Consider the following 56,555-nt stretch of genomic DNA (forward strand, 5'->3'; position numbering starts at 1 on the left):
GGGCCTGGTCGTCCTGGAGGGCATCGTCATCCTGGTCCTGGTGCTCACCGGGTTCCGCACGGCGGTCTTCCACGCCGTGCCCGTGCAGCTCAAGGTCGCCATCTCGGTCGGCATCGGCCTGTTCATCGCCCTCATCGGCTTCGTCGACGCGGGCTTCGTCCGGCGCATCCCCGATGCCGCCCAGACGACCGTGCCCGTCCAGCTGGGGCAGACCGGGCAGCTCGACGGCTGGCCGGTGGTCGTCTTCGTGCTGGGCCTGGTGCTGCTGGTGACGCTGTGGGTGCGCCAGGTGCGCGGCGCCATCCTCATCTCGATCGCGGTCACGACCGCGGTCGCGATCCTGGTGCAGGCCGTCGCCGAGCTCGCCCCGGGCTCACCGACCGGGTGGGCGCTCACGGTGCCCGACCTGCCCGACGGCTGGGCCTGGCCCGACTTCGGCACGCTCGGGCAGGTCAGCCTGCTCGGCGGGTTCGAGCGCGCCGGCGTGGTGGTGGCCCTGCTGTTCGTCTTCACGCTCCTGCTGGCCGACTTCTTCGACACCATGGGCACGATGACGGCCATCGGGGCCGAGGCCGGCCTCAACGACGAGGACGGCGTGCCGCCGGAGGTGCAGAAGATCCTCGTCGTCGACTCGGTCGCCGCGGCGGCCGGTGGGCTCGGGGGCGTCTCCTCCAACACCTCCTACATCGAGTCGGCCGCCGGCGTCGGCGAGGGCGCCCGCACCGGGCTCGCCTCGATCGTCACCGGCGCCTGCTTCCTGCTCACCATCTTCCTGGCGCCGCTGGTCGAGACGGTCCCGTCGGAGGCCGCGGTGCCGGCGCTCGTGCTGGTCGGCTTCCTGATGATGCGCCAGGTCACCCAGATCGAGTGGGACGACCTCGAGATCGCCCTGCCGGCGTTCCTCACCATCGTGCTGATGCCCTTCACCTACTCCATCTCGGTCGGCATCGGCGCCGGCTTCCTGGCCTACGTGCTCATCAAGGTCGTGCGCGGCAAGGTCGCCGAGGTCAGCCCGCTGCTGTGGGTCATCGCCGCCCTGTTCGTCCTCTACTTCGCCATCCGGCCGGTCACCGAGCTCCTCACCTGACCTGGAGCGGGTGGGTCGGGTGGCCGCGCGCGTGGCAGGCCGCGTCTCGGCGTCTAGGACGCTCGCTGCGCTCGCGCCGCTGCGCGCGGCCTGCGGCCGTCCTTGACCCCGAGCCTCGCGCGGCCCGCCGACCCACCCGTCACACGAGATGCACCGGCACCACTCCCGGCGGGGATCTCCTACTCCTGGTCGGTAGTTCCCCGCCAGGAGTGGGAGATCGGCACCAGGAGTCAGGGCGGCCGCGCCAGCGGCGGCGCGGGCGGAGCCCGTGCCGCTGAGCGCGCCGTCAGTCGATCGGGCGAGGCTCCGGGTCAAGGACCGCGAAGCGGCCGGCGGAGCCGGCGCCGCAGGCGTCCTTGACGCGGAGACCCGATCGACTACGCGCGCGGCCGCCGACACCAGCCACGCCACCCACCACCACCACCCCCGCGGAGGAATAGTTAGCCAGGGTAATGACTTAGGCTAACGACATGCCCACCGTCGAGAAGGTCGCCCGCACCGACACGGGGCTCGCCTCCGAGCTCCGGTTCTCGGTCATGCGCCTGCGCCGACGCCTGGCGGGGGAGCGGCACCCCGACAACGACCTCAGCCTCGGCGCGATGGGGGTGCTGGCCGGCCTCCACCGGCTCGGCGACCTCACCGTCGGTGAGCTGGCCCAGCGCGAGAAGGTGCAGCCGCCGAGCATGACCCGCACCGTCAGCGCCCTCGAGGCAGACGGGTACGTCGAGCGCCGCCGGCACGCCACCGACGGCCGCCAGGTCGTGGTCACCCTCACCGACCGGGGCCGCACCACCCTGCTCGCCGACCGGCGCCGCCGCGACGAGTGGCTCGCGCTCCGGCTCCGGGAGCTCACGCCCGACGAGCGCGCCGTGCTGCGGCAGGCCGCGCCCATCCTCGAACGACTGGCGGGAGCCGAGTGAGTCCCACCTTCCGCGCCCTGCGCAACCACAACTACCGCCTCTACGTCGCCGGCACCCTGGTCTCCAACACCGGCACCTGGATGCAGCGGGTCGCCCAGGACTGGCTGGTCCTGACCCTCGGCGGCGGGGGCACCGCCCTCGGCATCACCACCGGGCTGCAGTTCCTCCCGGTGCTCCTCCTCTCGCCGTACGCCGGCGTCATCGCCGACCGGGTGCCGAAGCGCCGGCTGCTGCAGGTGACCCAGGCCTCGATGGGCCTGACCAGCCTGCTGCTGGGCGTGCTCGCGGTCACCGAGGCCGCCCAGACCTGGCACGTGTTCGTGATCGCGACGATCTTCGGTGTCGCCTCGGCGTTCGACGGACCCGCGCGGCAGTCGTTCGTCTCCGAGATGGTCGGGCCCGACGACCTGACCAACGCCGTCGGCCTCAACTCCGCCAGCTTCAACCTGGCCCGCATCCTCGGCCCCGCGCTCGCCGGCCTGATGATCCACGCGCTGGGCGACGGCACGTCGGCCACCGGCTGGGTCATCCTCATCAACGCCGTGTCCTACCTCGCCGTCATCGCCCAGCTGCAGCGGATGGACCTCGCGGCGCTGCACTCGCCCCGCCCCACCGGCCGCCAGCCGGGTGCGCTGCTGGAGGGCGTGCGCTACGTGCGCAGCCAGCCACGGATGGTGATGATCCTGGTGCTGGTCTTCTTCGCCGGCACGTTCGGGATGAACTTCATGATCACCTCGGCGCTGATGGCGACCCAGGAGTTCGGCAAGGGCGCGGGGGAGTTCGGCGTCCTGGGCTCGGCCCTGGCCGTCGGGTCGCTGACCGGGGCGGTGCTCGCCGCCCGTCGCTCGCGCATCCGGCTCCGACTGCTCGTCGGCGCCGGTGGTGCCTTCGGCGTCGCGCTCCTCGTGGCGTCGGTGCTGCCGACGTACACCTCGTTCGCGCTGTTCGCCCCGGTCATCGGATTCTGCACGCTGACGATGCTCAACTCCTCCAACGCCACGCTGCAGCTCAGCGCCGCGCCCGAGCTGCGGGGCCGGGTGCTCGCGCTCTACATGACGATCGTGATGGGCGGCACCCCGATCGGCTCGCCCGTCATCGGCTTCGTGGGGGAGCACTTCGGGGCCCGGTGGACCCTGGTGTTCGGCGGCCTGCTGACCCTGGTCGGCACCGTGCTCGCCGTCGCCGTCTACGCGCGGATGACCGGCGGCTGGCGCAGCCTGGTCGCCGAGACCCGCTCGACCCGCGGCCGGCGGGTCGAGGACGCCGTCCCCGAGACCGTCCAGGCCACCTGAGCGGCCCCGCGGGGCCGCGCCCCGGCGCGTTTTGCCTGCCCGTACGGCGGCCGGTAGCCTCGTCGCTTGTGTGTCTGGCCTGTCCAGGCGCTCTCGTCTGCCCGGACCGCGACCTCAGCTCGACCAGGTCCCCCGGGCACACGGGCACTCGCCCCACCCGCGTCCACGGAGGACGCACCACCACCGTGCCCGGCACCGTGCCGGCACTGAGAGTAGACCGAGAGGGAACCACCAGGTGCCCACCATTCAGCAGTTGGTCCGCAAGGGCCGCCAGGACAAGGTGTCGAAGAACAAGACGCCTGCCCTGAAGGGTTCGCCCCAGCGACGCGGCGTCTGCACGCGCGTCTACACCACCACCCCGAAGAAGCCGAACTCCGCCCTCCGCAAGGTCGCCCGCGTGCGCCTGAGCAGCGGCGTCGAGGTCACGGCCTACATCCCGGGCGTGGGCCACAACCTCCAGGAGCACTCCATCGTGCTCGTCCGCGGCGGCCGGGTGAAGGACCTCCCCGGTGTCCGCTACAAGATCATCCGCGGCTCGCTCGACACCCAGGGCGTGAAGAACCGCAAGCAGGCTCGCAGCCGCTACGGCGCGAAGAAGGAGAAGAGCTGACATGCCGCGCAAGGGTCCGGCCCCGAAGCGGCCGATCGACGTCGACCCGGTCTACGGGTCGCAGCTGGTCACCCAGCTCGTGTCCAAGGTGCTGCAGGACGGCAAGAAGCAGGTCGCCCAGCGCATCGTCTACTCCGCCCTCGAGGGCTGCCGCGAGAAGAACGGCACCGACCCCGTCGTGACGCTCAAGCGCGCGATGGAGAACATCAAGCCCGCGCTGGAGGTCAAGTCCCGCCGCGTCGGTGGTGCGACCTACCAGGTCCCCGTCGAGGTCAAGGGCAACCGCGGCACCACGCTCGCGCTCCGCTGGCTCGTGGGCTACGCCCAGGACCGCCGCGAGAAGACCATGCACGAGCGGCTGATGAACGAGATCCTCGACGCCTCCAACGGCCTCGGTGCCGCGGTGAAGAAGCGCGAGGACACCCACAAGATGGCCGAGTCCAACAAGGCCTTCGCCCACTACCGCTGGTGACTCCGGCGGGCGCGCGCCGGCCCGGCCCCGTCCGGCCGGTGCGCGCCCGGCGGACCTCCTGGTCCACGTACCACAACCTCTAAGGAACGCTGAGCCTCGTGGCTGTCAACATCACGACCGACCTGAACGTCGTCCGCAACATCGGCATCATGGCCCACATCGACGCGGGCAAGACCACCACCACCGAGCGCATCCTCTTCTACACCGGCATCAGCTACAAGATCGGTGAGGTCCACGAGGGCGCGGCCACGATGGACTGGATGGAGCAGGAGCAGGAGCGCGGCATCACGATCACGTCGGCCGCGACGACCTGCTGGTGGAAGGACCACCAGATCAACATCATCGACACCCCCGGGCACGTCGACTTCACCGCCGAGGTCGAGCGCTCGCTGCGCGTCCTCGACGGCGCGGTCGCGGTCTTCGACGGTGTCGCCGGCGTGGAGCCGCAGACCATGACGGTCTGGCGCCAGGCCAACAAGTACTCCGTGCCCCGCATGTGCTTCGTCAACAAGCTCGACCGCACGGGTGCCGACTTCTTCCGCTGCGTCGACATGATGGTCGAGCGCCTCAACAGCACCCCGCTGGTGCTGCAGCTCCCGATCGGCGCGGAGTCCGACTTCCTCGGCGTCGTCGACCTCGTCGGCATGCGCGCCCTGGTGTGGCGCGGCGAGACCAAGATCGGTGAGGACTACGAGGTCGAGGAGATCCCCGCCGACCTCGCCGAGCAGGCCGCCGAGTACCGCGAGAAGCTCGTCGAGACCGTCGCCGAGACCGACGACGACATCATGGAGCGCTACCTCGAGGAGGGTGACGTCTTCACCGTCGAGGAGCTCGAGACCGCGATCCGCAAGGCCACCCTGGCCGACCAGCTCAACCCGGTCCTGTGCGGCACGGCGTTCAAGAACAAGGGCGTGCAGCCCCTGCTCGACGCGGTCGTGAAGTACCTCCCGAGCCCGCTCGACATCGACGCCATCATCGGCCACAAGCCGGGCGACGAGGAGACCGAGATCGAGCGCAAGCCCTCGGACTCCGAGCCGTTCTCCGGCCTGGCCTACAAGATCGCCAGCGACCCGCACCTCGGCAAGCTGATCTACGTCCGGGTCTACTCCGGCAAGCTCGAGGCCGGCTCGACCGTGGTCAACTCGGTCAACGGCCGCAAGGAGCGGATCGGCAAGGTCTACCAGATGCACGCCAACAAGCGTGAGGAGATCGCCTCGGTCGGCGCCGGCCAGATCGTCGCGGTCATGGGCCTGAAGGACACCAAGACCGGTCACACGCTCAGCGACCCCAACAACCAGGTCGTGCTCGAGTCGATGACCTTCCCGGCCCCGGTGATCGAGGTCGCCATCGAGCCGAAGACCAAGTCCGACCAGGAGAAGCTCGGCACCGCGATCCAGCGCCTCTCCGACGAGGACCCGACCTTCACGGTCAAGTCCGACGAGGAGACCGGCCAGACGATCATCGCCGGCATGGGCGAGCTCCACCTCGAGATCCTCGTCGACCGCATGAAGCGCGAGTTCCGCGTCGAGGCGACCGTCGGCAAGCCGCAGGTGGCCTACCGCGAGACCCTCCGCAAGGAGGTCAAGAACCACGGCTACACCCACAAGAAGCAGACCGGTGGGTCCGGCCAGTTCGCGAAGGTCGTCGTCTCGCTCGGCCCGAACATCGACCCCGAGACCGGCACCGGTGCGGGCTACGAGTTCGTCAACAACGTCTCCGGCGGCCGCGTGCCCAAGGAGTACATCCCCTCGGTCGACCAGGGCGGCCAGGAGGCCATGGAGTTCGGCGTGCTCGCCGGCTACCCCATGGTCGACGTGAAGTTCACCCTCGAGGACGGCGCCTACCACGACGTCGACTCCTCCGAGCTCGCGTTCAAGATCGCCGGCAACCAGGCCTTCAAGGAGGCCGCCCGCCAGGCGAAGCCCTGCCTGCTCGAGCCGATGTTCGCCGTGGAGGTGACCACGCCGGAGAGCTTCCTCGGCACGGTCATCGGCGACATCAACTCGCGCCGCGGCCAGATCCGGGCCCAGGAGGAGCGTCACGGTGACATGGTCATCGACGCCCTCGTGCCCCTGTCCGAGATGTTCGGGTACGTTGGCGACCTGAGGTCCAAGACCTCCGGCCAGGCTTCGTACTCGATGGAGTTCGACTCGTACGCCGAGGTTCCCACGAACATCGCCGACGAGATCATCAAGAAGGTCCGCGGCGAGTAGTCCTCGCCGGTCGTCTCCACGGCGACTGGACCCTCGGCACCACCACATCAGTACGAGTCACGTCACAACCAATCCAGGAGGAGCCCACAGTGGCTAAGGCGAAGTTCGAGCGGACCAAGCCGCACGTCAACATCGGGACCATCGGTCACATCGACCACGGCAAGACCACCTTGACCGCGGCGATCACGAAGGTCCTGCACGACAAGCACCCCGACCTCAACGCCGCGTCGGCGTTCGAGGACATCGACAAGGCTCCCGAGGAGCGTCAGCGCGGCATCACGATCTCGATCGCGCACGTCGAGTACCAGACCGAGGCGCGCCACTACGCGCACGTCGACTGCCCGGGTCACGCGGACTACATCAAGAACATGATCACCGGTGCCGCGCAGATGGACGGCGCGATCCTGGTCGTCGCCGCCACCGACGGCCCGATGCCGCAGACCAAGGAGCACGTGCTCCTGGCCCGCCAGGTCGGCGTGCCCGCGATCGTCGTCGCGCTCAACAAGTGCGACATGGTCGACGACGAGGAGCTCATCGAGCTCGTCGAGATGGAGGTGCGCGAGCTCCTCAGCGACTACGAGTTCCCCGGCGACGACATCCCGGTCGTCCGCGTGGCCGCCTTCCCGGCGCTGCAGGGTGACGAGAAGTGGGCCGACTCGATCGTCGAGCTCATGAACGCCGTCGACGAGGGCATCCCGACCCCCGAGCGCGAGACCGACAAGCCGTTCCTCATGCCCGTCGAGGACGTCTTCACCATCACCGGTCGCGGCACGGTCATCACCGGTCGCATCGAGCGCGGCATCATCAAGGTCAACGAGGAGGTCGAGATCGTCGGCATCCGCGAGGGCTCCCAGAAGAGCACCGTCACCGGTGTCGAGATGTTCCGCAAGCTCCTCGACGAGGGCCAGGCCGGCGAGAACGTCGGGCTCCTGCTCCGCGGCACCAAGCGCGAGGACGTCGAGCGCGGCATGGTCGTGATCAAGCCGGGCACGACCACCCCGCACACCAACTTCGAGGCCTCGGTCTACATCCTCAGCAAGGAGGAGGGCGGCCGCCACACGCCGTTCTTCAACAACTACCGTCCGCAGTTCTACTTCCGGACCACGGACGTCACGGGCGTCGTCACGCTGCCCGAGGGCACCGAGATGGTCATGCCGGGTGACAACACCGAGATGTCGGTCGAGCTCATCCAGCCCATCGCCATGGACGAGGGTCTGCGCTTCGCGATCCGCGAGGGTGGCCGCACCGTCGGCGCCGGCCGGGTCGTCAAGATCACCAAGTGATCGACTGACCCAGCAGCACCAGCACCACTGCTCCACCCAGGACCCCCGCAGCCCCCGGGCTGCGGGGGTCCTGCGTGTACGTGCGCCCGCCGGTGTGGGCGCCGTCGCGTTTGCCGGCCGCCGTCCACGGCTACGGTCCCCTCCATGAGCGAGACGCCCGACCTCGGCAAGGACCCCCGGCCAGACCAGCAGCCCGGCCAGCAGCCCGGCCAGCAGCCCTGGACCGACGCCGCGGCGGGCCAGCCGGGCCCGGCGCACGGGCAGCAGCCCTCCCCGCCGGGCCCCTACGGCGCCAACCCCTACGCCCCCGGGCCGTACGCCGGCTTCGCGCCGCCGGACCACCCGCGCACCATGACGGTGCTCGTGCTCGGCATCCTCGGCATCGTGCTGTGCCAGGCCACGGCCCCGTTCGCCTGGGTCATGGGCAAGCGGGCGCTGGCCGAGATCGACGCCTCGGGCGGCGCGATCGGCGGACGCTCCCAGGTGCAGATCGGCTACATCCTGGGCATCGTCGGCACGGTCATCCTCGGCGTGGTGGTCGCCTTCTTCCTCGTCTACCTCGTCATCATCCTGGCCGTCGTGGCCGGGGCCGCCGGGTCCTCCTGACCCGCGGCCGGCACGCTCCGGCGCGGTGGGAGGATGGTCGGCCGTGACCGACCGAGACCGCGTGCTCCCCGCTCGCCCCCACCACAAGCTGACCGAGGACGGTCGGCGGGTGCGCGAGGTGCTCTCCTACAGCCGCCGCGGAGCCCGGTTCACCCCCCGGCAGGCCGCGGCGTGGGCAGCCCACCACGAGGCGTGGTTCGTGCCCGAGGACGCGGTGGACGACCCCGGCTTCCGCTGGTCCTCGGTCTTCGGCCGCGAGGCGCCGCTGGTGGTCGAGATCGGGCCCGGGGTGGGGGAGGCGACCGCCGCCCTCGCCGCCGCGCGGCCCGAGGTCGACGTGCTGGCCCTCGAGGTCTGGCGGCCCGGGGTCGCCGAGGGCATGGGCCGGGTCGCGGAGGCGGGTGCGACCAACGTGCGCTTCTGCTCCGTCGACGCCGTCTGGCTGCTCGAGCACGTCGTCGAGCCCGACTCGCTGGCCGAGCTGTGGACGTTCTTCCCCGACCCCTGGCACAAGGCCCGGCACCACAAGCGTCGGCTCGTCGCCCCGCCCTTCGCGGCCGTGGCGGCCCGGCGGCTCCGACCGGGTGCGGTCTGGCGGCTGGCCACCGACTGGGCGGCGTACGCCGAGCAGATGGTCGAGGTGCTCGACGCCGAGCCGCTGCTCGAGGGCGGCATCGTCGAGCGGTGGGCCGAGCGGCCGGTGACCAAGTTCGAGCGCAAGGGGCTCGCGGCGGGGCGGACGGTCACCGACCTGACCTACCGACGCACGGGCTGACCGCCGGGTCGGCCGGTCGCCTGGTCGGACAAGGGGTTCCCCCCTACCCCCACCCGGGCCCACCCTCCACGATTCCGGGAACGGTTCTCACCGCCCGCCGACCCGACCACGGGACGGCGTCCCGTCCCTGGCCGTGACCCGGCCGCAGGAGGTCCCACCCGTGCTCAAGTCCCTCGCGACGGCTGCCGCCCTCGCCTCCGCCCTCGTCGCCCTGCCCGGCAGCCCCGCCGGCGCCGCCCCCGACGCCGGCCCCACCGCGACCGCGGGACGCGCCGCCCCGGCGCCGCTCGTCACGGCCGCGGACCCCATCGCGTCGCGCTACATCGTGATGCTCGCCGGCGGCGCGGCCGACGCGCGGACCGAGGCCCAGCAGGCGGTCGAGGGCGAGGGCGGCCGGGTCACCGAGGTCTACACCGAGCTCGACGGGTACGCCGCCGTGCTGACGCCCGAGCAGCTGGCCGAGGTGCGCAACGACCCGGCCACCAGCTTCGTCCAGCAGGACGGCGTGATGAGCATCAACGCCACCCAGACCAACCCGACCTACGGCCTGGACCGCATCGACCAGCGCAACCGGCCGCTCTCGGGCACCTACACCTACACCCGGACCGGCGCCGGCGTGCGCAGCTACGTGATCGACACCGGCATCAACGCCTCCCACCAGGAGTTCTCCGGCCGGGTGGCCAGCGGCTACACCGCCATCAACGACGGACGCGGCACCACCGACTGCAACGGCCACGGCACCCACGTCGCCGGCACCGTCGGCGGCACGCGCTACGGCGTCGCCAAGGGCACCACCCTCGTCCCCGTGCGCGTCCTCGGCTGCAACGGCAGCGGCAGCAACTCCGGCGTCATCGCCGGCATGGACTGGGTCGCCTCGACGGCCTCCCGCCCGGCCGTGGCCAACATGAGCCTCGGTGGCGGTGCCGACTCCGCCACCGACGCCGCGGTCGCCCGGATGACCAACGCCGGCGTCACCGTCGTCGTCGCCGCCGGCAACGAGAACCAGAACGCCTGCAACGCCTCGCCGGCCCGTGCCGCCTCGGCGATCACCGTCGCCTCGTCGACCTCGAGCGACGCGCGCTCGTCGTTCTCCAACTACGGCTCCTGCGTCGACATCTTCGCCCCGGGCTCGAGCATCACCTCGGCCTGGATCGGCAGCAGCACCGCCACCAACACCATCTCCGGCACCTCGATGGCCTCGCCGCACGTCGCCGGCGTCGCGGCGCTCTACCTGCAGGGCAACCCGTCGGCCTCGCCGTCGACCGTCACCAACGCCCTGCTCGGCAACGCCACGACCAACGTCGTCTCCGGCGCCAACGGCTCGCCCAACCGCCTGCTCTTCACCTCCTCCTGAGCCGACCCGGCTCCCCCTCGACCTCCGCCCGCCACGGACCCCGTGGCGGGCGGAGGTGCGTCCTGCGCACTAGCCTGCGGCGGTGACCGCGACCGTCGAGACCCCGCGCCGCCCGCGCGTGCACCGGGCCTGGTGGGTCGCGGCCATCACGCTCGGCGCCCTCGTCGCCGCGGCCGGGTTCCGCTCCTCGACCGGTGCGCTCCTGGAGCCGCTGGAGGAGGAGTTCGGGTGGTCGCGCGCCACCACCTCGGGCGCGGTCTCGCTCAACCTCGTGGTCTACGGCCTCACCGCCCCGTTCGCGGCGGCGCTGATGGAGCGCTTCGGGCTCCGGCGGGTCGTCGCCGCCTCGCTGCTCCTCGTCGCCGTCGGCTCCGGCCTCACGCTGGTCATGACGCAGGCCTGGCAGCTGTGGCTGCTGTGGGGCTTCGCGATCGGTGTCGGCACCGGCTCCTTGGCCCTGGTCTTCGGTGCGATCGTGGCCAACCGGTGGTTCGTGCGCCACCGCGGACTGGTCGTCGGCGTGTTCTCCGCCGCCAGCTCGACCGGCCAGCTGGTCTTCCTGCCCGTCATCGCCCACCTCGCCGACGGCCCCGGGTGGCGGTGGGCCTCCGGCCTGGTGGCGGCCTTCGCGCTGCTGCTGGTGCCGCTGGTGCTGCTCCTGCTCGCCGACTCGCCCGCCGCGGCCGGCACAACGGCGTACGGCGCGGGCGAGGACGACCCGGCGCCGGCCGCTCCGGTGCCGACCCGGGGTGCGGCCCGGGTGGCGGTCGACGTGCTGCGCGAGAGCGCGCGGCACCGGACGTTCTGGATCCTCTTCGGCACGTTCTGGATCTGCGGCTGGTCGACCAACGGCCTCATCGGCACCCACTTCATCGCCGCCTCCCACGACCACGGCCTGCCGCAGACGACGGCCGCGTCGCTGCTCGCCCTCATCGGGGTCTTCGACATCGTCGGCACGATCGCGAGCGGCTGGCTGACCGACCGGGTCGACAGCCGCCACCTGCTGCTCGTCTACTACGCGCTGCGCGGGCTCTCGCTGCTCGCCGTGCCCTACCTGCTGGCCGACGTCGTGCAGCCCAGCCTGTTCGTGTTCATCGTCTTCTACGGCCTCGACTGGGTGGCCACCGTGCCGCCGACGGTCGCGCTGTGCCGGGCCCACTTCGGGCCCGAGCGGGCCGGCGTGGTGTTCGGCTGGGTCTTCGCCGCGCACATGGTCGGCGCGGGCGTGGCCGCCAGCTTCGCCGGCATCGTCCGGGAGACCACCGGTGCCTACGACGCCGCGTGGTCCACCGCGGGCCTGCTGTGCCTCGGGGCCGCCGCGGCCGTGCTCCTGGTGCCGCGGGTGCCGGCGGCGACGGCCGAGGTCACCGCCCCGAGGTGAGGCGGCGGCGTACGTCGTCCTGGCGGCGCAGCCGCTCGAGGTCGCGCTCGCGGCGGGCGCCGATGACCGCGGCGAGGAAGTCCTCGGGGTGGGTGCCGGGCGGCGGCAGCGGCGCCACGTGGGCGCTCACGTCCTCGGCGAGCTCGGCGGCGACGGTCGCGCGCGAGTGCGGGTCGAGGGTGGGCGCCCGCCCGAGGAACTGGCGGACACCGAGCGCGAGCCCGGTCGGCAGGGCCGCGATGTCGGCGCGCTCGGCCCAGCCCGCGAGGTGGGGTGGCACCAGCGGCGGGCGGGGGAGGGCGAGCGCGACGCGGGTGCGCACGACGTAGGTGCCGGCGGCGTAGTCGCCGAGCCGCTTGCCGCGCGGGCTGACCAGCATGGAGAAGAACGCCGGCACCCCGAAGAAGGCGTAGACCTCGACGACGCCGATCAGGGTGCGCGTCAGCGCGTGGTGGAAGGAGATCGGCCCGGCGTCGTCGCGCACGGCGCGCAGCCCGAGGGCCAGCTTGCCGAGCGAGCGGCCGCGGGTCAGGGTCTCGAGCGCCGTCGGGGCGGCGACCAGCACGAGGAGGGTCACCGCGATCACCGCCGCCTCGGCCGCTGCGGGATCGGCGTCGATGGTCGCGACCGAGAACAGCAGCAGCACCAGGAGCAGGGCCACGACCGTCGCGGTGACGTCGAGGAGGCCGGCGGCCATCCGGGCGCCGAGGCTGGCCGGGGGGAGGTCGAGCGCGACGGCCTCGCCGGTGACCAGGTCGTCGCTGGTGACCGTGGCGAACTCGCGCGCGGGCATGGGGCCAGTCTGGCACCCCGGGCCGCGGGCGGGCGCCGCATAGGGTGGCGGGCGTGGACCTCGACGCCTACGTGCTCGCGCACGCGCACGAGTGGCAGCGCCTCGAGTCGCTGGTCGACCTGGGTCGTCTCGACGGCGCCCAGAGCGACGAGCTGGTCGAGCGCTACCAGCAGGTCGCCACGCACCTCTCCGTCGTGCGCACCCAGGCGCCCGACAGCCACCTCATCGCCTACCTGTCCTCGCTGCTGGCCCGGGCCCGGATCCGGCTCGTGGGCACCCGCACGAGCACCTGGCGCGGCTTCGGCCGCTTCTTCACCCACCGCTTCCCGGCCGCGCTCTACCGGCTGCGGTGGTGGTGGCTGGGGTGCCTGGTCGCCAACGTCGTGGTGACCGCGGTGATGATGCTGTGGCTGCTCGACAACCCGCAGGTCGAGCAGAGCCTGCTCTCCCCGGCCGAGGTCGACCAGCTGGTCGACAGCGACTTCGAGAGCTACTACAGCGAGAACCCCGCGCAGTCGTTCGCCTCGCTCGTCTGGCTCAACAACACCCGGGTCGCCGCGCTGTGCATCGCGCTCGGGGTGCTCGGGCTGCCGGTGGTCTGGCTGCTGTTCCAGAACGTCGCCAACCTGGCGGTCATCGGCTCGATCATGATCCGCGCCGACCGCGGTGGGGTCTTCTTCGGGCTGATCCTCCCGCACGGCCTGCTCGAGCTGACCGCGATCTTCGTGGCCGGCGGGGTGGGGCTGCGGCTGTTCTGGTCGTGGATCGAGCCCCGTGGCCGCACCCGCGCCGCCTCGCTCGCCCACGAGGGCCGCACCGCGGTCACCGTCGCCCTCGGGCTCGGCGTGGTGCTGCTGGTCAGCGGCATCATCGAGGCCTTCGTGACGCCCTCCCCGCTCCCCACCTGGGCCCGCGTCGGCATCGGCGTGCTCGCCGAGGTCGTCTTCCTGCTCTACGTGTTCGTGCTGGGTCGTCGCGCTGCGCTGCAGGGCGAGTCGGGCGACCTGTCGGCCGACCACCTCGAGGACACGGTCGCCACCCGCGCCTGACCCGCGCCTGACCCGCGCCCGGCCCGCGCCTGGTCCGCCGGACTCAGAGCAGTCCGCGGGCCTTGAGCGAGAGGTAGTGGTCGGCCAGGGCCGGCGGCAGCCGGTCGGCCTCGGCGTCGACGACGTCGACCCCCAACCGGGTCAGCAGGTCGGCGGTACGCCGGCGCCGCTGCCCGGCGTGCTCGGCCGCGGCGGCGTCGTACACCTCCTCGAGCGTGGTGCGGGTGGTGGCCAGCCGGTCCAGGGCGGGGTCGCGCACCGAGGCCAGCACGACGCGGTGGTGCCGGGTGAGGACGGGCAGCACGGGCAGCAGGCCCTCCTCGACCGCGCTCGGCTCGAGCGGGGTCAGCAGCACGACCAGCGCCCGCTGGCGTCCGAACCCCTGGACGGCACCGGCCAGGGCGTCCCAGTCGGCCTCGGCGATGACCGGCTCGAGCTCGGCCATCGCGTCCTGGAGGTCCGCGGAGACCTGCCGGACCCCGGCCGAGCGCAGCCGCGAGCGCACCCGGCGGTCGCCGGCCACGAAGTCGACGCGGTCGCCCGCCCGCGCGGCGAGGGCGGCCAGCAGCAGGGCGGCGTCCATGGCCGAGTCGAGGCGGGGCACGTCGTCGACCCGGCCCGCCGAGGTGCGGCTGGTGTCGAGCACCAGCACCACGCGGCGGTCGCGCTCGGGCTGCCAGGTGCGGACGACGACGTTGCTGGTGCGCGCCGAGGCCCGCCAGTCGATCGAGCGCACGTCGTCGCCGCGGACGTACTCGCGCAGGGAGTCGAACTCCGTGCCCTGCCCGCGCACCCGCACCGCGGCCCGGCCGTCGAGGTCGCGCAGCCGGGCCAGCCGCGAGGGCAGGTGCTTGCGGGAGTCGAACGGCGGCAGCGACCGCACCGACCCCGCGACGTCGACGGTGCGCTGGCGGGCCACCAGCCCGAGCGGGCCAGGCAGCCGGACCGTGACCCCCAGGGCGCGCAGCTCCCCGCGGCGCACCGGCTGGAGCCGGGTCACCAGCGCGGCCCGGTCGCCCGGCCCGAGACGCAGCCGGTGGCGGTCGCCGGTCGCGCCGGCGGTGGGCTGCCAGGCGTCGCGCACGACCCCGCGCATGGTGCGGCCGGTGGGGTTGGCCACGACCAGCACCGCCTGGGCCGGGTGGCCCTGCCGGACCGTGCCGACCGGGCGGCGTACGAACGTCAGGGCGGCGGGTCGCGGTGCGAGCAGCCAGTCGGCCAGGCCCAGCAGCAGCACGAGCAGCAGCCACAGCCACACCGTGCCCGCCCCGGGGCGCAGCACGACCGCCACCAGTCCCAGCAGGACCAGCAGCGGCACCCGCCCCGTGATCGCCATCGGGTGCGCGCCTAGCGGGGGACCGGCACCGAGCCGAGCGCCGAGGCCAGCACCTGGGCGACGTCGACGCCCTCGAGCTCGGCCTCGGGGCGCAGGCCCAGGCGGTGGACCAGGGTGGCGTGCGCCAGCGACTTCACGTCGTCGGGCGTCACGAAGTCGCGACCCGAGAGCCACGCCCAGGCCCGCGCCGCCCGCAGCAGCGCGGTCGAGCCGCGCGGGCTGACGCCCAGGGACAGCGAGGGCGACTCGCGGGTGGCCCGCGCGATGTCGACGATGTACGCCGCCACCTCGGGGCTGACCTGCACCGACCGCACCGCGCGCTGGCCGGCCTCGACATCGGCCCCGGAGGCGACCGCGCTGACGCCGGCGGCCCGCACGTCGCGCGGGTCGAACCCGGCGGCGTGCCGGGTCAGGACCTCGATCTCCGCGTCGCGCACGGGGATCGGCAGCACGACCTTGAGCAGGAACCGGTCGAGCTGCGCCTCGGGCAGCGGGTAGGTGCCCTCGTGCTCGACGGGGTTCTGCGTGGCGGCGACGACGAACGGCGAGGGCAGCCGGTGGGTGGTGCCGTCGACCGAGACCTGGCCCTCCTCCATCGCCTCGAGCAGCGCCGACTGGGTCTTGGGGGGCGTGCGGTTGACCTCGTCGGCCAGCAGCAGGTTGGTGAAGACCGGGCCCTCGCGGAACGACAGCTCGCCCGCGTGGGAGTCGATGACCATCGACCCGGTGATGTCGCCGGGCATCAGGTCGGGGGTGAACTGCACCCGCCGGGTCTCCACCGACAGGCTGGCCGCCAGCGAGCGCACCAGGAGGGTCTTGGCCGTGCCGGGCACGCCCTCCATGAGCACGTGGCCGCCGCACAGCATGGCCACGAGCAGGCCGGAGACCGCCGCGTCCTGGCCGACCACCGCCTTGGCCACCTCGTGGCGCACCGCGGTCAACCGCTCCCGGACCTCCCCGTCGGGGCCCGACCGCTTCTGCAGCGGCGGGGACGCCGGTGGTGCGGACGGGGGTGCGGACGGGGGTGCCGCTGGGGGTGCGGAGGGCGGGGGCGGCGGGGGAGCGCTGGCGGGGTCGAGCGGGTGCTCGGTCACGATCGGCGTACCTCTTCCTCGAGTGCGGCCAGGGCGTTGGCCAGGCTGATCAGGTCACGGTCGGAGCCGGGCACGCGCCCGGTGCTGCCGAGGAGGTCGCCCACCTCGGCCTCGGTGCGGCCGACGTGGCGGGCCACGTCGCGCACCAGCGTCGTCTCCTCGGCGGTGCCGAGGCGCATCCGGGCCCGCACCCGCGCCCGGGTGGCCGCGCGCAGGGTGGCCGCGGCGTGGGCGCGGTCGCCGGAGCGGCGGTAGAGGCGGCCGCGGCTGCGGGTCGTCTCGATCGCCCGCACCACGACCGGGAGCGGCTCGATCGCGAGCGGGCCGAGCCGGCGGCCCCGCCACAGCACGAGCGCGAGGCCCGCGAGGCCGAGCACCCAGACCCCCGGCAGCACCCAGCCGGGCAGCAGCGAGCGCAGCCCGACGCCGTCGTCGCCCACCAGGTCGGCGTACGACGGGACGTACCAGACCAGGCGCTCGTCCTGCCCCAGCAGGCGCAGGGCCACGGCCGCGTTGTCGGCGCGCAGCACCTGGTCGTTGGTCAGCAGCTGCGGGGCGCCGAGCAGGGTCAGGTCGCCGGTGGTGACGAGGGTGTCGGCGAAGCAGCCGGAGCCGGGCATGGCACCGGCCTGGTCGACCTCGATGCGCAGGTCGCCGAACAGCGGGTCGTCGCAGCCGGCCTCGATCGGGTCGCCGCCGTCGACCGAGCCGGGCGAGCCCGGGCGGTCGAGCAGGCGCAGCAGCTCGGGGCCGGGGTCGACGACCACGAGGCGGGCGCCGCGGGTGTCGTCGCGGAGCCGGTCGACGGTGCTCTCGCCGAGCTCGTCGGCCGACGTCACCACCACGGCCGTGCCGGCGCCGGCCCCGGCCTCGGCGAGCTCGTCGGCCGAGCGGGCGGTCTCGACGTCGACGCCTTCCTCGGCCAGCACCCGGGCCACCGCCCGGGCGCCGTCCTCGCCGGCGTTGGCCGGGTCGTAGGGCGTCGTGTTGCCCTGCTCGCCGCGGGTCAGCAGCGCGACGCCGAGCGCGAGCAGCACGAAGGCGGCCACCACCAGGGCCGCCCGGTGCCGGCGCACCCAGCCGGTCGGGCCTCCGGCCGCCGGGGGTGCGGAGGCCGGCGCCGTCGCGGCGCTCACCGGGCCCGTCCCAGCTCGACGTCGAGGTCGAGCACGAGGGCGGCCTGGTCGCGGTCGGCCGGCCGCTCGCCGTACATGACGGCGTCGAAGAGGTCGGCGCCCGCGGCGGTGCGCTCGCGCAGGTCGGGGTACTCGGCGGCCAGCACGGCCGCCACCTCGTGCGCGGTGACCCCGGGGGAGTCCTCGAGCCGGCCGCGCTCGACCTGCCGGCGGGCCAGGGCGCGGAAGCCCTCGACGACGGCCTCGGCGAAGCGGCCCTCGACCAGCGCCGCCTCGGCGCGCGCCCGCAGCTGCGCCGCGGAGAGGACCTCGTCGGTCAGCACGTCGCCCTCGCGCCCGACCGCGGCGCGCGCCGTACGACGGGCGCGGGAGGCGAGGAAGCCCAGTCCGCCCACGAGCAGCACGACGACCAGGGTGATCGCCAACCAGCTCAGCGACGGCACGTCGCGCGCGCCCTCGACGCCGCCGTCGAAGGTGCGGCCGATCCAGTCGATGATCCGCTGGAGGACGCCGTCGCGGTAGTAGGAGGGGTCGGTGAGCTCGCGACCGAGCAGGTCGCGGGCCTGCTCGCTTGTCGGGTCGAGCGGGGGCTCCCGCCTCACCGCTCGAGGATCCCGGCCTGGCGCATCAGCTCGACGTCGTACCCCTCGAGGCGCATGCGCTGGTCGAGGTACTGCAGCGAGGTGACCGTCGAGGCGAAGGGCGCCACGAACGCCGTCGTCGCGACCTGGGCCAGCGCCGAGCCGACCACGGTGACGAGGAGGGTGTAGTCGGCCGGGACCGCCAGGGAGCCGAAGGCGGACAGCAGCGAGAACGGCGTGCCGAGGATCTGGCCCGCGAAGCTCCCGATCAGCAGGGTCAGCAGGGCGATGCCCAGGACCCGCCAGAACGAGCCGCGGGTGAGGCGGTAGCCCCGGCCGATGCTCGCGAGGACGCCGAGCCGTTCGAGCATCAGCGGCGGCACGGGCAGGTAGTAGACCTTGATCCAGAACCACAGCAGGAACGCCACGAAGACCGGCACCGAGACGATGATGACGACGACGGCGGCGACCGTGGGTGCCGAGACGGCCACGAGTACGCACGCCAGGACGTAGACGGTGATGATGACCGTCGTCGCCAGTCCCAGCAGCAGCGTCAGGCCGACCAGGCGCCACCGGCGGCCGTGGGTGGCGGCCCAGGCCTCGCCGAGCGAGAGCCGGCGGCCGACCGCTGCCGCGGCCGTGACGTGCACGATCATCCCCGTCACCAGGACCAGGCCGAGCCCCTGGAGCACGATGCCGAGGCCGAGCGACCCGAGCGCGGCCGCGGAGCCGAGGTCGTCGCCCGTGCCCGTCTCGCCGATCGGCGCCGCCGGGTCGTAGGCCAGGCCGACGGTCCAGGTCAGCAGCGTGGTGACCAGCACCGGGACGGCCATCGTCACCGCCGCGACCAGCACCGCCGCACCCACCGTCGCCTTGGGGTTGAAGCGGATGATGCGGAACGCGGCGTCGTACATCTCGCCGAGGGTGAGGGGACGCAGCGGCATCGCTCCCGGCTTGTGGGCGGCGCCGAGCATCCCGCGCGGCGGGGCCCACCCCGGCGGCGGTCCGCCGGCCGGGCCCGGGGCCGGCGCGCCCGGTGCGGCGTACGCCGGCGGCACGACCCAGCGCGACGGGCCACCGGCGGCGTGGGCAGGGGCCGGCGGGGCGCCCGGCGGCGGCGGTCCGGGCGGCGGGGGACCCGGGGGCGGGTGGTCCGTCATGGCTCCTCGTCGTCCTTGCCTCGTCCTGCGTCGGGCGGTGGGGTGCCATCCTGTCAGGCGGGGCCCCGGCGTCCCCACCGACGACCTCGGCCCCGGGGGGGGGGGGGGGGGGGGGGGGGGGGGGGTGGGGGGGGGGGCCCCGCGGGGCCCCGGTGTGCCGGTGGGGGCGCCCCCCCCCCCCCCCCCCCCCCCCCCCCCCCCCCCCCGGGGGGGGCGTCGTGGAGTTGGAACCGTGCGCCCATCTCTGCCAAGATGTCCAGGTTGCTCCGGCGGGTTGTCGGGGTGCGGCAGGTCTTGACTACTGAATCGCGTCTCCCGGCTCGGCCCCCAGGGGCCGGCACCACTGAGCTGGCGTGGGCGTGTGGGTAGGCAGTAGCCGCACCGCACAGCCTCCCTCCCAGGGGAAGACCGATCAGCGACCACCAGCAGGCCCAGGATCCCCGTGATCCGGGTCGGCAGCGATCCGGTGCGGATCGTCATGTGGAGACATGACGACACGCCCGACCGCGGGGGTCGGACCCGGAGCCCAGCACGACCCAAGCCATGACGCAGGACGAACGAGTGAGGACGAGCTACCTATGGCGGGACAGAAGATCCGCATCAGGCTCAAGGCCTATGACCACGAGGTGATCGACACCTCGGCGCGCAAGATCGTGGACACCGTCACCCGCACGGGTGCGCGCGTCGCCGGCCCCGTGCCGCTGCCGACCGAGAAGAACGTGTACTGCGTCATCCGCTCGCCCCACAAGTACAAGGACTCGCGCGAGCACTTCGAGATGCGCACCCACAAGCGCCTCATCGACATCATCGACCCCACGCCCAAGACCGTCGACTCGCTCATGCGGCTCGACCTGCCTGCCGGTGTGGACATCGAGATCAAGCTCTGAGCCAGAGGACTGACGAGATGACTACCGAACGCAACATGAAGGGCCTGCTGGGCACCAAGCTCGGCATGACCCAGCTGTGGGACGAGAACAACCGCGTCGTCCCCGTCACCGTGATCGCGGCCGGCACCAACGTCGTGACCCAGGTCCGGCTGCCCGAGCCCGACGGCTACAACGCCATCCAGGTCGGCTACGGCGAGATCGAGGGCCGCAAGGTCAACAAGCCCGAGGCGGGCCACTTCGCCAAGGCCGGCACCACCCCGCGCCGCCACCTGGTGGAGATCCGCACCGCCGAGGCCTCGACCTACACCGTCGGCCAGGAGCTGCCCGTCGACACCTTCGAGGTCGGCGAGCGCATCGACGTCACCGGCACCAGCAAGGGCAAGGGCTTCGCCGGCACGATGAAGCGCCACGGCTTCTCCGGCGTCGGCGCCTCCCACGGTGCCCACCGCAACCACCGCAAGCCGGGCTCGATCGGCGCCTGCGCCACCCCCGGCCGCGTGTTCAAGGGCGTCCGGATGGCCGGCCACATGGGCACCGACACCGTCACCACCCAGAACGTCACCGTGCACGCCGTCGACGTCGAGAAGGGCCTGATCCTGGTCAAGGGCGCTGTGCCCGGCCCCCGGGGCGGCCTGATCGTGCTGCGCACGGCTGCGAAGAAGCAGGAGGCCTGAGCATGGCTATCGTCAAGGTCGACCTCCCGTCCGAGATCTTCGGCGCCAAGGTCAACGTGCCGCTGATCCACCAGGTCGTCGTCGCCCAGCGCGCCGCCGCCCGCCAGGGCACGCACTCCACCAAGACCCGCGGCGAGGTCCGCGGCGGTGGCCGCAAGCCCTACAAGCAGAAGGGCACCGGCCGCGCCCGCCAGGGCTCGACCCGCGCCCCGCAGTTCGCCGGCGGTGGCACGGTCCACGGCCCGCAGCCGCGCGACTACTCGCAGCGGACCCCCAAGAAGATGAAGGCCGCCGCCCTGCGCGGGGCCCTGTCCGACCGGGCCGCCCACGACCGCATCCACGTCGTCGACGCGCTGGTCTCGGGCGAGAAGCCCTCGACCAAGGCCGCGCTCCAGGCGCTGGCCGACGTTGCCACCCGCACCAAGTTCCTGGTCGTGGTCGAGCGCGAGGACACCCTGACGCGTCTCTCGCTGCGCAACCTGCCCGAGGTGCACGTCCTCGCGGCCGACCAGCTCAACACCTACGACGTGCTGGCCGCCGACGACGTGGTGTTCACCCAGGCCGCCTACGACGCGTTCGTGGCCCTGCAGACGCGCACCGCGCAGACGGCCCCGGCCGTCGGCCTGGACAAGACCGAGGAGGGCGAGAAGTGAGCACGATCCACAAGGACCACCGTGACGTCCTGATCGCGCCGGTGGTGTCGGAGAAGAGCTACGGCCTCCTCGACGCCAACAAGTACACCTTCCTGGTGCACCCCGACGCGAACAAGACCGAGATCAAAATCGCGGTCGAGAAGATCTTCGACGTCAAGGTCACCTCGGTGAACACCCTCAACCGCCCCGGCAAGACGCGCCGCACCCGCAACGGCACCGGCAAGCGCAAGGACACCAAGCGCGCCATCGTCAGCCTGGCCGAGGGCCACCGCATCGACATCTTCGCCGGCCCGGCCTCCTGATCGGGCGAGAGGACTCAGACTGATGGCAATCCGCAAGTACAAGCCGACCACCCCGGGCCGCCGCGGCTCCTCGGTGGCCGACTTCGTCGAGATCACCCGCACCACGCCCGAGAAGTCGCTGACCCGCCCGCTGCCCAAGAAGGGCGGCCGCAACAACCAGGGCCGGATCACCACGCGGCACCAGGGCGGTGGCCACAAGCGCGCCTACCGCGTCGTCGACTTTCGTCGCTACGACAAGGACGGCGTGCCGGCCAAGGTCGCGCACATCGAGTACGACCCCAACCGCACCGCGCGCATCGCGCTGCTGCACTACGCCGACGGCGAGAAGCGCTACATCATCGCGCCGCGCGACCTGCGCCAGGGCACCCGCGTGGAGTCCGGCCCGCAGGCCGACATCAAGCCGGGCAACAACCTGCCGCTGCGCCACATCCCGGTCGGCACGACGATCCACTGCGTCGAGCTCCGCCCCGGCGGCGGCGCCAAGATCGCCCGCTCCGCCGGCATCTCGGCCCAGCTCGTCGCCCGTGAGGGCTCGCGCGCCACGCTGCGCATGCCCTCGGGCGAGATGCGCTTCGTCGACGTGCGCTGCCGCGCCACCGTCGGCGAGGTCGGCAACGCCGAGCAGTCCAACATCAACTGGGGCAAGGCCGGCCGCATGCGCTGGAAGGGCAAGCGCCCGACCGTCCGCGGTGTCGTGATGAACCCGGTCGACCACCCGCACGGTGGTGGCGAGGGCAAGACCTCGGGTGGTCGTCACCCGGTGTCCCCCTGGGGCAAGCCCGAGGGCCGCACGCGCAAGCGCAAGGCCTCCGACTCCCAGATCATCCGTCGTCGCAAGTCCGGCAAGGGTAGGAAGTAACCACAGATGCCTCGCAGCCTGAAGAAGGGCCCCTTCGTCGACGACCACCTGCAGAAGAAGGTGGACGCCGAGAACGAGAAGGGCTCGCACAACGTCATCAAGACCTGGTCGCGCCGGTCGATGATCGTGCCGGACATGATCGGTCACACGATCGCCGTGCACGACGGCCGCAAGCACGTCCCGGTCTTCGTCACCGACTCGATGGTCGGTCACAAGCTGGGCGAGTTCGCCCCGACCCGCACCTACCGCGGGCACGTCAAGGAAGACCGGAAGGGGCGTCGTCGCTGATGGCCACCACCGAGCGCAACCGCATCACCGCGCGTCGCGACACCCTGCTGGGCGACCAGCCGGGCGCCTTCGCCGTCGCCCGGTTCCAGCGGATCACCCCGATGAAGGCGCGCCGGGTCGTCGACCTGGTCCGCGGCCTCCCCGTCGACGAGGCCCTGGCCCTGCTGCAGTTCGCGCCGCAGGCCGCCTCCGAGACCGTCTACAAGGTGCTCGAGAGCGCCATCGCCAACGCCGAGACCACCGAGGGCCTCGCGGCCGCCGACCTGGTCGTCAGCAAGGCGATGGTCGACGAGGGTCCGACCATGAAGCGCTGGCGCCCCCGGGCCCAGGGCCGGGCGACCCGGATCAACAAGCGCACGAGCCACATCACCCTCGTCGTCCAGCCGGCCGACGTGGTCAACGGGAAGGGTGCCTGATGGGCCAGAAGATCAACCCCAACGGGTTCCGCCTCGGGATCAGCACCGACCACAAGTCGCGCTGGTACGCCGACAAGCTCTACAAGAGCTACGTCGGCGAGGACGTCGCGATCCGCAAGCTGCTCTCCAAGGGCATGGAGCGGGCCGGCATCTCCAAGGTCGAGATCGAACGCACCCGTGACCGCGTCCGCGTCGACATCCACACCGCCCGGCCGGGCATCGTCATCGGCCGCCGCGGCGCCGAGGCCGACCGCATCCGTGGCGAGCTCGAGAAGCTGACCGGCAAGCAGGTCCAGCTCAACATCCTCGAGGTCAAGTCCCCGGAGATGGACGCCCAGCTCGTCGCCCAGGGCGTTGCCGAGCAGCTCGCCGGCCGCGTGCAGTTCCGCCGCGCGATGCGCAAGGCGATGCAGACCACGATGCGCTCCGGTGCCAAGGGCATCCGGATCCAGTGCTCGGGCCGCCTCAACGGCGCCGAGATGTCGCGCACCGAGTTCTACCGCGAGGGCCGCGTCCCGCTGCACACGCTGCGTGCCGACATCGACTACGGCTTCTACGAGGCCAAGACGACCTTCGGCCGCATCGGCGTGAAGGTCTGGATCTACAAGGGCGAGGTCGCCGGCACCCGTGCCGAGCGCCAGGCCCAGGCCGCTGCGCGCGCCGGTGTCCCCGGCCGCGGCGGCAACCGCCCCGGTCGCGGTGGCGAGCGTCCGAGCCGTGGCTCGCGCCCGTCCCGCGCCGACCGCGAGGGCACGACCGACGCCCCGGCCCAGGCCGGCGCCGAGGCCCCCGCGGAGACGACTCCCGGAACGGAGGGCTGACCCATGCTGATGCCCCGTCGTGTCAAGCACCGCAAGCAGCACCACCCCACGCGCCGCGGCGCGGCCAAGGGTGGCACCACGCTGGCCTTCGGTGACTTCGGCATCCAGGCCATCGAGGGCCACTACGTGACCAACCGGCAGATCGAGTCCGCTCGTATCGCCATGACCCGGCACATCAAGCGTGGCGGCAAGGTGTGGATCAACATCTACCCCGACCGCCCGCTGACCAAGAAGCCCGCCGAGACCCGCATGGGTTCCGGCAAGGGCTCGCCCGAGTGGTGGGTCGCCAACGTCAAGCCCGGCCGCGTCATGTTCGAGCTGTCCGGCGTGCCGGAGGACGTCGCCCGCGAGGCGATGCGCCGCGCCATCCACAAGCTCCCCATGAAGTGCCGCTTCATCACCCGAGAGGCCGGTGAGTTCTGATGGCGATCGACACCAAGGCGCACGAGCTCGACGAGCTCAACGCCGTCGACCTCGAGGCCAAGCTCCGCGAGGCCAAGGAGGAGCTGTTCAACCTCCGCTTCCAGGCGGCGACCGGCCAGCTCGAGAGCCACGGCCGGCTCCGTTCGGTCAAGAAGGACATCGCCCGCATCTACACCGTGATCCGCGAGCGCGAGCTCGGTATCCGGGTCGCGCCGGGCACGAAGGACGAGGCAACCGCATGAGCACCGACAGCACCGAGAGCACGACCGAGGGCCTGCAGCGCAACGCCCGCAAGAGCCGCGAGGGCCTGGTCGTCAGCGACAAGATGGACAAGACCGTCGTGGTCGAGGTCGAGGACCGCGTCAAGCACGCGCTCTACGGCAAGGTCATGCGCCGCACCAGCCGGCTCAAGGCCCACGACGAGAACAACGAGTGCGGCGTCGGCGACCGGGTCCTGATCATGGAGACCCGTCCGCTGTCGGCCACCAAGCGCTGGCGCCTCGTGCGCGTGCTCGAGAAGGCCAAGTAACCCACCACACCGTTCGGCCAGGCTCCCGGACCCCGCGTCCGGGAGAACCGGCTCGACAAGGAGAGACACAGTGATTCAGCAGGAGTCGCGACTCAAGGTCGCCGACAACACGGGTGCCAAGGAGATCCTCTGCATCCGGGTGCTCGGCGGCTCGGGTCGTCGCTACGCCGGCATCGGTGACGTCATCGTCGCCACCGTCAAGGACGCGATCCCCGGCGGCAACGTCAAGAAGGGCGACGTCGTCAAGGCCGTCGTCGTGCGCACCGTCAAGGAGCGCCGCCGGGCCGACGGGTCCTACATCCGCTTCGACGAGAACGCCGCGGTGATCCTCAAGAACGACGGGGAGCCGCGCGGCACGCGCATCTTCGGCCCCGTCGGCCGCGAGCTGCGCGAGAAGCGCTTCATGAAGATCATCTCGCTCGCCCCGGAGGTGCTGTGATGGCGGACAACCGCCCGGCGAAGATCGCCATCAAGAAGGGCGACACCGTCAAGGTGATCGCAGGCAAGGACAAGGGCGCCGAGGGCAAGGTCATCAAGGTGCTCCGCGAGGAGCAGCGGCTGATCGTCGAGGGTGTCAACCGCATCAAGCGGCACACCAAGGCCGTCAACCAGGGCGGTCGCTCCGGCTCGACCGGCGGCATCATCACCACCGAGGCCCCGATCCACGTCTCCAACGTGATGCTCGTCGAGGGCGACGGCGTGACCCGCATCGGCTTCCGCCGCGAGGAGGTCACCAAGCGCCGTCCCGACGGCTCGACCTACCTGGGCACGCGCAGCGTGCGCATCTCGCGCAAGACCGGCAAGGAGATCTGAGATGACCGAGGGTTCCGTGGCCGAGAAGGTCACCCCGCGCCTGAAGACGCGCTACCGCGAGGAGATCGTGCCGGCGCTGACGTCGGAGTTCTCCATCCCCAACGTCATGCAGGTCCCCGGCCTGGTGAAGATCGTCGTCAACATGGGTGTCGGCGAGGCTGCTCGTGACTCCAAGCTGATCGAGGGCGCCATCCGCGACCTCACCGCGATCACCGGCCAAAAGCCGGCCGTGACCAAGGCCCGCAAGTCGATCGCGCAGTTCAAGCTGCGCGAGGGTATGCCGATCGGTGCGCACGTCACGCTGCGCGGCGACCGGATGTGGGAGTTCCTCGACCGCCTGCTGTCGCTCGCGCTCCCGCGCATCCGCGACTTCCGGGGCCTGAACCCCAAGCAGTTCGACGGCAACGGCAACTACACCTTCGGCCTCACCGAGCAGGTCATGTTCCACGAGATCGACCAGGACAGGGTCGACCGGCAGCGCGGCATGGACATCACCATCGTCACCACCGCCACCAACGACGACCAGGGGCGCGCGCTGCTCAAGCAGCTCGGCTTCCCCTTCAAGGAGAACTGAGCCATGGCGAAGACGTCCCTCAAGGTCAAGGCGGCCCGGAAGCCGAAGTTCGCCGTCCGCGGCTACACCCGCTGCCAGCGCTGCGGCCGGCCGAAGGCGGTCTACCGCAAGTTCGGGCTGTGCCGCATCTGCCTGCGCGAGATGGCGCACCGCGGCGAGCTGCCCGGCGTGACCAAGTCCTCCTGGTGACCACCAGCCACACCAACCGCTGAAGGTCGCCGGTCCTCGAGGCCGGCGAAACCGCAGAAGAGAGAGAACACCCTTCATGACCATGACCGACCCGATCGCAGACATGCTGACCCGTCTGCGCAACGCCAACTCGGCGTTCCACGACGACGTGTCGATGCCCTACAGCAAGCTCAAGCAGGGCGTCGCCGAGATCCTCAAGCAGGAGGGCTACATCGCCTCCTTCGAGGTCACCGACAACGAGGGCCCGGGCCAGACGCTCACCATCACCCTCAAGTACGGCCGCAACCGCGAGCGCTCGCTCGCCGGCGTGCGCCGCATCAGCAAGCCCGGCCTGCGCGTGTACGCCAAGCACACCGGCCTCCCGAAGGTGCTCGGCGGCCTCGGCGTCGCGATCATCTCCACCAGCCAGGGCCTGCTCACCGACCGCCAGGCCAACCAGAAGGGCGTGGGCGGCGAAGTCCTCGCCTACGTCTGGTGACCCGAGACCGAGACAAGGAGAACTAGAAGCATGTCGCGCATTGGCAAGCTCCCCGTCGCGGTCCCGTCCGGTGTCGACGTGGCCATCGACGGCCCCCTGGTGACCGTCAAGGGCCCCAAGGGCACCCTGAGCCACACCGTCGCCGAGCCGATCGTGGTCGAGAAGGGTGACGACGGCGTCCTCGACGTCAAGCGCCCCGACGACGAGCGCACCAGCAAGTCGCTCCACGGCCTGACCCGCACGCTGGTCAACAACATGGTCGTCGGCGTCACCGAGGGCTACGAGAAGAAGCTCGAGATCGTGGGCGTCGGCTACCGCGTCCTGTCCAAGGGCCCGACCCAGCTGGAGTTCCAGCTCGGGTACTCCCACCCGATCATCTTCGACGCGCCCGAGGGCATCACCTTCACCGTCGACGGCCCGACCAGGCTCGGTGTCGTCGGCATCGACAAGCAGCTGGTCGGCGAGGTCGCCGCCAACATCCGCAAGCTCCGCAAGCCCGAGCCGTACAAGGGCAAGGGCGTCCGGTACTCCGGCGAGCACATCCGCCGCAAGGTCGGAAAGGCTGGTAAGTAGTCCATGGCCGTCAAGATCAAGCAGCAGAAGCACGCCTCCAAGCGGCTTCAGTCGCGGCTCAAGCGTCAGGTGCGCGGCCGCAAGCGCATCAGCGGCACCGCCGAGCGTCCGCGCCTCGTGGTCACCCGCTCCACCCGGCACCTGTTCGTCCAGGTCGTCGACGACCTGGTGGGCAAGACGCTCGCCTCGGCCTCGACCATGGAGGCCGACCTGCGCGCCCTCGACGGCGACAAGAGCGCCAAGGCCACCCGGGTCGGCGAGCTCGTCGCCGAGCGGGCCAAGGCCGCGGGCGTCGAGTCGGTCGTCTTCGACCGTGCCGGCAACCAGTACCACGGCCGGATCGCGGCCCTGGCCGACGGGGCCCGCTCCGGCGGGCTCTCGTTCTGAGCCAGCGACAGACGAGAACAGGGAGCAGATACTCATGAGTGGAGCCCAGCGCGGACAGCGCGGAGGCGGTGACCGGCGCGGACGCGACGGTGGCCGCGGCCAGGGTGCTGAGAAGAGCCAGTACCTCGAGCGGGTCGTCGCGATCAACCGTGTCGCCAAGGTCGTCAAGGGTGGTCGACGCTTCAGCTTCACCGCCCTCGTCGTCGTCGGTGACGGTGACGGGATGGTCGGCGTCGGCTACGGCAAGGCCAAGGAGGTGCCCGCGGCGATCGCCAAGGGTGTCGAGGAGGCCAAGAAGGCGTTCTTCCGGGTGCCCCGCATCCAGGGGACGATCCCGCACCCCGTCCAGGGTGAGAAGGCGGCCGGTGTCGTCTTCCTGCGGCCCGCCTCGCCCGGTACCGGCGTCATCGCCGGCGGCCCGGTGCGTGCGGTGCTCGAGTGCGCCGGCATCCACGACGTGCTGAGCAAGTCGCTCGGCTCGTCCAACCAGATCAACATCGTGCACGCGACCGTCGAGGCGCTGCGCATGCTCGAGCAGCCCGAGGCCGTCGCCTCGCGCCGCGGCCTGCCCGTCGAGGACGTCGCCCCGGCGGCGCTGCTCAGGGCGCAGGAGCAGGGCAAGGTCGAGGCGGCCGAGGCCGCTGCCGCAGGGGTGACCTCCTGATGGCGCAGCTCAAGGTCCAGCAGAAGAAGTCCACCATCGGGTGCAAGGCCAACCAGCGCGACACCATGCGCTCGCTGGGCCTCAAGCGCATCGGTGACGTGGTCGTCAAGGAGGACCGCCCGGAGATCCGCGGCATGGTCCACACCGTCCGTCACCTGGTGACGGTCGAGGAGGTCGAGTGACATGACGCTCAAGCTGCACCACCTGAAGCCCGCTCCGGGCGCCAAGAAGGCCAAGACCCGCGTCGGTCGCGGTGAGGGCTCCAAGGGCAAGACCGCCGGTCGCGGCACCAAGGGCACCAAGGCCCGCTACCAGGTCCGCGCCGGGTTCGAGGGTGGCCAGACGCCGATCCACATGCGTCTGCCCAAGCTCAAGGGCTTCAAGAACCCGTTCAAGGTCGAGTTCCAGGTCGTCAACCTCGACAAGCTCTCCACCCTCTTCCCCGAGGGCGGCGACGTCACCGTCGACTCCCTGGTCGCCAAGGGTGCGGTCCGCAAGAACCAGCCGGTCAAGGTGCTCGGCCAGGGCGACGTGTCCGTCGCGCTGACCGTGACGGCTGACGCCGTCTCCGCCTCGGCCAAGCAGAAGATCGAGGCCGCCGGCGGCTCGGTCACCGTGGGCTGAGACCGGCCCACCGACGTACGACGACGAAGGGGCGTCCCTGCCAAGGGCCGCCCCTTCGTCGCGCTCGGGGTGGTGCCGCACCACGCACGCCGACCACCGAGCGTGCCCGTGGCCGCCACCACCGACCCACCCGCCTGTTAGGCTTCCCGAGGCCCAGCGCCCCCTGCGCAGCGACGCGTCCTGACGCGTCGCTGTCGTCTGGGCCGGGCCCTCACCGCTTGGAGAAAGAGGACACGTGCTCACCGCGTTCGCCAACGCCTTCCGGACCCCGGACCTGCGCAAGAAGCTGCTGTTCGTCCTGCTGATCATCGTGATCTTCCGGGCGGGCTCGCAGATCCCGGCTCCGGGCGTCAACGTGGCCAACGTCGACCAGTGCCTGGGCCAGGACGCCAACAGCGAGGGCGTCTACACGCTCATCAACCTGTTCTCCGGCGGCGCGCTGCTCCAGCTGACGATCTTCGCGCTCGGGATCATGCCCTACATCACCGCGAGCATCATCCTGCAGCTGCTCGTCGTGGTGATCCCCCGGCTGGAGGCCCTCAAGAAGGAGGGTCAGGCCGGCCAGACCAAGATCACCCAGTACACCCGCTACCTGACGCTGGGCCTCGCGGTCCTCCAGGCGACGGGCATCGTGGCGCTGGCCCGCAACGGCTCGCTGCTGCAGAACTGCACCGAGCCGCTGCTGCACAGCCAGGGCCTCTCGACGTTCATCGTCATGGTCGTCACCATGACCGCCGGCACCGCCGTCATCATGTGGCTCGGCGAGCTCATCACCGAGCGCGGCGTCGGCAACGGCATGTCGATCCTCATCTTCACCCAGGTCGTCGCCACCTTCCCGACCGCCCTGTGGCAGGTCGGCAAGACCCAGGGCTGGTGGACCTTCGGCGTGGTGATCGCCGTCGGCCTCGTCGTGGTCGCCGCGGTCATCTTCATCGAGCAGGCCCAGCGCCGCATCCCGGTGCAGTACGCCCGCCGGATGGTCGGCCGCAAGATGTTCGGCGGCTCCTCGACCTACATCCCGCTCAAGGTCAACCAGGCCGGCATCATCCCCGTCATCTTCGCCTCGTCGCTGCTCTACCTGCCGGCGATGGCGGTCCAGTTCAACCAGAACAACCCCAACCCGCCGGCCATCGTCGGCTGGATCAACGAGCACTTCGTGCGCGGCGACCACCCGTACTACATGGTCGCCTACTTCGCGCTGATCATCTTCTTCACCTACTTCTACGTCTCGATCACCTTCAACCCGCAAGAGGTGGCCGACAACATGAAGAAGTACGGCGGCTTCATCCCCGGGATCCGGGCGGGCAAGCCGACCGAGGACTACCTGTCCTACGTCCTGTCCCGCATCACGCTGCCCGGAGCGATCTACCTGGGCCTGATCTCGCTCATCCCGTTGATCGCGATCGTGCTCATCGAGGCCAACCAGAGCTTCCCGTTCGGTGGTACGTCCATCCTCATCATGGTCGGCGTCGCGCTCGACACGGTGAAGCAGATCGAGAGCCAGCTCCAGCAGCGCAACTACGAAGGATTCCTCCGCTGATGCGCTTGATCCTGATGGGCCCCCCGGGAGCCGGGAAGGGGACCCAGGCCACCCGCGTGGCCGACCACTTCGGCATCCCCGCGATCTCCACCGGCGACATCTTCCGCGCCAACGTCTCCCAGGGGACCCCGCTCGGCCTCGAGGCCAAGACCTACATGGACGCCGGTGACTACGTCCCCGACGAGGTCACCAACAAGATGGTCCGCAACCGGATCGACGAGCCCGACGCCGAGCCCGGCTTCCTGCTCGACGGCTACCCCCGCACCCCGGCGCAGGTCGAGGAGCTCGACGGGATGATCCGGTTCACCGGGCACAAGCTCGACGCCGCGGTGGTGCTGACCGTCGACGCCGACGAGCTCGTCGCCCGGCTGCTCCAGCGCGCCGAGACCGAGGGCCGCGCCGACGACACCGAGGACGTCATCCGACGTCGCCAGGAGGTGTACGCCGAGCAGACCCACCCGCTCATCGAGCTCTACCGCTCGCGCGGCATCTGCGTGGAGGTCGACGGCATGGGCACGGTCGACGAGGTCACCAAGCGGATCTTCGAGGCCCTCGACATCGTCGACGAGTCCTAGGACCGCCACCCGTGGGGTGGCGAGACCGCGGCGTCGAGGTCAAGACGCCCGAGCAGGTCGCCGGCATGCGCCGGGCCGGCCTCGTGGTCGGCCGGACCCTGGAGGTGCTGGCCGACCTCGCCCGTCCCGGCCTGACCACCGGGGACCTCGACGAGGCCGCCGAGCGGCACATCCGGCAGCTCGGCGCCACGCCGTCGTTCCTGGGCTACCAGGGCTTCACCGGGTCGATCTGCGTCTCGGTCAACGAGGAGGTCGTGCACGGCGTCCCCGGCGACCGGCGGCTCGTCGAGGGCGACCTGGTCTCCATCGACTGCGGGGCGATCGTCGACGGTTGGCACGGCGACGCGGCGATCACCGTCGCCCTCGGGGAGGTGCCCGACGAGGTCGCGGCGCTGGCCCGGGTCACCGAGGAGGCCATGTGGCGCGGCATCGCGGCCGCCCGGCCCGACGGCCGGGTCACCGACATCTCGCACGCGGTCGAGACCCACGTCCGCGCGGCCGGCTCCTACGGCATCGTCGAGGACTACACCGGCCACGGCATCGGCTCCGCCATGCACCAGCCGCCTGACGTCCCCAACTACGGACGCCCGGGCAAGGGCCCGCGCCTCGTGCCCGGCCTGGCCCTGGCCGTCGAGCCGATGCTCGTGCTCGGTGACCCCACCAACGACGTCCTCGACGACGACTGGACCGTGGTGACCCGAGACCGCTCCTGGGCCGCCCACAGCGAGCACACCTTCACCCTGACCCCCGACGGCGGCACCTGGGTCCTCACCGCCCTCGACGGCGGCCGCGCCCAGCTGGAGGCCCTCGGCGTCCCCTACGGCGGCGACTAGACCTTCTGTCCCGCGGACGACCGACGACCCCGGGCACCGACCGCCGCCGCCGCGGGACGACCCGCTACGCGGAGGCGTGGTCCTGCTGGGCGACCTCGGAGGAGGCCAGGCGGGAGGCGTCGTCGAGGGCCTCGGCGGCCTGGCGGAGGGCGACCACGTGCTGGCCCTCCCAGTCGGAGCGGAAGCGCTCGCGGTCGGCGCCGACCCACTCGGTGGTGGCCAGCCCGCTCGAGAGACGGGTCTCCACGTCGCGCACCCGCTCGGCCACCTCGGCCAGCTGCTGGGCCAGGGCGGCGACGGACTCGGTGTCCATGCCCCGGATCACGGCTGGCCCCCGGCGGTCGCGGTGACGGCGGCACGGGCCTGCGCGGCCAGCCCCTCCACCCGTCGTACGACGCCCGCGGCCGTCTCGGGCCGGGCCCAGGCCCGCTGCGAACCGGGCCGCGACACCACCGACCACGACCCCTCGGGCCCGGTGAAGACGCCGGTCAGCTCGGGCGCCTCGACGGGGGCACCGGCCTCGCGGCGGACGACCAGGACGTCGGCCCGCAGGTAGGCCCGGCCCAGTCGCTCGACCAGCTCGGCCGGCGCCTCCGAGTCAGGGGCCACCGCCAGCTCGACCTCCTCACCGGCGCCGTCGCGGGCGTCGGGGTGGACGGCCACGGCTCGCAGGAGGTCCGGCAGGTCGCGGGCGTGCCCGAGGGAGAAGCGGTGCAGGCCGTCGGTGCCGACCTGCTCGACCAGCACGACCTCCTCCACGAGGTGGGCGTACCAGAAGTCCTGGGCCTCGGCGGTGGTGCGCCCGACCGCCACGACGGCGGTCGCGGCGCTGCGCAGGGTGAGCGCGGAGAGGACGTCGTTGCGGACCCGCAGGTCGAGGGCCACGTCGCCGCTCGGGCCCGGCGGGGCGGCTGCGGCGGCGGCCACGGCCTCCGGGTCGGGGGCCTCGACGATGCCGCGGGCCAGCAGGCCGCGGTAGGCCGTGCGTCGCACGGCGTCGCGGTCGGCCTCGGGCACCTCGTCGAGGACCGGCGCGACGACGACACCGCGGTCGGGGACGAGGACCGAGACCTCCTCGTCGGTGAGGACCTCGATGGCGATCGTCCGGGGCTCGTGCCCGGCCTTGGTCGCGACGAGGTCGAGGGTGGGCGCGCTCATGCTCCGGCTCCTGCCGTTCGGGGTCCGCCGAGCAGGCCACGGGCCCACCCGAGCGCGGACGAGACTCCGGTGGTGGCGCCCTCCCAGGCCCGGCCGACGGCCGAGATCGCGGGGGAGAACACCGCCCGGTCGAGGGTGCTCCAGTTGTCGACGACGTAGTTGCCGGCGCTCCACGCGCCGTACAGCGCGACGGCGGAGGCCGCGACGGTGGCCGTGATGGGCGCGGTGGCGACCATCGCGGCGCCGCCGGCGACCAGGGCGACCGCGCCGAGCGCGCCCGCGCCGCCGAGGACCCGCGTGGTGGCGCCGCGCAGGCCGTCGTACCCGCCACCGGTGGCGGCGTCCCAGGCCCCGGTCAGCACCGTCATGGGCAGGAACGCCTTGCCGGCCAACCGGCCGAGCGCGGGGAGCCCGATCTTGCCGAGGAGTCCGCCCTCCTTGCCGCCCTGCATGAAGGTCTTGAGCGCCTGGGCGACGGTCACCGAGCTCATCAGCTGCCCCAGGCTCTTGGCCCGCGCGAGGCGGAGGAAGTCGACGAGCGCCTTGGCCTTGAGGAAGGCGCCGGCCACCTTCTTCGCCGCGTTGCCCACCGTCCAGCCGGTCTGGGCGACGGCGAGCACGCCGTAGCCGCCGCCGGCCCCGTCGGCGGCGCTGGCCCGCTCCTGCTCCCGGGCGTTGTCGGCCAGCAGCCGGCTCGCGGCGGCGAGGGCGTCGCCGACCCCGGCCATCCGGTCGCGGGCGAAGCCGCTCCACTCCTCCTTGCAGCGCTGGGCGTCGGGGCCCTGCCAGTCGTGGGTCGCCTCGATCGCGCCCGTGAGCCGGGCGGCCAGCGCCCGCAGCTCCTCCGCGCCGGAGTCGAACTGCGAGGCGAGCGCCTCCAGCGCCTCGACGTCGGCGCCGACGGTGGTCGACATGGCGGCTCCTGCGGGGTCACGGGGTGCCGCGTGGACCCGGTCGTCCGGCGGCGTGGCAGCACGCTAGGGCGGGTCCGGGGCCGCCGTCTGCGCCGCGGGCACCGGAGACTTCCGGTTCAGCCCGCGCACTCCCGGGTGTACGGCGACGTGTCGCCGCCACGGATCAGCGCGACCTGCACGCACACCTGCTGGCGCGAGCGGACCGCGACCGTGGTGCCCTCGATGCGGTCGCCGCGGCCGTCGTCGGTGCGCCACTCCCAGGTGTCGCCGGCGACCGGCTTGTCGAAGGCCCGCCAGGTGAAGACGACCCGCCCGCCGCGGCGCTCGCCGACGACGTCAGGCGGCAGCAGCGGGGCGCCCTGCTCGACGGGGTCAGGCGTGCGGGTGGCCGGGTCGGCGGTCGGGCCCGGGTCGGGCTCGCCACCGCTGCCGCGCAGCACCAGGAACGCCACCGCGGCCACGACCGCGGCGACGCCCAGCACCGCCCACAGGAGGCCACCGCGGGCCGGCGGGGCCTCGTCGTCGCGAGCGGGACCGGACTCGATGCGGGCGCCGCGCGGCCCGGAGGCGGGGATGACGGTGACCGGCTTGACGTACGTCGCGTCGGGGTCGCCGCCCGGCAGGACCTCGGTGGTGCCGCCGACCGGTCGGTCGCCCTCGACGGCGATGGGCGTCCGTGCGTACCCGGCCTGGGCCTCGATGCGCTGCAGCGCCCGGGCGAGCTCGATCGCCGAGGCGGGCCGGTGCTCGGGGGCCTTGGCCAGGCACTGGGCGAGCAGGGCCTCGAGCGCGGCCGGGACGTCGGGGCGCTGCGTGGGTGGGGCCGGCTGGTGCAGGATCCGCGCCGACAGTGCGCGTGGGGTGTTGTCGCCGTGCAGCACGGAGAAGGGCGACCGACCGGTGAGCAGGTTCCAGATCGTGGCGCCCAGGGAGTAGACGTCGCTGCTCACCGACCCGTTGGAGCGGCCGTCGAGCAGCTCCGGCGGCGACCACGGGTAGGAGATGCGCACCTCGTCGTCGGCGCCGACCTCGTGCAGGTAGCCCGCGATGCCGAAGTCGGTGAGGGCCGGCTCGTGGTAGGTCGTGACCAGCACGTTGCTGGGCTTGATGTCGCGGTGCACGATGCCCGCGCGGTGGGCGGTCTCGACCGCGCTGGCCAGCTTGATGCCGGTGCCCAGCGCGTCGGCCACCGGCATCGGCGACTGCCGCACCCGCACCCCGAGGTCGGGCGGAGGGCAGTAGCGCATCACCAGGAAGGGCCGGCCCCCGCCGGGCTCGGCGGTGGTGCCGGCGGTGAGCACCGAGACGATGTAGGGGTGGTCGGCGAGCTTGGCCATCGCGTTGGCCTCGGCGGCGAACAGGCCCTTCTCGCGCTCGGTGAGCGGCACGTCGGGGCGCACGACCTTGACCGCGACCCGCTGCTGCGGCCACTGCTGCTCGTAGAGGAACACGTCGGCGAACCCGCCCGTGCCGAGGTGCTGCACGAAGGTGAAGCCGGGCAGCTGCGGAGGTCCGGACATCAGGCGGTGACCTCGTAGACGATCTCGAAGCTGTCGGCGAGGTCGAGCACCTCGCCGGCCTCCCACACGTACGGCTCGTGGCCGCGGATCCGCTGCGGCGCCCGGCCCGGCGCGCGCAGCGTCGTGCCGCCGCTCGAGCCGAGGTCGGTGGCCAGCACGAGCCAGCCGTCGAGCTCGATGGTCAGGTGGGAGCGCGAGACGTAGGTCGCGTCGGCCGGCAGCCGCACCAGGTGGGGCCACTCGGCGCCCCCCGGCACCGGCGCCGGCTGGCGCCCGATGACCACGCCCCGGTCGAGCGGCACCCGCTCGCCGTCGGGGAGGTGGAGGGTGCCGAGGCGCGGCCGGGGCAGGCGGCGCGGCTCCTGCGGCGGCACCGGCGCGTCGCAGACCCGGCAGCGCGGGTGGTAGGCCGCGGTCACGTGGCCGACCGGGCACTGCACGGCCAGCACGGTCTCGCCCGGCCCCTGCTGCAGGTGCCCGGGGGTGGCCAGGAACGGCGACGCCTCGACCGGCGGGCCGGCGGGCGCGACCGGCGGGCCGGCGGGCGCGACCGGCGGGGCCTGCGGGACCTGCGGCGGCGGGGCCTGCGGAGCCTGCGGGACCGGCGGGGCGGGAGGAGCAGCCGGCGGCCCGGAGGGCGCGGCCGGACGGGTGGCGGGCGGAGGCGCGGCGGGGGAGGACGCCGCCGCGAGGAGGTCGGCCGGGATCCCGTCGATGACCCCGGGGCCGGCCTGCACCGGCGCCGGCACCGGGGCGGCCGCGGCGGGTCGCGCGGGCGCGGGCGCGGCGCTCGTCGGCGCACCCGGCCCGGGGCCTGCCGCGGGTCGCGCGGCGGGGGCGAGGGTGAGCCGGGCCGCGCCGACGACGCCGCCGACCAGCCGCCGCTCGGGGGCCCCGGGCACGGCCTGGCCGCGCAGCTCGAGGGTGTGCACGCCGCCGTACGTCGAGTGCTGGGCGCCCCCGCGGGCCACCGACGACTCGGCGCCCGGCGTCAGGTCGACCATCACGACGCCCACGCCGGGCACGTCGCCGTGCACCGCGCGCAGCACCGCGTCGTGGTCGGGCCGGGGGGCCTGGAGCAGCGCCCAGGCCTCGTCGAGGGCCTCCGGTCCGGGGTCGACCGAGATGAGCACCCACCGCGCACCCAGGCCGACGGCGACGCCGTCCCCGGGGGTGTAGGTGACCTCCACGTGGGTATTGTCCACCGGCTGCCCGGACTGGGCGCAGGCAGGAGGTCTCACCTACCCTGCAGGTCCCGGCAGGAAGGGAGTGGGCGTGACCGTCACGGCGAGCATCCGTCGTCACCGCGTCGCCCTCGCCTCCCACCTGGCTGTGCTGGTGGCGGTTGCCGGGATCGTCGTCGTGGCCACCCAGGCCGACGGCTACCGCAAGCACGACGCCCAGCTCAACGACGGCGGCATCTGGGTCACCAACGGCCGCGACGGCTTCCACGGCCGCATCAACAAGCCCATCGCCCAGCTCGACGGCGTCGCCTTCACCGAGCAGGACACCCAGCTCGACGTCGTCCAGGACGGCGCTGCGGTGCTCGGCGTCGACGTCTCCGCCGGCTCCATCGCGGTCATCGACCCCGCCACGGTCTCCCTGCCCGACGGCGCGACGGCCACCCTGCCGGCCGCGGCCCAGGTGCAGCTCGCCGGCGGCACCGCCGCGGTCCTCGACCCCGCCGAGGGCACCCTGTGGACCCAGCGTGTCGACACCCGGCTCGGCGTGCCCCCGGTCGAGGCGCTCGACGCCGAGTCCGACCCGTACGCCGAGACGGCGGCCGAGGCGTCGCTGGCGGTCGCGCAGTCCGGCGAGGTCCTCGTGGCCACGGCCTCCGACGACACCCTGCGGCGCTGGCCCGTCGCCGGCACCGGGCTGGGCGCACCGACCAGCGAGCCCCTCGGGGCCGACCTCGGTCCCGGCACCACCGTCACCGCGGTCGGCGACCGTGCCGTCGTGCTCGACGGCGAGTCCGGGTCGCTGCAGGTGGTCGGGGGTGCCGATGCCGACCTGCCCCCCGGCTCGCGGCTGCAGGCCCCCGGTCCCGCCGCCGACGACGTCCTCGTGGGCACCGGTGACGGCCTGGTCGCGGTCGACCTGGCCACCGGCGAGGTCCGCGAGCTGGCCGGTGACGTCGCCGGGCGGCCGGCCGAGCCGGTCCGCCTCGGCGCCTGTGCGTACGGCGCGTGGTCGGGCGGGTCCGCCGGCGCGGTCGCCACGGCCTGCGACGGCGCGCAGGCCCGCACCTCGCCGCTGGGCGCCGAGACCAGCGACCTGGTCTTCCGGGTCAACCGCGGCGAGATCGTGCTCAACGACCGGACCTCCGGCGCCGTGTGGGACATCGAGTCCGACCAGCCGACCCGGCTCGACAACTGGGACGCCTTCCAGCTCGAGCCGTCGAAGAAGGACGACGAGAACGAGAACGAGAACGACGACCAGGGCGACCGCCGACCTCCGCAGGCCAAGGACGACGACCTCGGCGCCCGAGTCGGCCGCACGACGGTGCTCCACCCGCTCGACAACGACACCGCTCCTGCCGGGCGGCTGCTGGCGATCTCCTCGGTCGACGCCGGCGACGCCGACGTCACCATCAGCCCCGACGGCCAGAGCGTGCAGCTCACCCTGGCCCGCGACGCCGGACCGACGACCTTCGACTACACCATCAACGACGGCCGCTCGGGGCTCAGCGACACCGCGACGGTGCGGGTCACGCCGCGCGGGGACGACGAGAACGCCCAGCCCCAGCTACGTCCGGGCTTCGAGCCCCGCACCTGGCAGGTGCCCTCCGGAGGCACGCTCGACGTGCCCGTGCTGCCCGACTGGCGCGACAAGGACGACGGCGACCCGCTCGCGCTCGACTCGGCCACCGTCACCGGCGGCGAGCGCACGGGAGCGGTCGCCCGCACGACCGCCGCGGGCCGGGTCCGCTTCACCGCACCGACCCGCAGCGGGGTCGTGGTGGTCCGCTACGCCGTCACCGACGGCATCGGGGAGCCGGTGCCCGCCGAGCTGGAGATCCAGGTGCAGGACCTCCAGGACCGTCGGGCGTACGCCGGCGTGGCCGAGCCCGACGTCGTGGCGGGCGAGGCCGGCAAGACGCTGACCATCCGGCCGCTGGCCAACGACCTGCCGGGCTCCGACCCGGTCAACCCGACCGCGGTGGCCGAGCTCGCCGGCAAGGTCGCCCAGGTCGGGGGCGCCGAGGTCCGCACCGACATGGTCGACGGCACGATCAGCTTCACCGCTGACCAGCCGCGCACCTACTTCCTCGACTACGACCTGCGCTACGGCAACGCGCCCTTCGCCGACGGCCGGATCCGCGTCGACGTCAAGGCCCCCGACAACCCGCCCGACGCGCCGGTGGCCATGCCCGACAGCCTGGTGCTCTACGGCCAGGCGGCGAGCCTGGTCGACGTGGTGGCCAACGACATCGACCCCACCGGCGGCATCCTCGTCGTCCAGGACGTCGCGGCCGACCGGCCCGACGACCTCGACGTGGCCGTCGTCGAGGGGCGCTGGCTGCGCATCTCGGCCCGCGGCGGCGAGCTGCCGCCGACGCCGCAGCTGGTGCGCTACTCCATCAGCAACGGCGCACGGTCCGGGGTCAAGGGCCAGGTGTCGGTCGCCTGGCGACCGCCCCCGGCCGACAACACGCCCGTCACCGAGGACGACAAGGTCGTCGTCCGGGCCGGCGGGGTGGTCTCGGTCCCGGTGCTGGACAACGACTTCAGCCCCGCCGGCGACGAGCTCGACCTGGTCTCCCAGCTGCCCGAGGAGCCGGCGGGCGTGCTGCCCGTGCGCCAGCCGGGCAACGAGACGGGGGTCGAGACCGGCCGGGCGTTCGTGACCGACCGGTTCGTCCGCTACGTCGCTCCCGAGGAGGTCGAGGACGCCGAGACCTTCACCGTGCGCTACCTCGCCACCAACGCCGCCGGCGACCGGGCACCCGGCACGCTCGAGGTGCAGGTCGTCCCGGGCGCGCGGCGCAACGAGCCGCCGGCGCCCCCGGTGCTCGAGGGCCGGGCGGTCGCCGGCGACACCATCAAGCTGCGGGTCCCGGGGGCCGGCGTCGACCCCGACGGCGACCCGGTGACCCTGACCGGCATCGACTCCGCGCCCGGGCTCGGCCGGGTCCTGCGGTACGGCGCCACCTCGCTCGTCTACCAGGCCTACCCCGGCAGCGTCGGCACCGACGAGTTCGGCTACACCGTGACCGACGGCCGGGGCGGCACCGCGTCGGGCAGCGTCCGGGTCGCCGTCACCGCCCCGGGCACGCCCCAGCCGCCCCTGGCGGTGCCCGACACCCTCACCACCGAGCCCGGTCGGCTCGCCCGCATCGACGTGCTGGCCAACGACCACGTGGCCGCGGGCGACCGGGTCACCGTCGAGCTCGTCGGCGACCCGCCGGGCGCCCGCCTGGAGTCCCCGCAGGGTCCGCTGCTCGTGGAGGTCCCCGAGGCCGCCGACGGCGAGGCCCCCCGCGACGTGGAGGTCGTCTACACCGTCGGCAACGGCATCGACTCCTCACGCTCGACGGCGACGGTGCGCACGGCCCGGCCGTTCAACAACCCCCCGGTCGTCTTCGACGCCTTCGGCACCCCGGCGGTCGCGACGGCGGGCGACCAGGGCGGCCAGGGCGACGTCGACGGCACCGGCGACGGCGCCACGGTCACCGTCGACGTGCTCGAGACCGCCTACGACCCCGACGGCGACGACGGGGCCGTGCGGGTGACCGAGGTCCTGGCGCCGGCCGGCGTCCAGGTGGGCCTGGCGGGCTCGGAGGTCACCGTCACCCGCGGCGACGAGCCGCTGGTGGTGCCGTTCCGGGTCGAAGACGCCGGCGGCGGCTCGGCCACCGCCTCGGTCTACGTCCCCCCGCGCGCCGGCGGCGCGCCGTACGTCGTGCCGGGCGCGGTGGTGCAGGTCGACCCCGGCGCGACCACCGCCCTCGACCTCGCCGACTACGTCGTCGACCCGTCGGGCGGCCCGGTGCAGTTCACCCTGCGCGACCGCATCTCGGGCTCCCCGGCGGCCTCGGTGCAGCCGCGGGTCACGGGGGAGGGGCGCTTCGAGGTCAGCGCGGCCGACCGCTACCAGGGCCCGGGCGCTGTCGTCTTCGAGGTCACCACCGGCACCTCGGTCGACGACCCCGACGGGGTCGAGGCCACGCTGTCGGTCCCGGTCCAGGTGGGGGCCGACGACCCGATCCTGCGCTGCCCCGACGAGCCGGTGCGCATCGCCCAGGACCGTGACCTGGCCCTCGACATCGCCTCGCTGTGCCACGTGTGGACCCCCGACCCGGAGGCCGCGGCCGAGCTGTCCTTCGACGCCGACTGGGAGAGCTCGGTCGACGGACTGGTCATCGTCGACCCGTCCGGCCCGACCATCGAGGTCAACGCCGACGGCGCGACCGCCCCCGGCAGCCGAGCGGTGCTCCTGGTGCGCGCCGGCGACGGGGAGCCCGGTCGGATCGAGGTCCTCGTCGAGAAGTCTCCGCCGCCGTCCCTGGTGCCCATCCGGCTGGCCGACATGCGCGCGGGGCAGGAGCGCACCATCGACCTGGCCACCTACCTGCGGCCGGGAGTGCGCAACCCCCAGCCCACCGTGGTCTCGGTCGAGCCCCGCACCGAGCTCGACGTCGCGGCGACGTACGACGGCTCGGTCGTCACCCTGCGCACCGGACCGCAGGTGGACGGCCGGGCGGAGTTCGAGGTCGTGATGAGCGACGTCGCAGGGTCTGCGGGGGCCGAGCGGCAGGCCCGGGGGCGGCTGGTCCTCGACGTCCTCGACCGGCCCGACACCCCGACGGCCCCGGTGCCCGGCAACGCCGTGCGCGACCAGGAGGTGGCGCTCTCGTGGCGGGCGCCCCCGGCCAACGGCGCCCCGATCGACCGCTTCCAGGTGCGCGGCGGCGGCGAGGTGCGCGAGTGCGGGAGCACCCGCTGCGAGGTCGGCGGCCTGGTCAACGGGCGTGACTACCGCTTCGAGGTCCGCGCCCACAACGCCGTCGGGTGGTCCGAGTGGAGCCCCCCGTCGGCCGTGGCGACGCCCGACGCCCGACCCGACCGGGTCGGCACGGTCGTGCTGGCCGAGCGCGGCGACACCTTCCTCAAGCTGAGCTGGGCCCCGCCCGCCAACCAGACCTCGGCCATCAAGCAGTACGTCGTGTCCTGGCAGGACGGCGGGAGCGCGGTCACGCGGCGGCCCGAGGTCACCGCGAGCGGCCTCGACAACAACCGCGCCTACACCTTCACCGTGTACGCCGTGAACCAGACCTTCACCGGCGAGCGGCGCACCTCGGGAGCGTTCCAGTCCATCGGCGTCCCGGCCACGCCCGACCAGCCGACGATCACCGAGGCCCGGGCCAGCAGCGACGAGACCGTGGTGACGGTGTCGTGGCCACCCGTCGACCCGCCCAACGGCCCCGGACCCGTCCGCTACACCGTGCTGCGCGACGGGCAGCCGCTCCCGGCCTGCACCGACATCGTCGCCACCCGGTGCGACAACGGCGGCATCCAGTACGACGGCCGCACGTACTCCTACACCGTGCGGGCGACCAACGAGGGCGGCCGCGGCCTCACCTCGGGCGTCAGCCGGGCCGCGACCTTCCAGGCCGTGGGCGAGCCCGAGCCGTGGGACGACTGGTCGATCGCCCCCACCGGGGCCAACAACGCCGGCACGGCGTCGTACACCGTGCCGGACTCCAACGGCGCCCGCTCGCTGGTGCGGCTCTACCGCGACGGGAGCGAGGTCAGCGCCGCCGACGCCACCGGGCAGCGCACGACGGCGGTGCAGACGCAGGACAACAACGGACCGCACACCTTCCAGCTCGAGGTCTGCAACGAGGCCGGGGCGTGCGTGCGCTCGGCCGAGAAGGTCCTGCAGACCTACGGGCCGCTGGCGCGCCAGCACATCATCAACATGACCCCCGAGGTGGACGGTCGACGCGTGCGCTGGTCGGTCACCGTCGACACCAACGGCGACCCGGCGACCCTGCGCGTCGAACGGGTCCAGAGCAACGCCACCGCCAGCCTCTCGGTCGACATGAGCATCAACGCGGTGGACACCTACAGCTTCACCACCGGCTGGAACGACATCGGCTACCGCAACACCGAGGAGCTGCGGCTGCGCCTGTTCGACCGTTCCCCCGACCGGGGACCGGCCGAGCGGCAGGCCAGCTCGCCGCAGACCGCGGACCCGCCACCGCCGACGGTCACCATCGCCCAGGGACCCAAGTGCTCCGGCGCGGGCGGCGGCACCGAGAACTGCACCGGGGGCGAGGTCTGCGTCAACCGGTCCTGCGCCCGCATCCAGTTCTCCAGCGAGAACTGGGCCTTCAACCCGATGTTCTGCGACCTGGTCGACACGCGCAGCGGCGAGTACCTCAGCGACCGCCAGATCGCCACCAACCGCACCGTGTCCCCGGGCCCCTACTACGGCTACCCCGGGCAGACCGTGCAGGCCCGGTGCGGCGACTCCTCCGGGCGGATCCTGGCGGAGAGCAACCGCCTGGTCTGGCCCAACAACTGACCCCGACGCCGCACCGACCCCACGAAAGCGACCCCGTGACGATCTCCCACGACCAGGCGGCCTGGTTCGCCCAGACCTTCGAGCAGCTGACCGCCAACATCGAGAAGGCGGTGCTCGGCAAGCGCCACGTCGTGCGCCTGGCCCTGACCTGCCTGCTCTCCGAGGGCCACATGCTGCTGGAGGACTTCCCGGGCACCGGCAAGACGATGCTGGCCCGGGCCCTGGCCAACACCGTGCAGGGCAGCCACGCCCGCATCCAGTTCACGCCCGACCTGCTGCCCTCCGACGTCACCGGCGTGACCGTCTACGACCAGCACCAGGGGTCCTTCGAGTTCCACCCCGGCCCGATCTTCCACACCATCGTGCTGGCCGACGAGATCAACCGCGCCTCGCCCAAGACCCAGTCGGCGCTGCTGGAGGTCATGGAGGAGGGCCGGGTCACCGTCGACGGCCGTCCGCACGAGGTCGGCCGGCCGTTCATGGTCATCGCCACCCAGAACCCCATCGAGCAGGCCGGCACCTACCGGCTGCCCGAGGCCCAGCTCGACCGGTTCCTGATGAAGAGCTCCGTCGGCTACCCCGACAAGGCCGCCACGGTCGAGCTCCTCGTCAACGCCAAGGTGCGCGACCGCGCCTCGCTGGTCACGCCGGTCATCACCGCCCAGACCATCGCCCAGATGAGCGGCCTGGCCGACGAGGTGTACGTCGACCCGGCCGTCATCGGCTACGTCGCCGAGCTGGCCGAGGAGTCGCGGCGCCAGCCCCACGTCAAGCTCGGCCTGTCTGCCCGGGGCTGCCTGGCCTTCATCCGGGTCGCCAAGACCTGGGCGGCGGCCGAGGGCCGCGACCACGTCGTCCCCGACGACGTCCGGGTGCTGGCCGAGCCGGTGCTGTGCCACCGGCTGCTGCTCGACGCCGAGGCCCAGTTCACCGGCGTCACCGTCGACGCCGTCATCGCCCGTCTGCTCGACGTCGTGGCACCCCCGACCGACCGGCAGCCGGTGTGAGGGCGCGCGCCGCGGCCTGGGCGGGGGTGGCCCGCCCCCTGGGCCGCCTCCTGCTCGGTCTCGGCGTGCTCGCCCTGCTCGCCTCGAGCGTCCTGCACTGGCGCGAGCTGGTGGTGCTCGGCACGACCTGCCTGCTCGTCGTCCTGCTCTGCCTGCCGTTCCTGCTCGGCCGCACCCGGGTCAGCGTCGCCGTGCACCTCGAGCCGTCGCGCGTGGTCGCGGGCGGGTCGGTGGCCGGGGGCGTCGAGGTGGTCAACACCTCCGGCCGCCGGATGCTCCCCACGCTGCTCGAGGTGCCCGTCGGCGCCTCGGCCCACCGCTACGCGGTGCCCACCCTGGCCGCCGACGCCCGCCACGACGAGACGTTCACGGTCCGCACCGAGCGGCGGGGCGTCATCGGGGTGGGCCCGGCCCTGACCCGCCGCGGCGACCCGTTGGGCGCGTTCTCGCGCGACTCGGTCTGGGCGGCGCGCCAGGAGATCCTGGTGCGCCCGCCGCTGACCCCGCTCGGGGCGATGGGCGCCGGCCTGCTGCGCGACCTCGAGGGCGTCTCGACCGACGCGATCTCCCAGAGCGACCTCGCCTTCCACGCGCTGCGCGAGTACGTCCCCGGCGACGACCTGCGCCACGTGCACTGGCGGTCCTCGGCCAAGGCGATGGCCGCCTCGGGCGACGCCCAGCTGCTGGTGCGCCAGTACCTCGACACCCGGCGCAGCCACGCCACCGTCGTCGTCGACGACCGGGTCCGGGCGTGGGCCGACGAGGACGACTTCGAGACCGCGATGTCGGTGGCGGCCTCGATCCTGGTCCGCGCCGTCACCGACGACTTCGAGACCACCTTCGTGTGCGGCGGCACGACGTCCAGCGGGGGCGACGGCAACCTCGCCCTCGACGCCGTGTGCCGGGCCACCGCCGGCACGACCGGGCTGGTCGCGGCCGCCCGCCACGCCGTCGACCTCGCCCCCGACACCAGCCTGCTCTTCCTGCTCACCGGCGGTCCGGCCGACGGCGGCCTCGAGGACGTGCTGCGGGCCGCGGCCATCTTCCCGCCCGAGGTGCGTCGCCTGGCCCTGCTCGTCACCGGCGGCGCCGACCCCGGGGTCAGCGACGTCGGAGGCCTGAGCGTGCTGCGCCTCGGCGCCAAGGACGAGCTCGGCGCCCTGCTGCGCTGGAGCGTCTCGTGACCGGACCCGCCGTGCCCCCACCCCCGCCCGGCACCCCCTCGCGGTCGCGCCGGTCCCGTCGTCGTACGTCGGCGCGGGCGGGTCGGGCGACCACCACCCGCCGACCCGTCGCCACCGCCGGGCCGGGCTGGCGACCCACGCCGGCCGCCCTGGTCGACGCCGGGTTCGTGCTGGTGCTCGCCCTGCTGGCCCTGCTCGGCCTCCGCACGACGTTCACCGGCGCGACGCCGCTGCTGGTCGGCCTCGGCGCGGTGGCCGTCGCCCTGCTGCTGGTCGGGCTGGTGCGGGCGCTGCGCTGGCCGGGGATCGCCGCGGTGACGCTCGCCCTCCCGACCTGGCTCCTGGGCGGCTGCCTGGTCGCGGTCGCCGGGCCGGGCGCCGTCGCCGAGCAGGTGGTCGGCGGCTGGAAGGAGCTGCTCACCACCCTGCCGCCCGTCGACGGCTCGGGTGCCGTGCTGGTGCTCCCGTGGACGCTCGGCCTGGCCACCGGCCTGCTGGCCGGGCTCGCCCGCGACCTGCGCAGCGGGCCGCCGTGGCTGCGGTCGGGCGCGGTGCTCGTCGCGCCCGTCGCGCTGCTGGCCGTCGTCGTCCTCCTCGGCGTCTCCCGGCCCCAGTCGCTGTGGCTGCAGGGCTGCGCGTTCGCGGTGGTGGCCGTCGGCTCGGTCGCGGTGCGCGAGGCTCGCCGCGACCGGCCCGTCGAGGGCCACGACGCCGGACGGCTCCGGCGCGCGGTCGGCGCGACCGCCCTGGTCGGCGTCGCCGGCGCGCTCGCCGTGCCCCTGACCGGTGTCGCCTCGGCCGACGACGCGGGCCGGGTCTTCCTGCGCGAGGAGGTGCTGCCGCCGTTCGACGTGGGCCAGTACCCCTCGCCGCTCGCCTCCTTCCGCCGCTACGTCGAGGAGCCCGACGAGCCAGGCGTGCAGACGAGCCCCCAGAACCTCTGGGACACCACGCTGCTGACCGTCCAGGGCGCCCCGGCCGGCACCCGGCTGCGGATCGCGGCCCTCGACTCCTACGACGGCATCGTCTGGGGTGCCGCCGAGGACACCGACCCGACCACCACCGACGACGCCTTCCAGCGTGTCTCGACCACCATCGACAACCCGGCGCCCGGCCGGCGGGTCGAGGCCCGGGTGACCCTCGGCGAGGGCTACCGCGGGGTCTGGCTGCCCACGGTCGGGGCGCTCCAGGGCCTCGACTTCGACACCGGCGACCCGGAGGTCAAGCGGCAGTCGTGGCGCTACAACCTGGCCTCGGCCACCGCCGTGGTGCCCACCGGCGTCGGCCCCGGCGACACCTACCACTTCACCGCCGTCCTCCCGACCGACGGCGCCGACGTCGTCCGCGAGACCGACGTGCCCTCTGGGTCGGTCAACGACAACGTGTTCGCGGCGTCCTTCCTCGACACCCAGGCCGTCCAGTGGTCGGCCGGCGCCTCCGCGCCCATGGAGCGCGTCCTCGCCATCGCCGAGCACCTCAAGGTCGAGGGCAAGTACTCCGACGGCGTGCTCGAGGCCGAGCGGATCTACCACCCCGGTCACCACCAGAAGCGGCTCGGCGAGGAGTTCGCCGCCGCTCCCATCCCGGTCGGCAACGACGAGCAGTACGCCGCGATCATGGCCCTGCTCGCGACCAAGGTCGGCGTCCCGGCCCGCGTGGTGATGGGCGCCGTGCTGCCGGCCGACGGCGTGGTCCGGGGCAAGGACGTCTCGGCCTGGGTCGAGCTCCAGCTGGCCGACGGGTCGTGGCGCACCCTGCCCACCGAGGCCTTCATGGACGACGACCGGCCCGCCGAGCAGCCCCCCGTGGCCGAGCAGGAGATGAGCGGCACCGTGGTGCCGCCGCCCGCGCCCATCCCGCCGCCCTCGACCCTGGCCGACCAGAACGACGCCGAGCTGGAGGCCCGCAAGGTCGCCCGCGACGACTCCGACGACGGCGGCGGCCTGCCCGGCTGGGTGCGCTGGGTGGTGCTCGGCGTCGGCGGCCCGCTCCTGCTGGCCGCCCTCGTCGTCGGCACCATCCTCGGCCTCAAGGCGTGGCGCCGCCGGCGCCGCCGCCAGGCCGAGCGGGCCTCGGCACGGGTGGTCGGCGGGTGGCGCGAGCTGGTCGACCACGCCCGCGACCAGGGCCAGCCGGTGCCCGTCGGGGCCGGCCTCACCCGGCGCCAGCAGGCCCCGCACGTCGCGACCCCCGCCGCCGTCGACCTCGCCCGCCACGCCGACGGGCTCGTCTTCGGACCGGCCGAGCCCGACGACGAGGTCGCCGACCGGTTCTGGGCCCTCGTCGACGCCGAGCGGCGCACCATGAGCCGGTCCCTCACCCGACCCGCGCGGGTCCGCGCCGCCCTCAACCTGCGCTCCTTCCGGCGCCGGTGACCTCACCCGACCCCGCCCGTCCCGCTGCCGCTCTACGCTGAGGCCCGTCATGACGTCCGCTCCCCACGCCCGTCTCGTCGTCCAGACCGCCCGCGGCCCCCGCGAGCTCGACCAGGACCGGGTCGTCGTGGGCCGAGAGCACGACTGCGACGTGGTCGTGGACGACCCGCGCACCTCCCGCCACCACCTCGTCTTCGAGCGGCACGGCGGCGCCTGGTACGCCGCCGACACCAGCTCCGGCGGCACCTGGGTCGGCGGCCACCGCGTCCAGCGGCTCGCGGTCGGCCCGGTGACCACGACCTTCGCGCTCGGCGACCCGCACGGCGAGCAGGTCCAGGCCTGGACCCTCGCCGCAGCGCCCGCCCCCGCTCCCCGGCCCGCCCCCCGGCCTGCCCCCGGGCCCGCCCCCGCCCAGACCCCGGCGCACGCCCCGCCGCCGCCCCACGTGCCGACGCCGCCGCCCAGCGGCGCCGCGCCGGTGGTGGCCCAGCAGGTGCTGCCCCCGGGCCAGCTGGCCCACGGCCGCACCATGCTCCCGGGGCACGTGGCCCCCGGTCGGTCGGTGACGATCGGCCGCGACCTGTCCAACGACATCGTCCTCGACGATCCGCTGGTCTCCCGGTTCCACGCCCGGCTCGAGCTGGGGTCGCCTCCCCGGCTGCACGACCTGCAGAGCTTCAACGGCACCTTCGTCGACGGCCGGCGCCTGCTCGGCGCCGAGCCGCTGCACGCGGGGTCGGAGGTGATCGTCGGCAACCAGACGTTCCGCTGGGACGGCGCCCAGCTGGTCACCTCGGCCACCCAGCACGAGTTCACGCTGTACGCCGACGGCCTGTCGGTCGTCGTGGGCGGCGGCAAGCGGCTGCTCGACCACGTCTCCTTCACCTTGGCGCCGTCGTCCCTGACCGCCGTCATCGGCCCGTCGGGCGCCGGCAAGTCCACCCTGCTCGGCGCGCTCACCGGGCTGCGTCCGGCGACCCACGGTCGCGTCGTGTGGCAGGGCCACGACCTCTACGCCCACTACGACCAGCTGCGCTTCCAGATCGGGCTGGTGCCGCAGCAGGACATCCAGCACCCGCAGCTGAAGGTCCGCCAGGCCCTGTCGTACGCCGCCGAGCTCCGCCTCCCGCCCGACACCAGCAGCCAGGAGCGGGCCCAGCGGGTGCAGACGGTCGCCGGTCAGCTGCAGCTGCGCGAGCGGCTCGGCAACCGCATCGGCAGCCAGCTATCCGGCGGCCAGAAGAAGCGCGTCTCGATCGCGACCGAGCTGCTCACCGCCCCGCCGCTGCTCTTCCTCGACGAGCCGACCTCGGGCCTCGATCCGGGTCTCGACCTCGAGGTGATGCGCCAGCTGCGCTCGCTGGCCGACGAGGGCCGCGTGGTGGCGGTGGTGACGCACTCGGTGCTGGCGCTCGACGTGTGCGACAACGTGATGGTGCTGGCTCCCGGTGGCCGCATCGCCTACTTCGGGCCGCCGTCCGGGGTGCTCGCCCACTTCGGGGTGGCCAGCTACCCCGAGGTCTTCGACCTGCTCGACACCCCCGACCTCTGGTCGCGCATCGCCGCGCCCGCGCCGGCGGCCGACACCGGCCGGCTCCAGGCCCTCTCGGCCGCGGTGCCCCAGGCGCCCCACCAGTCGGTGGGCAAGCAGCTCTCGACCCTGGTGCGCCGCAACGCCGCCGTCGTCGTCGCCGACCGCCTCCTGCTCTCGATGCTGCTGGCCCTGCCCGTCGTGCTCGGGCTGCTCAGCCGGATCGTGCCGGGCGGCAACGGACTGTCCCTCGACGCCGCCGAACGGGTCTGCCCGCCGGGCGGCCAGCCCGACGGTGGGGGGCGCTGCCTGCTGCCCAGCGGCGAGACCGTGAGCCGGGTGCTCGAGCCCGGTGCCGGGGGCGAGCCCACCCAACGGCTGATCGTGCTCATCGTCGCCGCCTGCCTCATGGGCACCGCGCTGGCCATCCGCGAGCTGGTGGGGGAGCGGCCGATCTTCCGCCGCGAGTACGCCGTCGGCCTCTCGCCGGGCGTCTACTTCGCCAGCAAGATCCTGGTCCTCGGCTCGGCCGCGTTCGTCCAGGGCCTGCTGGTCACCGTCATCGCCACCGCCGGCCTGCCCGGGCCCGACGGCCGGCTCGGCGGCCTGCGGGTCGCGGTCGTGGTCGGCCTGCTCGCCACCTCGATGGTCGTGGCCGGGCTGACCCTGTCGGCGGTCGTGACCAGCACCGAGCAGACGATGCCCGCGCTGGTCGGCATGATCATGGTCCAGCTCGTGCTGTCCGGGTCGCTCTTCCAGATCCACGGCCGCCCGGTGCTCGAGCAGGTCGCCTGGCTCGCGCCCTCGCGCTGGGCCTACGCCGCCACCGCCGGGACCATGGGCCTGGACCGGGTCGCCGACGAGCGCTTCACCGGCGACGCGATCATCTCCAGCGGCCTCGGGCACTACCTGCTGGCCGTCGTGGTCCTCCTGCTCATCACCGCCCTGACCACCGCCGTCGGCTACCTGCTGGTCCGCCGCAGCGCCACCGGCCACGACTGACCCGCTCGCTCCGCCGCCGGCCTCGGGGGGCGTCGTACGAGGTGGCGGCCGGGGCGACCGGTTCGCATGACGCAGCACCGGGCCCGGTCAGCCCGTCGGCTCCAGCCAGAACACCGGGATCGTCCGCGAGGTGCGCTCCTCGTACTTGGCGAAGTCGGGCCAGGTGCGGAGCATGACCCGCCACTTCTCGGACCGCTCGGCGCCCTCGAGCTCGCGGGAGGAGACCTCGTGGTCGACGCCGTCGACCCGGACCGACGCGCGGCCGGCGGCACGCAGGTTGTGGACCCACACGGGCATGTCGGGCCCGCCGAAGTAGGACCCGGCGACCAGCCAGCCGCCGGCGTGGGGCACGCACAGCAGGGGCGTGGTGCGCGGGATGCCGCTCTTGCGGCCCGGCACGGTCAGGGCGAGGTTGGGCAGGCCGGCGATGTCGAGCAGCGTCACCCTGCCCCGCGAGGCGCGCTGCAGGCGGGTGTCGACCCAGACGATCTGCGGCAGCAGCCTCGGCATCCAGGAGATCGCGCCGATGCGGACGGCGAGCGGGGTGAGCAGGCCCATGCCGGGAGCGTAGGGCCGGCCGACCGCGGCACCCACCCCTTCCCACCCCCTGGGTGTGGGCGCGACGACCACGGGCGACGCAGGATGGAGCCATGCTTCGACCCCTGCGCGGCGCCCCCGAGGACGACATCGACGAGTCCGACCTGGAGGTGGGCTCGGAGTCCCACGCCGCGGCCGGTGCGACCGCGGTCGCGGTGGCCATGAAGCGCTCGATCGAGCAGATGGGCCCGAGCCGCACCGCCCGCACCCTGCTGCGCCTCAACCAGGTCGACGGGTTCGACTGCCAGGGCTGCGCCTGGCCCGACCCCGACCCGGAGCACCGCCACACGGCCGAGTTCTGCGAGAACGGCGCCAAGGCGGTCACCGAGGAGGCCACGAAGCGCCGGGTGGGTCGCTCGTTCTTCGAGCAGCACTCGCTCCACGACCTGGCCGACAAGACCGACTACTGGCTGGGCCAGCAGGGCCGCATCGTCGAGCCCTACGTACGCCGGGCGGGGGCGACGCACTACGAGCCGATCAGCTGGGACGACGCGTTCGCGCTGATGGGGGAGCGGCTGCGCGGCCTCGAGAGCCCCGACGAGGCGGTGTTCTACACCTCCGGCAAGACCTCCAACGAGGCGGCGTACACCTACCAGCTCTTCGCCCGCGCCTTCGGCACCAACAACCTGCCCGACTGCTCCAACATGTGCCACGAGTCCACCTCGGTGGCCCTGGCCGAGACGATCGGCATCGGCAAGGGGTCGGTCTCGCTGCACGACGTCGAGACGGCCAAGGTCATCGTGGTCGCCGGGCAGAACCCCGGCACCAACCACCCACGGATGCTCTCCGCGCTGGAGAAGGCCAAGAAGGCCGGCGCCACCATCGTGGCCATCAACCCGCTGCGCGAGGCCGGCCTGGTGCGGTTCAAGAACCCGCAGACCCCCAAGGGCTGGCTGGCCAACGGCACCGCACTGGCCGACGTGTTCCTGCCCGTCCGGGTCAACGGCGACCTCGCGCTCTGGCAGGGCGTCGCGGCGCGGCTGGTCGAGAAGGACGCGATCGACCACGACTTCGTCGAGCACCACACCCACGGCTTCGAGGCCTGGGCCGAGCACGCCCGGGCGGTCGACTGGGCCGAGGTCGAGAAGGCCTCCGGCCTGGCCCGCGCGCAGGTCGAGGAGCTGGCTGACCTGCTCGCCGGCTCCGACTCCACCGTCTACTGCTGGGCGATGGGCATCACCCAGCACCGCAACTCCGTGGCCACGATCAAGGAGATCGTCAACGTCGCGCTGGCCCGCGGCGACATCGGCAAGCCCGGCGCCGGGCTGTGCCCGGTGCGCGGCCACTCCAACGTGCAGGGCGACCGCACCATGGGCATCTGGGAGCGGCCCAAGCCGGAGTTCCTCGACGCCCTGCAGGCCGAGTTCGGGTTCGACCCGCCGCGCGAGCACGGGCTGGACACCGTCGACGCGGTCAAGGGCCTGCGCGACGGCCAGGTCAAGTTCTTCATGGCCATGGGCGGCAACTTCGCCTCCGCGGTCTCCGACACCGAGGTCACCGAGGCCGCGCTGCGCAAGGCCGACCTCACCGTCCACGTCTCGACCAAGCTCAACCGTTCCCACGTCGTCACCGGTCGCGAGGCGCTCATCCTGCCGGTGCTCGGCCGCTCCGAGCGCGACCGCACCGGCGGCCGCGAGCAGCGCGTCACCGTCGAGGACTCCATGTCGGCGGTGCACGCCTCCAAGGGCCCGCTGGCCCCGGCGGGCTCGCAGCTGCGCTCCGAGGTCGACATCGTGTGCTCCCTCGCCGAGGCCACCCTGACCGACCGCGCCGGCGCCCCGCAGCTGCCGTGGGCCGACTTCCGCTCCGACTACGCCACCATCCGGCGCAGCATCGCCAACGTGGTGCCGGGCTGCGCGGCGTACGACGAGAAGGTCGACCACCCGGGCGGGTTCGTCCTGCCCCACCCGCCGCGCGACTCCCGCGAGTTCCCGACCGAGGGCGACGCCGACGGCGCCGGGGCCGGCAAGGCGATCTTCTCGGTCAGCCCGCTCTCGGTCGTCCAGGTGCCCGAGGGCCGGCTGCTGCTGCAGACCCTGCGCAGCCACGACCAGTTCAACACCACGATCTACGGCCTCGACGACCGCTACCGCGGCGTGAAGAACGGCCGTCGGGTCGTGTTCTGCCACCCCGACGACATCCGCCACCTCGGGTTCGAGGACGGCGACCACGTCGACCTGGTCAGCGAGTGGGAGGACGGCTCCGAGCGCACCGCGCCCGACTTCCGGATCGTGGCCTACGACCAGCCGGTCGGGTGCGCGGCGGCCTACTACCCCGAGACCAACCCGCTGATCCCGCTCGACTCCAAGGCCGAGGGGAGCAACACCCCGACCTCGAAGTCGGTCGTGGTGCGCCTCGAGCGGCCCCGCGGCGGACGGGCCGGCGTCACCAAGGCGCCCTGCGCCGACCGCGAGCACGGCGACAAGCGCTGGACCGACCCGGTCCAGCAGAGCTGACCTCGCCGGGACGGGTGATCGGAAGCACCCCCGGGGCGGTCGGCACGATGGCCCTCCGGGTGCCACGATGTGCCCGTGAGCACCACCGAGCGTGACCCCGACGAGGTCACCTGCGCGCCGGGACCGGTCGACGGCGTCGAGGTGCTCGGGCCCCGCGACGTCCCCCTGGGCGGCCCGCGGGCCATGACGGTGCGGCGCACGCTGCCCTCGCGCGCCCGCAGCCTCATCGGCGCCTGGTGCTTCGTCGACCACTACGGGCCCGACCCGGTCGCCGGGCCGGGGGGCACGGGCGGCATGTCGGTGGCGCCGCACCCGCACACCGGCCTGCAGACGGTCAGCTGGCTGTTCACCGGGGAGATCGAGCACCGCGACAGCGCCGGCCACCACGCGTTCGTGCGGCCCGGCGAGGTCAACCTGATGACGGCCGGCCGGGGCATCAGCCACTCCGAGGTCTCCACCGCCGCCACCGAGGTGCTGCACGGCGCCCAGCTGTGGGTCGCGCTGCCCGAGGGCGCCCGGCACGGTGACCCCGGCTTCACCCACCACGCCCCCGACGCCGTGCACCGCGAGGGCCTCGAGGCCCGCGTCTTCCTCGGCTCGCTGCTCGGGGTGACCTCGCCGGTGTCCACCGCGACCCCGCTCCTGGGCGCCGAGCTGCTGCTCGAGCCCGGCGCCCGCGTCGAGCTCGAGACCGACCCGTCCTTCGAGCACGGCGTGCTCGTCGACACCGGCCGGCTCGCCGTGGGCGGCCACGACGCCGAGGCCCACGACCTCGTCTACGTCCCGCCCGGCGACGCCCGGCTCGTCCTCGTTGCCGGCGCCGAGCCGGTCCGGCTGCTGTTGCTCGGCGGGCCACCGTTCGGCGAGGCCATCGTCATGTGGTGGAACTTCGTCGGCCGCACCCACGAGGAGGTCGTGGCCTTCCGCGAGGAGTGGCAGGGCCAGGTGCACGGCGGGGCCGACGGGGCGACGTACGTCGACGGTCGGTTCGGCGTGCCGGTGGGCGACGAGCTGCCGCCGATCCCGGCGCCCGCGATGCCGCAGGTGCGGCTGCGGGAGCGCCGGTGACCGATCCCGACTGGCAGCACCGCCTGGTCGAGGCGCGGCTCCGCTCGCTCGTCGACTTCCACCCCGACGGGATCTTCACCCTCGACCTCGCCGGCGCGTTCACGACGATCAACTCCGAGGCCCTGCTGCAGAGCGGCGGCTACGCCGCCGACGACCTGCTCGGCCGCTCCTTCACCGAGCTGCTCCTCGACGAGGACCTGCCGCTGGTCTCCGAGCGGTTCGGCGAGCTGGTGGCAGGCAGGCCGCAGACCTTCGAGGTGCGGTTCAGGCGCGCCGACCGCTCCGTCGGCGAGCTGGAGATCATCGGGCTGCCCATCGTCGTCGACGACGCCGTCGTCGAGGTGTGCGGCATCGCCGAGGACATCACCGGTCGCAAGGAGTTCCAGCGCGAGCTCGACGACGCCCGGCGGGCCGCCGAGAGCGCCAGCGACGCCAAGTCGGCCTTCCTGGCCACCATGAGCCACGAGATCCGCACCCCGCTGACCGGGGTGCTCGCCGCGACCGAGCTGCTCGGCGACACCGGGCTGTCCCGCGAGCAGGAGCACCTGGTCCGGGTCATGCAGCGCTCCGGGCGCCGGCTGCTGTCGCTGGTCGACGAGATCCTCGACTTCTCCCGCATCGAGGCGGGGCGCGTCGAGCTCACCGAGACCGACCTCGACCTCGGCGCGCTCGTCGAGGAGACCGTGACCATGCTCGCCGCGGTCGCCGACGACAAGGGCCTCGCCGTCGTGCGCCAGGTCGCCCCCGACCTGCCGCGCGTGCGGGGCGACGCGACGCGGATCGGGCAGGTGCTGACCAACCTGGTCGACAACGCTGTCAAGTTCACCCGCGAGGGCCGCGTGGAGGTCGGCGTCGACACCGCCGGCGCGGTCGACGAGGCGACGGTGGCCGTCCGCTTCACCGTGGCCGACACCGGCATCGGGATGACCCCGGAGCAGCAGATCGACGTCTTCGAGATGTTCCACCAGGTCGACTCCTCCGTCACCCGCGAGCACGGCGGCACCGGGCTGGGCCTGGCCATCACCCGCCGCCTCGTGGCCCTGATGGGTGGCGAGCTGGAGGTCAGCAGCGCCCCCGGCGAGGGCAGCACCTTCGTCTTCGTGCTGCCGCTCAGTCGGGCGTGACGGCCTCGCCGAGCTCGGTGGAGACGGTCGTCGCAACCTGCTGCACCTGGCCGTCGACGACGTAGGAGACCTGCGTGGCCAGGTCGACCGAGGCGCTGCCGGGCAGCAGCCGGCCCAGCGACCCGGTCAGCCGGCCGCCGGCGGTGCCGCGGCCCGACCGGACCTCGACGCCCGCCACCTCGCCCGCGCGGTAGACCTGCTGCACGGCCAGGCCGAGCACGTAGTCGTCCCCGTCGAGCGACTCCAGAGTGTACGTCGCCACCTCGTCGACGTCCGCGCCGTCGACCCGGACGACCGAGGTCACCGTCCACGACGCCCCGGGCCCGACGGGGCTGGTCGGCCACACCGGCACGAGGCGGCGGAGCAGGACGCCGGCCTGGCGGGCGGGCCCCGCCGCCGCCGCGTCGTCGGGCGCAGCCGTGCCGGGGCCGTCCGGGCCGCCGTCGGTCGTGCCGTCGGCGAGCACCGCCACGTCGGTGGTGGTGCCGGCCAGGCCGGCGACCGCCTGGCGGACCCGCTCGACCTCGGCCGCCGGGGAGCCCTCGGCCCGCACCCGCGGCTCGCCGTAGGCACACGTGGCCTCGACCTGCTCGGCGGTGGCGGCCTCCACGGTCGTGGTGACCGGGACCGTCAGCTCCGGCACGTCGGCCGCCCGGCCGTCGCTCGTGACGCGCTGGGCGATGCTCAGGTCGGCCTCGGTGACCGCACCCGCGGTCGGCGACAGCGCGAGCACCCGACGCGGCTCGGAGCCCTCCTGCACGACCGAGACCAGCGCGCGTGCCCCCGCGGCGGTCGGGGTGGCCGTCGCGGGCGGCGGCCCGCCGCCGGACTGCCCGTCGCCC

Annotated in this window: 57 protein-coding genes (2 of these 57 cut by a window edge); 44 read left to right on the plus strand and 13 right to left on the minus strand. The window is 73.4% G+C overall.

The genetic code is table 11. The annotated features are described in order from the left end of the window. The 11 genes from FJQ57_RS02485 to FJQ57_RS02535 form a co-directional block, all read left to right on the plus strand. On the plus strand, positions 1-1,087 hold the 3' portion of the coding sequence (locus FJQ57_RS02485; RefSeq protein WP_139978948.1) for an NCS2 family permease. It extends 320 nt beyond the left edge of the window; only the last 1,087 of its 1,407 coding nucleotides appear in the window; the start codon falls outside the window, past its left edge; it ends in the stop codon at positions 1,085-1,087. Between the two features lie 470 nt (positions 1,088-1,557). After that, on the plus strand, positions 1,558-2,007 hold the full coding sequence (locus FJQ57_RS02490) for a MarR family winged helix-turn-helix transcriptional regulator (protein ID WP_139977654.1): 450 nt from the start codon (positions 1,558-1,560) through the stop codon (positions 2,005-2,007). Then, entirely contained in the window at positions 2,004-3,299 is a 1,296-nt protein-coding gene (locus FJQ57_RS02495) for an MFS transporter (protein ID WP_139977655.1), read from the plus strand. The genes FJQ57_RS02490 and FJQ57_RS02495 overlap by 4 nt, the downstream gene beginning before the upstream one ends. Before the next feature lie 235 nt (positions 3,300-3,534). After that, positions 3,535-3,909 carry a 30S ribosomal protein S12 gene (gene rpsL / locus FJQ57_RS02500; RefSeq protein ID WP_056681807.1) on the plus strand — a complete coding sequence of 125 codons (375 nt, stop codon included), beginning with the start codon at positions 3,535-3,537 and terminating at the stop codon, positions 3,907-3,909. 1 nt (position 3,910) lies between these two features. Next, on the plus strand, positions 3,911-4,381 hold the full coding sequence (gene rpsG / locus FJQ57_RS02505; protein ID WP_139977656.1) for a 30S ribosomal protein S7: 471 nt from the start codon (positions 3,911-3,913) through the stop codon (positions 4,379-4,381). A gap of 98 nt (positions 4,382-4,479) precedes the next feature. Then, positions 4,480-6,594, plus strand: a complete 2,115-nt coding sequence (fusA, locus tag FJQ57_RS02510; protein WP_139977657.1) for an elongation factor G — start codon at positions 4,480-4,482, stop codon at positions 6,592-6,594. A gap of 89 nt (positions 6,595-6,683) precedes the next feature. Next, the gene (gene tuf, locus FJQ57_RS02515; protein WP_139977658.1) at positions 6,684-7,877 is read left to right on the plus strand and encodes an elongation factor Tu; all 1,194 of its coding nucleotides are present in this window, start codon (positions 6,684-6,686) and stop codon (positions 7,875-7,877) included. A 144-nt stretch (positions 7,878-8,021) separates the two neighbouring features. Beyond that, entirely contained in the window at positions 8,022-8,483 is a 462-nt protein-coding gene (locus tag FJQ57_RS22850; RefSeq protein ID WP_211348725.1) for a DUF4190 domain-containing protein, read from the plus strand. A 43-nt stretch (positions 8,484-8,526) separates the two neighbouring features. Then, on the plus strand, positions 8,527-9,258 hold the full coding sequence (gene trmB / locus FJQ57_RS02525; protein WP_139977659.1) for a tRNA (guanosine(46)-N7)-methyltransferase TrmB: 732 nt from the start codon (positions 8,527-8,529) through the stop codon (positions 9,256-9,258). Between the two features lie 160 nt (positions 9,259-9,418). Next, positions 9,419-10,612, plus strand: a complete 1,194-nt coding sequence (locus FJQ57_RS02530; RefSeq protein WP_246081552.1) for a S8 family peptidase — start codon at positions 9,419-9,421, stop codon at positions 10,610-10,612. 82 nt (positions 10,613-10,694) lie between these two features. Then, entirely contained in the window at positions 10,695-11,993 is a 1,299-nt protein-coding gene (locus tag FJQ57_RS02535) for an MFS transporter (protein WP_139977661.1), read from the plus strand. On the opposite strand, the gene FJQ57_RS02540 is transcribed toward FJQ57_RS02535, so the two are convergent. Continuing rightward, complete coding sequence (locus FJQ57_RS02540) at positions 11,977-12,786, minus strand: RDD family protein (protein ID WP_139977662.1); 810 nt, start codon at positions 12,784-12,786, stop codon at positions 11,977-11,979. The two genes, FJQ57_RS02535 and FJQ57_RS02540, sit on opposite strands and share 17 nt — an antisense overlap. 53 nt (positions 12,787-12,839) lie before the next feature. On the opposite strand from FJQ57_RS02540, the gene FJQ57_RS02545 reads away from it, so the two are divergent. Beyond that, entirely contained in the window at positions 12,840-13,835 is a 996-nt protein-coding gene (locus FJQ57_RS02545; RefSeq protein WP_139977663.1) for a stage II sporulation protein M, read from the plus strand. Positions 13,836-13,878: 43 nt separating this feature from the next. Here FJQ57_RS02545 and FJQ57_RS02550 read toward each other — a convergent pair whose 3' ends face one another. The 5 genes from FJQ57_RS02550 to FJQ57_RS22205 all read right to left on the minus strand — a co-directional run bounded on the left by FJQ57_RS02550 (position 13,879) and on the right by FJQ57_RS22205 (position 19,142). Then, on the minus strand, positions 13,879-15,171 hold the full coding sequence (locus FJQ57_RS02550; RefSeq protein WP_139977664.1) for a DUF58 domain-containing protein: 1,293 nt from the start codon (positions 15,169-15,171) through the stop codon (positions 13,879-13,881). An 11-nt stretch (positions 15,172-15,182) separates the two neighbouring features. Further along, positions 15,183-16,154 carry an AAA family ATPase gene (locus tag FJQ57_RS02555; protein WP_139978952.1) on the minus strand — a complete coding sequence of 324 codons (972 nt, stop codon included), beginning with the start codon at positions 16,152-16,154 and terminating at the stop codon, positions 15,183-15,185. A 107-nt stretch (positions 16,155-16,261) separates the two neighbouring features. Continuing rightward, complete coding sequence (locus FJQ57_RS02565; RefSeq protein ID WP_139977665.1) at positions 16,262-17,401, minus strand: DUF4350 domain-containing protein; 1,140 nt, start codon at positions 17,399-17,401, stop codon at positions 16,262-16,264. After that, entirely contained in the window at positions 17,398-18,003 is a 606-nt protein-coding gene (locus tag FJQ57_RS22200) for a DUF4129 domain-containing protein (protein ID WP_170219242.1), read from the minus strand. Before FJQ57_RS22200 ends, FJQ57_RS02565 begins: the two co-directional genes overlap by 4 nt. Continuing rightward, positions 18,000-19,142, minus strand: coding sequence for a hypothetical protein (locus FJQ57_RS22205; protein WP_170219243.1), 1,143 nt, complete (start codon positions 19,140-19,142; stop codon positions 18,000-18,002). The genes FJQ57_RS22200 and FJQ57_RS22205 overlap by 4 nt, the downstream gene beginning before the upstream one ends. Before the next feature lie 578 nt (positions 19,143-19,720). On the opposite strand from FJQ57_RS22205, the gene rpsJ reads away from it, so the two are divergent. From rpsJ to map, 24 genes are all read left to right on the plus strand, one after another. Beyond that, entirely contained in the window at positions 19,721-20,029 is a 309-nt protein-coding gene (gene rpsJ / locus FJQ57_RS02580; RefSeq protein WP_139977667.1) for a 30S ribosomal protein S10, read from the plus strand. A 17-nt stretch (positions 20,030-20,046) separates the two neighbouring features. Further along, positions 20,047-20,703, plus strand: a complete 657-nt coding sequence (gene rplC, locus FJQ57_RS02585; RefSeq protein ID WP_139977668.1) for a 50S ribosomal protein L3 — start codon at positions 20,047-20,049, stop codon at positions 20,701-20,703. Positions 20,704-20,705: 2 nt separating this feature from the next. Further along, positions 20,706-21,356, plus strand: coding sequence for a 50S ribosomal protein L4 (gene rplD / locus FJQ57_RS02590; protein ID WP_139977669.1), 651 nt, complete (start codon positions 20,706-20,708; stop codon positions 21,354-21,356). After that, the gene (rplW, locus tag FJQ57_RS02595; RefSeq protein ID WP_139977670.1) at positions 21,353-21,658 is read left to right on the plus strand and encodes a 50S ribosomal protein L23; all 306 of its coding nucleotides are present in this window, start codon (positions 21,353-21,355) and stop codon (positions 21,656-21,658) included. Before rplD ends, rplW begins: the two co-directional genes overlap by 4 nt. A gap of 22 nt (positions 21,659-21,680) precedes the next feature. After that, a complete protein-coding gene (rplB, locus tag FJQ57_RS02600) occupies positions 21,681-22,517 on the plus strand; it encodes a 50S ribosomal protein L2 (RefSeq protein ID WP_139977671.1) in 837 nt (278 codons plus the stop codon). A gap of 6 nt (positions 22,518-22,523) precedes the next feature. Then, the gene (rpsS, locus tag FJQ57_RS02605) at positions 22,524-22,805 is read left to right on the plus strand and encodes a 30S ribosomal protein S19 (RefSeq protein ID WP_090969263.1); all 282 of its coding nucleotides are present in this window, start codon (positions 22,524-22,526) and stop codon (positions 22,803-22,805) included. Then, positions 22,805-23,221 carry a 50S ribosomal protein L22 gene (gene rplV / locus FJQ57_RS02610; RefSeq protein ID WP_139977672.1) on the plus strand — a complete coding sequence of 139 codons (417 nt, stop codon included), beginning with the start codon at positions 22,805-22,807 and terminating at the stop codon, positions 23,219-23,221. The genes rpsS and rplV overlap by 1 nt, the downstream gene beginning before the upstream one ends. Continuing rightward, positions 23,221-24,042 carry a 30S ribosomal protein S3 gene (gene rpsC / locus FJQ57_RS02615; RefSeq protein WP_139977673.1) on the plus strand — a complete coding sequence of 274 codons (822 nt, stop codon included), beginning with the start codon at positions 23,221-23,223 and terminating at the stop codon, positions 24,040-24,042. The genes rplV and rpsC overlap by 1 nt, the downstream gene beginning before the upstream one ends. Before the next feature lie 3 nt (positions 24,043-24,045). Continuing rightward, positions 24,046-24,465 (plus strand): 50S ribosomal protein L16, encoded by a 420-nt coding sequence (gene rplP, locus FJQ57_RS02620; protein ID WP_139977674.1) that lies wholly within the window; start codon positions 24,046-24,048, stop codon positions 24,463-24,465. After that, on the plus strand, positions 24,465-24,707 hold the full coding sequence (gene rpmC / locus FJQ57_RS02625) for a 50S ribosomal protein L29 (protein WP_139977675.1): 243 nt from the start codon (positions 24,465-24,467) through the stop codon (positions 24,705-24,707). The genes rplP and rpmC overlap by 1 nt, the downstream gene beginning before the upstream one ends. After that, positions 24,704-24,994, plus strand: a complete 291-nt coding sequence (gene rpsQ, locus FJQ57_RS02630; protein WP_139977676.1) for a 30S ribosomal protein S17 — start codon at positions 24,704-24,706, stop codon at positions 24,992-24,994. The genes rpmC and rpsQ overlap by 4 nt, the downstream gene beginning before the upstream one ends. Before the next feature lie 70 nt (positions 24,995-25,064). Beyond that, positions 25,065-25,433 (plus strand): 50S ribosomal protein L14, encoded by a 369-nt coding sequence (gene rplN / locus FJQ57_RS02635; RefSeq protein ID WP_056599693.1) that lies wholly within the window; start codon positions 25,065-25,067, stop codon positions 25,431-25,433. After that, complete coding sequence (rplX, locus tag FJQ57_RS02640; protein ID WP_211348726.1) at positions 25,433-25,807, plus strand: 50S ribosomal protein L24; 375 nt, start codon at positions 25,433-25,435, stop codon at positions 25,805-25,807. The genes rplN and rplX overlap by 1 nt, the downstream gene beginning before the upstream one ends. A gap of 1 nt (position 25,808) precedes the next feature. Continuing rightward, positions 25,809-26,381 carry a 50S ribosomal protein L5 gene (rplE, locus tag FJQ57_RS02645; RefSeq protein WP_139977677.1) on the plus strand — a complete coding sequence of 191 codons (573 nt, stop codon included), beginning with the start codon at positions 25,809-25,811 and terminating at the stop codon, positions 26,379-26,381. Between the two features lie 3 nt (positions 26,382-26,384). Beyond that, positions 26,385-26,570 carry a type Z 30S ribosomal protein S14 gene (locus tag FJQ57_RS02650; protein ID WP_010831721.1) on the plus strand — a complete coding sequence of 62 codons (186 nt, stop codon included), beginning with the start codon at positions 26,385-26,387 and terminating at the stop codon, positions 26,568-26,570. A gap of 76 nt (positions 26,571-26,646) precedes the next feature. Then, positions 26,647-27,048: a 30S ribosomal protein S8 gene (rpsH, locus tag FJQ57_RS02655; RefSeq protein WP_139977678.1), complete on the plus strand. Its 402-nt coding sequence runs from the start codon at positions 26,647-26,649 to the stop codon at positions 27,046-27,048. Between the two features lie 30 nt (positions 27,049-27,078). Beyond that, entirely contained in the window at positions 27,079-27,621 is a 543-nt protein-coding gene (gene rplF, locus FJQ57_RS02660) for a 50S ribosomal protein L6 (protein ID WP_139977679.1), read from the plus strand. Positions 27,622-27,624: 3 nt separating this feature from the next. After that, positions 27,625-28,008, plus strand: coding sequence for a 50S ribosomal protein L18 (rplR, locus tag FJQ57_RS02665; protein ID WP_139977680.1), 384 nt, complete (start codon positions 27,625-27,627; stop codon positions 28,006-28,008). Positions 28,009-28,042: 34 nt separating this feature from the next. Next, positions 28,043-28,672 (plus strand): 30S ribosomal protein S5, encoded by a 630-nt coding sequence (rpsE, locus tag FJQ57_RS02670; RefSeq protein ID WP_139977681.1) that lies wholly within the window; start codon positions 28,043-28,045, stop codon positions 28,670-28,672. After that, the gene (gene rpmD, locus FJQ57_RS02675; RefSeq protein WP_139977682.1) at positions 28,672-28,854 is read left to right on the plus strand and encodes a 50S ribosomal protein L30; all 183 of its coding nucleotides are present in this window, start codon (positions 28,672-28,674) and stop codon (positions 28,852-28,854) included. Before rpsE ends, rpmD begins: the two co-directional genes overlap by 1 nt. A 1-nt stretch (position 28,855) precedes the next feature. Continuing rightward, a complete protein-coding gene (rplO, locus tag FJQ57_RS02680) occupies positions 28,856-29,296 on the plus strand; it encodes a 50S ribosomal protein L15 (protein ID WP_139977683.1) in 441 nt (146 codons plus the stop codon). Positions 29,297-29,531: 235 nt separating this feature from the next. Then, a complete protein-coding gene (gene secY / locus FJQ57_RS02685; RefSeq protein ID WP_139977684.1) occupies positions 29,532-30,836 on the plus strand; it encodes a preprotein translocase subunit SecY in 1,305 nt (434 codons plus the stop codon). Beyond that, entirely contained in the window at positions 30,836-31,411 is a 576-nt protein-coding gene (locus FJQ57_RS02690) for an adenylate kinase (RefSeq protein ID WP_139977685.1), read from the plus strand. The genes secY and FJQ57_RS02690 overlap by 1 nt, the downstream gene beginning before the upstream one ends. An 11-nt stretch (positions 31,412-31,422) precedes the next feature. Beyond that, entirely contained in the window at positions 31,423-32,244 is an 822-nt protein-coding gene (map, locus tag FJQ57_RS02695; RefSeq protein WP_139977686.1) for a type I methionyl aminopeptidase, read from the plus strand. Positions 32,245-32,308: 64 nt separating this feature from the next. Here the strand turns inward: map and FJQ57_RS02700 are convergent, their stop codons facing one another. The 5 genes from FJQ57_RS02700 to FJQ57_RS02720 form a co-directional block, all read right to left on the minus strand. After that, complete coding sequence (locus FJQ57_RS02700) at positions 32,309-32,557, minus strand: hypothetical protein (protein WP_139977687.1); 249 nt, start codon at positions 32,555-32,557, stop codon at positions 32,309-32,311. A gap of 8 nt (positions 32,558-32,565) precedes the next feature. Beyond that, positions 32,566-33,402, minus strand: coding sequence for a hypothetical protein (locus FJQ57_RS02705; RefSeq protein WP_139977688.1), 837 nt, complete (start codon positions 33,400-33,402; stop codon positions 32,566-32,568). Continuing rightward, entirely contained in the window at positions 33,399-34,316 is a 918-nt protein-coding gene (locus tag FJQ57_RS02710; RefSeq protein WP_139977689.1) for a hypothetical protein, read from the minus strand. The genes FJQ57_RS02705 and FJQ57_RS02710 overlap by 4 nt, the downstream gene beginning before the upstream one ends. Before the next feature lie 116 nt (positions 34,317-34,432). After that, entirely contained in the window at positions 34,433-35,836 is a 1,404-nt protein-coding gene (locus FJQ57_RS02715) for a serine/threonine-protein kinase (RefSeq protein WP_139977690.1), read from the minus strand. Continuing rightward, a complete protein-coding gene (locus FJQ57_RS02720) occupies positions 35,836-37,026 on the minus strand; it encodes an FHA domain-containing protein (protein WP_139977691.1) in 1,191 nt (396 codons plus the stop codon). Before FJQ57_RS02720 ends, FJQ57_RS02715 begins: the two co-directional genes overlap by 1 nt. A gap of 85 nt (positions 37,027-37,111) precedes the next feature. Here FJQ57_RS02720 and FJQ57_RS02725 point away from each other — a divergent pair, with 85 nt between their 5' ends. From FJQ57_RS02725 to FJQ57_RS02745, 5 genes are read left to right on the plus strand one after another with little or no spacing between them, the layout of a single operon-like run. Next, positions 37,112-43,369: a fibronectin type III domain-containing protein gene (locus FJQ57_RS02725; RefSeq protein ID WP_139977692.1), complete on the plus strand. Its 6,258-nt coding sequence runs from the start codon at positions 37,112-37,114 to the stop codon at positions 43,367-43,369. A 35-nt stretch (positions 43,370-43,404) separates the two neighbouring features. Further along, positions 43,405-44,376: an AAA family ATPase gene (locus tag FJQ57_RS02730; protein ID WP_139977693.1), complete on the plus strand. Its 972-nt coding sequence runs from the start codon at positions 43,405-43,407 to the stop codon at positions 44,374-44,376. 26 nt (positions 44,377-44,402) lie between these two features. Further along, the gene (locus FJQ57_RS02735; RefSeq protein WP_139977694.1) at positions 44,403-45,560 is read left to right on the plus strand and encodes a DUF58 domain-containing protein; all 1,158 of its coding nucleotides are present in this window, start codon (positions 44,403-44,405) and stop codon (positions 45,558-45,560) included. Continuing rightward, positions 45,557-47,935 carry a transglutaminase-like domain-containing protein gene (locus tag FJQ57_RS23530; protein WP_139977695.1) on the plus strand — a complete coding sequence of 793 codons (2,379 nt, stop codon included), beginning with the start codon at positions 45,557-45,559 and terminating at the stop codon, positions 47,933-47,935. The genes FJQ57_RS02735 and FJQ57_RS23530 overlap by 4 nt, the downstream gene beginning before the upstream one ends. 49 nt (positions 47,936-47,984) lie before the next feature. Next, on the plus strand, positions 47,985-50,468 hold the full coding sequence (locus tag FJQ57_RS02745) for an ATP-binding cassette domain-containing protein (RefSeq protein WP_139977696.1): 2,484 nt from the start codon (positions 47,985-47,987) through the stop codon (positions 50,466-50,468). Positions 50,469-50,555: 87 nt separating this feature from the next. Here FJQ57_RS02745 and FJQ57_RS02750 read toward each other — a convergent pair whose 3' ends face one another. After that, entirely contained in the window at positions 50,556-51,026 is a 471-nt protein-coding gene (locus FJQ57_RS02750) for a nitroreductase family deazaflavin-dependent oxidoreductase (RefSeq protein ID WP_139977697.1), read from the minus strand. Between the two features lie 92 nt (positions 51,027-51,118). Between FJQ57_RS02750 and FJQ57_RS02755 the strand changes: the two genes are divergently transcribed. The 3 genes from FJQ57_RS02755 to FJQ57_RS02765 all read left to right on the plus strand — a co-directional run bounded on the left by FJQ57_RS02755 (position 51,119) and on the right by FJQ57_RS02765 (position 55,713). Next, entirely contained in the window at positions 51,119-53,521 is a 2,403-nt protein-coding gene (locus FJQ57_RS02755) for an FdhF/YdeP family oxidoreductase (RefSeq protein WP_139977698.1), read from the plus strand. A 75-nt stretch (positions 53,522-53,596) separates the two neighbouring features. Continuing rightward, on the plus strand, positions 53,597-54,589 hold the full coding sequence (locus FJQ57_RS02760; RefSeq protein WP_246081553.1) for a pirin family protein: 993 nt from the start codon (positions 53,597-53,599) through the stop codon (positions 54,587-54,589). Further along, entirely contained in the window at positions 54,586-55,713 is a 1,128-nt protein-coding gene (locus tag FJQ57_RS02765; RefSeq protein ID WP_139977699.1) for a PAS domain-containing sensor histidine kinase, read from the plus strand. The genes FJQ57_RS02760 and FJQ57_RS02765 overlap by 4 nt, the downstream gene beginning before the upstream one ends. Here FJQ57_RS02765 and FJQ57_RS02770 read toward each other — a convergent pair. Beyond that, on the minus strand, positions 55,700-56,555 hold the 3' portion of the coding sequence (locus tag FJQ57_RS02770; protein WP_139977700.1) for a hypothetical protein. 98 nt of this gene lie beyond the right edge of the window; the window shows 856 of its 954 coding nt (coding positions 99-954); its start codon lies beyond the right edge, outside the window; the stop codon is at positions 55,700-55,702. The genes FJQ57_RS02765 and FJQ57_RS02770 overlap by 14 nt on opposite strands.

It is taken from the genome of Nocardioides litoris, assembly GCF_006346315.1.
GTDB lineage: Bacteria > Actinomycetota > Actinomycetes > Propionibacteriales > Nocardioidaceae > Nocardioides > Nocardioides litoris.

Excerpts from the sequence above, each read along its gene's own strand:
- rplD (WP_139977669.1), top strand. The coding sequence starts at position 20,706 with ATGGCTATCGTCAAGGTCGACCTCCCGTCCGAGATCTTCGGCGCCAAG.
- FJQ57_RS22205 (WP_170219243.1), bottom strand. The coding sequence starts at position 19,142 with ATGACGGACCACCCGCCCCCGGGTCCCCCGCCGCCCGGACCGCCGCCG.
- rplB (WP_139977671.1), top strand. The coding sequence starts at position 21,681 with ATGGCAATCCGCAAGTACAAGCCGACCACCCCGGGCCGCCGCGGCTCC.
- FJQ57_RS02650 (WP_010831721.1), top strand. The coding sequence starts at position 26,385 with ATGGCGAAGACGTCCCTCAAGGTCAAGGCGGCCCGGAAGCCGAAGTTC.
- rpsC (WP_139977673.1), top strand. The coding sequence starts at position 23,221 with ATGGGCCAGAAGATCAACCCCAACGGGTTCCGCCTCGGGATCAGCACC.
- rplF (WP_139977679.1), top strand. The coding sequence starts at position 27,079 with ATGTCGCGCATTGGCAAGCTCCCCGTCGCGGTCCCGTCCGGTGTCGAC.
- rplO (WP_139977683.1), top strand. The coding sequence starts at position 28,856 with ATGACGCTCAAGCTGCACCACCTGAAGCCCGCTCCGGGCGCCAAGAAG.
- FJQ57_RS02715 (WP_139977690.1), bottom strand. The coding sequence starts at position 35,836 with ATGTCCGGACCTCCGCAGCTGCCCGGCTTCACCTTCGTGCAGCACCTC.
- rplC (WP_139977668.1), top strand. The coding sequence starts at position 20,047 with ATGACTACCGAACGCAACATGAAGGGCCTGCTGGGCACCAAGCTCGGC.
- FJQ57_RS02710 (WP_139977689.1), bottom strand. The coding sequence starts at position 34,316 with ATGTCGACCACCGTCGGCGCCGACGTCGAGGCGCTGGAGGCGCTCGCC.
- FJQ57_RS02755 (WP_139977698.1), top strand. The coding sequence starts at position 51,119 with ATGCTTCGACCCCTGCGCGGCGCCCCCGAGGACGACATCGACGAGTCC.
- rpmC (WP_139977675.1), top strand. The coding sequence starts at position 24,465 with ATGGCGATCGACACCAAGGCGCACGAGCTCGACGAGCTCAACGCCGTC.
- rplR (WP_139977680.1), top strand. The coding sequence starts at position 27,625 with ATGGCCGTCAAGATCAAGCAGCAGAAGCACGCCTCCAAGCGGCTTCAG.
- rpmD (WP_139977682.1), top strand. The coding sequence starts at position 28,672 with ATGGCGCAGCTCAAGGTCCAGCAGAAGAAGTCCACCATCGGGTGCAAG.
- rplP (WP_139977674.1), top strand. The coding sequence starts at position 24,046 with ATGCTGATGCCCCGTCGTGTCAAGCACCGCAAGCAGCACCACCCCACG.
- rplV (WP_139977672.1), top strand. The coding sequence starts at position 22,805 with ATGGCCACCACCGAGCGCAACCGCATCACCGCGCGTCGCGACACCCTG.
- rpsG (WP_139977656.1), top strand. The coding sequence starts at position 3,911 with ATGCCGCGCAAGGGTCCGGCCCCGAAGCGGCCGATCGACGTCGACCCG.
- FJQ57_RS22850 (WP_211348725.1), top strand. The coding sequence starts at position 8,022 with ATGAGCGAGACGCCCGACCTCGGCAAGGACCCCCGGCCAGACCAGCAG.
- rpsH (WP_139977678.1), top strand. The coding sequence starts at position 26,647 with ATGACCATGACCGACCCGATCGCAGACATGCTGACCCGTCTGCGCAAC.
- rpsJ (WP_139977667.1), top strand. The coding sequence starts at position 19,721 with ATGGCGGGACAGAAGATCCGCATCAGGCTCAAGGCCTATGACCACGAG.
- FJQ57_RS02745 (WP_139977696.1), top strand. The coding sequence starts at position 47,985 with ATGACGTCCGCTCCCCACGCCCGTCTCGTCGTCCAGACCGCCCGCGGC.
- FJQ57_RS02705 (WP_139977688.1), bottom strand. The coding sequence starts at position 33,402 with ATGAGCGCGCCCACCCTCGACCTCGTCGCGACCAAGGCCGGGCACGAG.
- rplE (WP_139977677.1), top strand. The coding sequence starts at position 25,809 with ATGACCGAGGGTTCCGTGGCCGAGAAGGTCACCCCGCGCCTGAAGACG.
- FJQ57_RS02750 (WP_139977697.1), bottom strand. The coding sequence starts at position 51,026 with ATGGGCCTGCTCACCCCGCTCGCCGTCCGCATCGGCGCGATCTCCTGG.
- FJQ57_RS02540 (WP_139977662.1), bottom strand. The coding sequence starts at position 12,786 with ATGCCCGCGCGCGAGTTCGCCACGGTCACCAGCGACGACCTGGTCACC.
- FJQ57_RS02550 (WP_139977664.1), bottom strand. The coding sequence starts at position 15,171 with ATGGCGATCACGGGGCGGGTGCCGCTGCTGGTCCTGCTGGGACTGGTG.
- FJQ57_RS02490 (WP_139977654.1), top strand. The coding sequence starts at position 1,558 with ATGCCCACCGTCGAGAAGGTCGCCCGCACCGACACGGGGCTCGCCTCC.
- rpsS (WP_090969263.1), top strand. The coding sequence starts at position 22,524 with ATGCCTCGCAGCCTGAAGAAGGGCCCCTTCGTCGACGACCACCTGCAG.
- rplX (WP_211348726.1), top strand. The coding sequence starts at position 25,433 with ATGGCGGACAACCGCCCGGCGAAGATCGCCATCAAGAAGGGCGACACC.
- FJQ57_RS02700 (WP_139977687.1), bottom strand. The coding sequence starts at position 32,557 with ATGGACACCGAGTCCGTCGCCGCCCTGGCCCAGCAGCTGGCCGAGGTG.
- rpsE (WP_139977681.1), top strand. The coding sequence starts at position 28,043 with ATGAGTGGAGCCCAGCGCGGACAGCGCGGAGGCGGTGACCGGCGCGGA.
- FJQ57_RS02690 (WP_139977685.1), top strand. The coding sequence starts at position 30,836 with ATGCGCTTGATCCTGATGGGCCCCCCGGGAGCCGGGAAGGGGACCCAG.
- rpsQ (WP_139977676.1), top strand. The coding sequence starts at position 24,704 with ATGAGCACCGACAGCACCGAGAGCACGACCGAGGGCCTGCAGCGCAAC.